Here is a 56,319-nt window from a genome sequence, read left to right as displayed (position 1 = left end):
GTGGCGCCCGAAACGGGGTCGAACCGCGACTCGTCGAAGGGGTCGACCAGTTCCGCGAGCACGTCGCGTGCGCGCTCGTCCTCGGCGCGGGAGTAGCCGAAGTCGTCGAGGATGCGTTCGTACACCGGGACCCACGTCTGGTAGTTCATCCAATAAGGTCACAGTAGCCGGAACGACACCAAGTACCCCTACCCGTGTGTCGCCCCGGCTTCCACGCCCTCGTTTTCGAAGCGTCTGGCATAAGCTTTCTCTTAGCCGGCAACGGATTCGACCGCGGCGAGCGCCCGGTCGAGCGCGTCGGAACCGCCGGTAGCGGCCTCGACGACGGCGGTCAGGTCGGCGGGCGTCCCCGCGAGCAGGCGGCGGTCGTCGTCCGGGGCGCCGGCGACCACGGCGGCGGTTCCCCGGGCGGCGGCGTCCAGGACGTCGCGGTCCGCGGGCGAGAGGCCGCCGAGTTCGAAGGTGCGGACGGTGCCCCGGCGGGCCGCCGACGGGTCCCCTCCGAGTCGGTCGAGGTGGCGGCGCATCTCCCCGACGCCCGTCACGTCGAGTTCCTCGACGGTCACGGCGCCGCCGGTGGCCCGGAGTCGGTCGCGGGCGAAGGCGTCGCCGACGAGGGCGGCGTCCCGCGTCTCGGCGACGTCGTGGGTGCGGATCACGTGTGCGCCGCGCTCGACGGCCATGGCGGTGGCGGCCAGGGAGACGGGCAGGGCCGCCTCGGTCGAGCGGCCGGCGATGTCCCGGAGGAAGTTCTTGCGGTTGATGGAGACGAGGATGGGACGGTCGAGGGCGCGGAACTCCCGGAGGCGGCGGAAGGTCTCCCGGTCGTCTTCGAGGGTCTTGTCCTCGCTCCAGCCGCCGAACGCGGGGTCGACGACCGTCTTCTCCGTGAGCCCCTCGCGTTGCAGCGCGTCGTAGATGTCGTCGACGTCCTCGACGGCCCCCGGTCGCTCCAGGTCCGGCGGACTCGCCATCTTCACGACCGCCACGTCGCGCTCGGCACAGACCCGCGGCATCTCGGGATCGGCGAAGCCACAGATGTCGTTCACCATGTCGAAGCCAGCGTCGAGCGCCGCCTCGGCCACCTCGTGATAGCGCGTCTCGATGGAGAAGACGGCGTCGCCGGAGACGCTCTCGATGGCCTCGACCGCGGTGTCGAGGCGGTCGAGTTCCCCCTCGGCGGAGAGCACCTCGAAGCGCTTGTTCGCGGATTCGAGGCCGACGTCGACGATGTCGGCGCCCTCGTCGATGAGTTCCTCGTCGACGTACGCGGCCGCCTCGCCGGGGTCGTCGAACACGCTCGGCTCGTACGGCGACTCCTCGCTGACGTTCAACACCCCCATGAGTCGTGGCGGGTAGTCGTCGCCGATGCCGAGGCCCGCGGCGTCCACGTTTCGCATGGGCGGCCTTCCGGCCCCGATCACCATATGCGAACCGGTCGGGGGAACGGTGCGGACTCGCCGCCGGGAGCGCGGCCGAGTCACCGGTAGCGAACGGCGATCAGCACGGCACAGAGGCCGGCCACGGTGACGAGTCCGCGGGCGAGCAGGACGACGCCGGCGCCGGCTCCCACCGCGTCGACGACGGTGACGACGAGGAAGACGCCGGCGGTCAACAGGCCCACGCCGACCGCGAGCGCCCGCATCTGCGGGGCGTCGTTGCGCCTGTATCCACGGTACGCCAGCGTCGCGACGAAGAGGCCGACGACGGCCGTCAGCCCACGCGACGCCCACGCGACGCTCTCGGGAGCGAGCGGGAGGTCCGGAATCACTCCGACCCACCCCCGTAGACCGCCAGGATGATGGTTCCGAGTCCCAGCAGTTCACAGCCGCTCACGAGGAGCGATCGACCGACGTCGCCGGCGGCGGTGACCGTCGGGAGCCCGATCCGCAGGAGCTCCGGCACGGTGGTGAGCAGGATGAGCCCGACCGCGAGACGCAGCATTCCGGCGTGGCCCGGTCCGCGGCGGTAGCCACGGACGAGGAGCGCGGCGATCGCCACCGAGAGGGCGATCGAGAGGAGCGTGAGTCCGACGACGGCGACCGACAGCAGGGGATCGGCCCCGCCGGCCCGCAGCTGTAAGGGGAGCGAACGCATTTCAGGACACCCCCTCGAACAGGTCGGTGAACCGATCGGCCGGGTTCGTCGAGGATCTGGTGACGGACACCTCGCACGATCCGTCGGCGAACGCGACGGTCACCTCCTCGACGGTCGCGGCGTAGCGCTTGTAGTGGTGGCCGTCCGGGTCGATCGCCTGCTGCTCGACCACGAGGTCGGCCGCCTCCAGCCGTTCGAGGCGACGGTACGCCGTCGGATCGGACATCTCACACGCGGCACAGAGTTCGGAGGCTGACATCGGTTCGGTGGTGAGTTCGGCGAGGATGGCCCGCGCGTACTCGTCGTCGAGCAACGCGAGGAGTTCGTCGTCCCCGTCCCCGTCCATACCGGTACCAACGGGCGGCGGCGAATAAAAGGGCCGTCCGGCTTCCGTATCGGAAGCCGTGCCCGCACCGATAGGGTGGCTCCGTCGGTCCCTCCGAGCATGTCGACCCCGACGACCGATCGATCCCCGTGGCGACGGATCCGGCGATGGCTCGCGTGGCCGATCCGGACCCGCGACGGCCGCCGACTCCGGGCGCCGATACGGGCGGTACTGCCCCTCGTGACGACTTTTCTCGCCCTCGCGGTCGTCCAGACGGCCGTTCGGACGCGGTTCGAGCATCCCGTCCGCGAACTGCTCGAACTCCTCGGGATCGCCGCGATCCTCGCCGTCGCCGTCGTCGCCAGCGCGCGACTGATCGACCGTCGACCGACCGCCGAGTACGGCCTGGCGGTCGACCGCCGGTGGGTCCGATCGCTCGCCGTCGGCGCCGGCATCGGCACGGCCGTCAACGCCGGCGCCCTCGCAGTGGTGCTCGGCGCCGACTGGGCCGCCGTGACCGGCGTCACCGAGGCACCGGGCGTCCTCCCGTTCCTCCCCGCGACCGTCGGGGCGTTCGCGCTCGTCGCCGTCGCGGCGGCGTGGGAGGAGTTCGTCTTCCGGGCGACGATGCTGAAGAACCTCGCGGAGGGCGGCCAGGACTCGCTGGGGCGGCGGCCGGCCGTCCTCCTCGCCGTCCTCCTCAGCGCCCTCGTCTTCGCCGCCCTCCACGGCGGCAAGGTAACCCACCCCGGACAGTACGGCTACTACCTGCTCGCCGGGGCGATCCTCGGGGGCGTGTACGCCCTGACCGGCGACCTCGCGCTACCGATCGGATTTCACGCGCTCTACAACTACACGCAGGGACTGTTCGGACTCGGCGTCTCGGGGGCGGTGCCCGAACTCCTGGCGCTCGACCTCGTGGGGCCGTCCCGGTGGGTGGGTGAGGAGGGCCTCGTCCACGTGGGCGCCGCCGCCGCGGGTGGCGTTCTCCTCGTAGCGTACCTCCGCCGGCGCGACGGGGCGCTCAAGGTCGCCGACCGCGTGACGCGGTGGACGCCACGCGACGGGGGCGAGTGAGCCAGGGCCGAGCCGGCGGCGTCAGGGCGTCGAAGACGCGCTCTTTTTATTCGCCCGGGCGCTACCGCCGTCCAATGGCAAAGGTCAGTATCGGGCTTCGCGGCTGGCGCTTCGAGGAGTCCGAGGTGTTCACCGACGACGGGGAGTTCAAGCCCCTCGACGAGATGCCCGCGGACTCCCGGGACCGGCTCGTCCGCCTCACCCGCCTCGTCGACCAGCCCTGTGACGCCTGCTATCTGGTGTACGGCGAGGAGGACGTGGAGCGGTGTACGCAGGCGGCCATCGTCTACGGCGAACCCGGCGAGGAGATCCTGCTCTGTGACGCCCACGAGGCGGACTTCCTCTACTGGTACCGCGAGGCTGGCGGCAAGGCCCACCGCGGCACGGAGCGCTTCCGCGACGCGTTCCACGAGTGGTTCGACGACGGCGGCCGTGCCCCCGAGGGGTACGGCGGCCTCGATCACGTCGAGACCGACCCCGCGGAACTCCCCTCGCTGCCCGATCCACAGGAGATCCACCGCCGACTCAACGAGGACTTCGACGGCCGACGGATCGACCTCCGCGAGAGGTACGACGGCGAGAGCGACGACGGCGAGAGCGACGACGAGGACGTCGACCTCGACGACGTCGACCTCGGCACCGACTACCCGTCCCGATGAGCGGCCAGCGACCGGTCGTCGTCGTCGTCGACGCCGAGACGCCGGGCAACGTCGGCACCATCGCCCGCGCGATGAAGAACTTCGGGCTGACGGATCTCAAGCTGGTGGACCCGCCGGAACTCGACCCCGACGGCGAGGCCTACGGCTTCGCCGGCCACGCCCGCGAGGACGTGCTCCCGAACGCCGACGAGGTGACCCTCGACGAGGTGGTCGCGAACTACCACACGGTCGGCTGCACGGCCATCACGGGTGAGGACAGCCGACGACACGTGCGCTTCCCGTTCAAGACGCCCCGGGAGTTGGCCGACAGCCTGGAGACGGTCGACGCGCCGACCGCTCTGGTGTTCGGCCGGGAGGGGCGCGGCCTCGACAACGAGGAACTCGGCCGGCTCGACGAGGTGTGTTCGATCCCCGCGAGCGCGGACTACCCCGTCCTGAACCTGGGGCAGGCGGCGACGATCCTGCTCTACGAACTCCGGGGGCTGACCGTCGAGGAGACGCAGTTGCCGGACGTGGAGCGCGAGCGGGCCACGGAGGCGGACGTCGAGCGGTTCCACGACTTCGTCGGCGAGTTCCTGGACGCCAGCGGCTACCGCGAGGTCAAACGCGACAAGACCCGGCGGCTGGTGCGGCGGCTGATCGGCCGCGCCCACCCGACGGACCGGGAGATCCACACCCTGCTCGGGGTCTTGCGCCGGGCGACCGGGCAGTTGCGCCACCGCCGGGAACTGCTCTCTGAGTACGACGAACCCGACCGGTGGTGACGTCGTCGGTCGTCACGCACGCGCGACCAACACCAGCGCCTCGAACGCCAGCACCGTCTTCTCGCCTCCCCCGGCCGTCGTCTCGACGCCCCAGCGAACCACCCCGTAGTCGTCGGTACCGTCCGATCCGTCGACGCCGTGGATCGTCGAGTGGACCGTGAGTTCGTCGCCGGGGACGACCGGCGCGGGCCAGCGGAGCCGATCCAGCCCCTTCGCGCCGAGCGTCGCCGTCTCGCCGAGGAAGCCGTCGACGAACAGCCGCATCGACATCGCCGCGGTGTGCCAGCCGCTGGCGATCAAGCCGCCGTAGATGGAGTCGGCGGCGCGGTCGGGGTCGGTGTGGAACCACTGCGGGTCGTAGCGCTCCGCGAACTCCACGATTTCCGCCTCGGTCACCGCGTACGTCCCGTGTGACTCGCCGTCCCAGCGGTCGACGTCGTCGAGGAAGACCGTCATCGGTCGATCCTCGGCGGCCGGGGTGAAGTGCGTTCCCTTCCGCGGCGACGCACCTGTCGGTCGTTCGATGTTGGGGACTTATGATCGGGGGCGGTCAGACGTAGGATATGAGGGTCCTGTGTGTCGATCCCGCCCCGGAGGACGGACGTGCCACGCGGGCCGCACTCCGGGAGGCCGGTATCGACGCGACGCTCAGTGGCTCGCTGGCCGAGGCCCGCGAGGCGCTCGACGAGTCGGTCGCCGGCGTCGTCACCGAGTACGACCTCCCCGACGGAACCGGACTCGAACTCGTCGAGCGAGCGCGCACGACCGTTCCCGACGCGACCTGCGTCCTCTTCACCGACGCCGGGTTCGACGAACTCGACACCGCCGACCTCGGGACGGCCGTCGTCGAGTACGTCGACAAGGGGGCGCCGGACGCACGCGAGGAGTTGGTCGACCTCCTCGAGTTCAGCGTCGACAACCGGAGCCAGACCGCCTACCCCCTCCCCGACGACGAGGACGCCCGCCTCGACGCCGTGACGAAGTACGTCGACGACCTGCCCGGCGTTCCCGACGCGTCGCTCGACCGCCTCACGAGGATCGCGGCCGCGCTGTTCGACGTCGACGCGGCGACGGTCGGCTTCCTCGACGCCCACCAGGAGCGGTTCGTCGCCTGTCACGAGGTCGACGTGGATCGGTTGGACCGCGAACGGACGGTCTGTACCTACGCCATCCTCGACGACGGGGTGACGGTGATCCCCGACACGCAGGCGGACCCGCGCTTCGAGGGCAACGAGGCGTTGATCGAGGCCTCGATCCGGTTCTACGCCGGGGCGCCGATCCGGACCGCCGCGGGCGACGCGGTCGGCGTCTTCTGCCTGTTCGACGACGAACCGGGGACGCTCACGGCGGCGGAGCGTGACCTGCTCTCGGCGCTCGCCGACGACGTGATGGACAGACTGGACCTCCGCAGGCGCCTCCACGAGGCCACGGCGGGTGAGGCCGATGAGTGACGCGGACTACACCTTCGAGGGACTGCCGATCGATCCCGTCAGGCCCGGGACGACCGTCCTCGTCGCCGGGCCGTCGCACGGCGGCACCAAGGAACTCGCCTACCGGATGCTCGCCGGCGACGATGGGGTGATCGTCCTGACGACGAACACGACGGCCGCCGACACCGCGGCCGACTGCGAGACGGTCGGCATCGAGCCAACCCCGGACCGGATGGGCATCGTCGACTGTCTGGACAGCGACGACAGCGGCGTCCCCGCCCGCGTGATGACCGTCTCCAGCGCGCAGGACCTGACGGGCATCGGGATGCGCTACTCCAAGCTCTACCGGGAGTTCCATCGGGAGGGGGTTCGGCGGGTCCGGACGGGACTGTTCTCGATATCGACGGTCCTCTCGCTCACGGAGCTACAGACCGTCTCGCGGTTCGTCCACACGCTCGCGGGGCGGGTGAGCAAGGTGGACGGCCTCGGCGTCTTCCTCGTCGATCCGGCGATGCACGACGAGCGCGAACTGCGGACCATCGCGCAGTTCTGCGACGGTCGGATCGACGTCCGCGAGGGACCGGAACTCCGGTCCCGTAGCTTCCTCGGCGGGGCGTCGGAGTGGGTGCCCTTCGATCCCGTGCCCGCGAACGCCGACGACTGAGACGATCCCACCGCCGTCCGTCAGACGGGGATTTTCATCAGTGATATTCGGCGGCAAAGGCCTTACTTTCGGCGGCGCGACGAGGCAGTATGGTCGACGTGGGCCGAGAGCGCATACGGGTCCTGCACGTCGACGACGACGTGGACATCGGCGACCCGACCGCACCGCACCTCGAACACGAGGGCGACCGATTCGACGTGGAGACGGTACCCGACGCCGGGACGGCGCTCGGCCGCTTGGACGCGGGCGGCGTCGACTGCGTGGTTTCGGGTCACGACCTGCCGGACCGGACCGGCCTCGAGTTCCTGCGCGCGGTCCGCGACCGTCGTCCCGACCTCCCCTTCATCCTCTATACGGCCGCCGGGAGCGAGGCGGTCGCCAGCGAGGCCATCTCCGCGGGCGTCACCGACTACCTCCGCCGCGGGGTTCAGGGCGACGACGCGCTCCTGGCCAAGCGGATCCACGACGCGGTCGAGGGGTACCGCGCGGAGCGGACGTTACGGCGGAGCGAGCGCCGCCTCGACGCCGTCTTCGAGGACCCGAAGATGCTCGTCGGCGTGCTCTCTCCCGACGGCCGACTCCACGACGCCAACCACACCGCCATGGAACTCGTCGACGCCGACCACGAGGACCTGGTCGGCGAGCCCTTCTGGGAGACGCCGTGGTGGTCCGACGAGAACCGAGCGGACGTCCGCGAGTGGGTCGAGCGCGCCGCCGGGGGCGAGTACGTCGAGTACGAGGCCGACCACGTCGGGGTGGACGGCGACCGGCGGAGCGTGAGCGGGACGATCCGACCGGTCACCGACGAGTCGGGGACCGTCGTCTCGCTCATCGCCTCGGCCCGCGACATCACCGAGCGGCGCGAACACGCGCGGGAACTCCGGCGCCGGAACGAGCGCCTCGATCAGTTCACGAGCGTCGTCTCCCACGACCTCCGGAATCCGCTGAACGTGGCGACCGGCAACCTGTCGGTAGCGCGCCGGGACGCCGAGTGCGACCACCTCGACGAGGCGGCACACGCCCTGGAGCGGATGGGGAACCTGATCGACGACCTGCTGACGCTCGCCCGCGCCGGCGACCGCGTGAGCGACGTCGAGACGGTGGATCTGGCGGCGACGGTTCGGGAGTGCTGGCGAAACGTCTCGACGAGCGGGGCGTCGCTCGACGTCGAGACGACCCGCTCGATCCGCGCGGATCGGAGCCAGCTCCAGCACCTCCTCGAGAACCTCCTCCGGAACGCCATCACCCACGGCGGCGAGGACGTGACGATCACCGTCGGCGACCGTGCGGACGGGTTCTACGTCGCGGACGACGGGCCGGGGATCCCCGAGGGCCAGCGCGAGACGGTGTTCGAGAGCGGCTACTCCACGTCGAGTGACGGCACCGGATTCGGGCTCTCCATCGTGGCCGAGATCGCCGACGCCCACGACTGGGACGTCGCGGTGGCCGAGAGCGCGGCCGGGGGAACCCGCTTCGGGATCACCGGCGTCGCCTGCGTGACCGACCCCTGCACGGCCGACTGAGCCGTCAGCGTGGCTCCCGCCGCGGCGGGAGTCCGTCGCTCAGGCCCGCTTGCCGATCTCGTCCCGAAGGACGTCGCTGACGACTTCGCCGTCGGCCTTGCCGCGGAGCGCGCCCATGCACTCGCCCATGAGCGCGGAGAAAGCGCCCATGCCCTCGCGTTCGACCTGGTCGGCGTTGCGCTCGACGACGTCGGCGACGGCCTCGCGAACCTCGTCCTCGGAGACGCCGGCGAGGCCCGCCTCCTCGATGGCCGCCTCGGGCGAGAGGTCGGGGTTCTCGGCGAGCGTCGTCAGCACCTCGTCGACGCCCTCCTTCGCCAGGTCGCCGTCCTCGACCAGCCGGAGGACCCCGAGCAGGTGGGCGTCGGTGAGGCGGTCGACCGGCACGTCGTCGCGGCGGAGTTCGGTCAGCGTTCCCTCCAACACCCCGGCGGCGAAGGTGGCGTCGACGCCCGCCTCGACAGCGTCCTCGAACAGCGACATCCGTCGGCCGTAGGCCACCTGTTCGGCCAGCCCCGCGTCGAGGCCGTGGTCGGACTGGTAGCGCTCGACCTTCTCGGTCAGCAGTTCCGGCCGGTCGACCTCGCTCGGATCGAGTTCGACCGGCGGCACGTCCGTCTCGGGGTACATCCGCGCCGCGCCGGGCAGGGGCCGGAGGTAGCGGGTCGTCCCCTCCTGTGTCGCGTCGCGGGTCTCCTCGGGGACCCCCTCGATGCCCGCCCGGGCGCGGTCGGCGACGGCACCGATCGCCAGTTCGGCCGTCTCGGCGTCGTCGGCGACGATGGCGACGGCGTCCTCGGGGCCGGCGTCGACGGCGTCGCGGAGCGCCTCGACTTCCGCCTCGGTGACGCCGTAGGCGGGGAGTTCGTCGGTGTGGAAGATCCCCCCGGCGCCGTGGCGCGTGGCGTGATCCGAGAGTTCGGTGCCGAAGCGGCGATCCGGCTGGAGTTCGCGGCCGACGAGGCCGTCGAAGCCGTAGAGCGGGACGGCGGTGACGCGGCCGCCGGAGTCCAGGGCGCCGCGGATCACGCCGCTGTCGGTGTCCGCGAACACGTCGCTCACGTCCTGCGGGTCGCCGACCTCGGCGTCCCGGGCGTCGAGTTCGGCCGCGACGTCGAGGAGTTCGACCTGTCGTTGCACCTCCAGCCGGACGATGTCGTCGATCTGATCCAGCGCCTGGACGCCCTTGATCTCGACGCGGGCGCCCTCGGCGATGGAGACGTTCACGTCCTGGCGGATGGTGCCGAGGCCGCGCTTGACCGACCCGGTCGAGCGCAGGAGCATGCCGATGCGCTCGGCGGCCTCGCGGGCCTGTTCGGGCGTGCCGATGTCCGGACGGGTGCCGATCTCCACCAGCGGGATGCCGAGTCGGTCGAGGCTGTAGCGGACGCCCTCGTCGGTCTCCTCGACGCGGCCGGCGCTCTCCTCTTCGAGCAGGAGGTCCTCGACGCCGACCGGTCCCTCGCTCGTCTCGATTTCGCCGTCCTGACCCACCAGCGCCGTCCGCTGGAAGCCGGAGGTGTTCGAGCCGTCGACGACGATCTTCCGCATGACGTGGGCCTGATCGACGGCCGTCATGTCCAGCAGGTCGGCGATCTGGAGGGCGACGTCGAGCGCCTCGTCGTCGATCCGCCCCGGCGGTTCGTCGTCCTCCTCGACGAGACAGGTGGTGTCGAAGCCCAGATACTCGAACTCGCGGTCGACGCGGCTCTCCTCCACGGCCGCCTCGTCGAGTTCGCCGAGTTCGCTCTTCGTCGGGTGGAGATACCGGGAGAAGGTTCGGGTCGCCTCCTCGGGGTCCCGACGCTCGGTCGGGCACGCACAGAACAGTTTGGTCGCGGTGTCGAGTTGCTGGTGGATCTCCAGCCCCGCGACCAACCCGAGCGCCTCGTAGTCGTACTCGCTCATCGTCGGTATCTCGACCCGGCGAGCCTAAAAGCGTTCAGTCTGCGCCCGGGGCTCTCATGGTCGATGAAGACACTCGACAACGGACGAATTCGCGTTCGTCAGACCTCGAAAATACGGCGACTAAGGAATCTTTATCAGCCAGCGAGGGGGTCTTACGGGTGGTGGAAACATGTCTGAAGACGTAGAACTCCGTCGCACACAGCTCGCGACGCCGGCTAGCGACCCCGACTTCATGGAGAGCGCCTCCCGGAGCGACGCCGACGAAGTCTTCCTCGACCTGGAGGACTCCGTCGCGCCGAACGCGAAGGCCGAGGCCCGAGAACCGCTCATCGAGGCGGCCCAGGAACACGACTGGTCGGACAAGATCCTGTCGTTCCGGATGAACGGCATCGACACCAAGTGGTGGTACGACGACATCATCGAGGTCGTCGGCCAGGCGGGCGAGTACATCGACGACATCATCATCCCGAAGGTCGCCAGTCCGAGCGACGTCCACACCGTCGAGAACCTCCTCGCGCAGGTCGAGGAGAACAACGGTCTGGAGGTCGGCGGCATCGGTCTGGAGCCCCAGATCGAGGACGGCGAGGGCATGCACAACGTCCACGACATCGCCCACTCCTCCGACCGGCTGAGTTCGATCATCTTCGGCCCCGGCGACTACTCCGCCGCGATGGGGACCCCCGGCCTGGACATCGGCCAGTTCCCCGACTACCCCGGCCACTACTGGCACCACGCGCTCTCCGAGTGTAACGCCGCCGCGAAGAGCGCCGGCCTGCCGTGCATGGACGGCCCGTACGCCGACATCGACGACCCCGAGGGCTTCCGCGAGTCCGCGGAGAACGCCAACATGCTCGGCTGTGACGGCAAGTGGGCCATCCACCCGAGCCAGATCGAACTCGGCAACGAAGTGTTCGCCCCCGATCCGGAGGTGGCCGAACGCGCCGAGCGCATCGTCGAGGCCTACGCCGAGGCGATGGAGGAAGGCAAGGGCGCCGTCTCCGTCGACGGCCAGATGGTCGACGAGGCCACCAACAAGATGGCCCAGGACATCGTCGACAAGGCGCGGGCCGCCGGCATCCTCTAGATCGGCTTTCGTTCTTTCGACTCCCGCTATTTTTTCGCGTCGACCGGACAGCCGCGGATCTCGCCGCCCCGCATCCCGTCGGCCAGCCAGTGGATCGAGAGGAGCAGCGCCACCAGCGCCAGGAGGGCGAACTCCAGTCCGTCGAGCGGCAGGAGCGTCGCCAGCCCCGCCGCGCCGACCAGCGACAGGAGGCCGGCGACGACGGCCGATCCACAGGCCGCACAGCCGGCACCGAGGGTGCCGAGGACGACGCCGAGCAGGCTCCCGCCGCTCCCCTCCGCCGAGAGGCGGTGTTCCCGGACGTGGTAGGCGACCATGGCGATGTCGACGCCCACGAGCGCGGCGACGAGGACGACGACCGATCCGGTGAGGGTGCCGTAGGAGGTGCCGACGAAGGGGAACAGCTCCAGCAGGAGTCCGGGAGGGATCCGGCCCGCGAGCGCGTCGCCGACCGTCGTGGGGTTCCCCGAGAGGACGAACCCCGCGAGGGCGACGGCGGCGGCGACGAGGGCGACGAGGGCGTAGACGGGCCCGCCGAGGACGAGTCGGGCCGTCCGGCCCATCAGCCGCCAGTCGTCGCGGCGGAGCGGGAGCCGGACCGACATCACAGTCCCAGTGCCCCGGTCACGAAGTCGAAGCTGACCGATCCGGTCGCGCGCGTCCGGTACTGGCCGTCGCGGAAGAGAAAGACCGTGGGCGTCCCGCTCACGTCCGCCGCCTCGCTCGCCGCGAGGTCCGCCTCGACGGCGTCGGCGTAGGCCTCGCTCTCGGCGTCGGCGACGACGCCCGACGCGTCCACCTCGGTCTCCGCGGCGAGGAACGCCTCGGTCCGGTCGAGGACGTTCCCGGCGTCGAAGGCGTCCTGTTCGTCGAAGTAGTGGCCGGCGAGCGCCCAGAACGCGTCGGCGTCGCGCGCGAACGTCGCTTCGAGCGCGTGGACGGCGGGCTCGCCCCACGGGTAGACGACGGGGATGGTCCGGGCGACGAACGTCGCGTCGCCGGGGTCGACGAGTTCCGACCGGATCCTGGGGACGGTGTCGCGTTCGAACGCGGCACACCGGGGACAGGAGGGGTCCTCGAAGGCGACGACGGTTCCCGTCGCCTCGCCCGGGGGCGGCCCGAGACGGGGCTGGGCGTCCAGGTTCGCGCCGACCGGGTGGGTGGCGAGGCTCGCCGCGTCGCCCTCGCCCTCGCTACCGCCACCGCCGGCCGACCCGAGACAGCCCGCGCCGAGGGCCGACAGTCCGCCCGCGAGGACCCCCCGTCGCGTCGCTCGGATCGGCGCCGACTCGTCGTTCATGGACGGAGAGACAGCGGGGGAGGAAAAGACGTTTCGCCGGGTGTGAGCGGGCCGCGCACGACCCGCCTACTCCATCGGCTCGACGAGTTCGACGACGTGGCCGTCGGGGTCCTCGACGAACGCCGTGCGTGCGCCGGCGGCGGGCTGGTCGCCCGGTTCCTCGACGACGCCGTGGTGATCGATCCGCTCGAAGACGGCGTCCACGTCGTTGACGCCGATGGCGACGTGATCCCACGCGGTTCCCATCTCGAACTCGGTTTCCCCTTCGGTTTCGGAGAGCTGAATCTCGACGCCGTCCTCGTCGGCGACGTAGCGGTTCTCCGTCTCGCCGTCCGGCGTCTCGAACGACCAGGATTCCTCGAAGCCGAACTGCCGGTAGAACTCGATCGACTCCTCTGCGTCGGCGACGTTCAGACAGACGTGAATCAGGCTCATTCCGTTCGGGACACGCCCCGCTGCCGACAAAAAGATGTCCTAGTCGGGTCGCCGCCGGAGGTGGGCCGGTCGGACGTCGCCGGCACCCCACCGCCGTCGGACGTCGCCGGCACCCCACCGCCGTCGGACGTCGACGGGAGGGGCGCCCGCGGTCCGTGGTCCCGATCAGCCCGCCGATTCCGGAGCGATCGGGCGATCGTCCGCGTGAGTCGGTATGGATACCGGCAACAATTTCGTCCGAACGTTCGTGTAGAATACCGGACGGCGGCGAGTAGCGTCCAGTCGGGTTGCGTAGGAGTTAAATTGGCCCAGTCCGGTGTGGGAGGCATGGCCATTGATGAACGATCCACGGGATTAGAGACCTCGGCGGACTCACTGGGGCACGACCACCCCGACGCCGAGGAGTACCGGGCCCTGGCCGAGGACCTCCGTGAGGGTGTGCAGGGGGACGTTTCCTTCGACGAGTACGCACAGGTACTCTACGCGACGGACGGGAGCATCTACCAGGCGAAGCCGGCGGGCGTCGTCCTGCCGCGGACCGTCGACGACGTCCAGCACACGGTGGAGACGGCGGCCGAACACGGCGTGCCGATCCTGCCGCGCGGGACGGGGTCCTCGCTCGGCGGCCAGACGGTCGGGCCGGGGTGTGTCGTCGTCGACTTCACGCGGTACATGGACGACATCGTGGACGTCGACCCCGACGGGCAGCGGGCGGTCGTCCAGCCCGGGGTCGTGCAGGACCACCTCGACAACCACCTCGAACAGTACGGCCTGAAGTTCGCGCCGGACCCGGCCTCCTCGAACCGGTCGACCATCGTGGGCGGCATCGGCAACAACTCCACGGGCGCTCACTCGGTTCGGTACGGCATCACCGACGCCTACACCGAGGAACTCGACGTGGTACTCGCCGACGGCTCGCTGATCCACACCGAGGAGGTCGTCCTCGACAGCGACGAGTGGGACGAGAAGGTCTCCGGCGACGGTCTCGAAGCCCAGATTTACGAGACGACCCGCCGCCTCGTCGAGGACCACGAGGAGGAAATCGAGGAGAAGTACCCCGACCTCAAGCGCTCGGTGTCGGGCTACAACCTCCAGAAGGTCATCTACGAGAACGAGGACGGCGAGGAGGTCATCAACCTCTCGAAGCTCTTCGTGGGCGCCGAGGGGACCCTCGGCGTCATCGTCGAGGCCGAGGTGTCGCTGGTCACGCTGCCCGAGGAGACGGCGCTCGTCCTCTACTGCTTCGACGACCTGGTCGAGACGATGGAGGCGGTGCCGCAGGCGCTCCAGTTCGACGTCGGCGCCGTGGAGTTGATGGACGACGAGGTGTTCCAACTGGCCGCCGACTCGACGGAGTACGCCCAGTACGTCGAGATGATCCCGGAGGGGACGAAGGCGGCCCTGATGTTGGAGTTCGACTCGGAACTCGTCGACGACTTCCACGAGGCCATCGAGGAGACCAACGAGTTCTTCGTCGAGAACGGCGACGCCTTCCACGCCATCGAGGCCTACACCGAGGAGGACCAGGCCGACATCTGGAAGCTCCGGAAGGCCGCCATCCCCCTGCTGATGGGGATGAAAGGCGACCCCAAGCCGTACCCGTTCATCGAGGACGCGACGGTGCCGCCGGAGGAACTGTCCGAGTACGTCTTCGAGTTCGAGGAGGTACTGGAGAACCACGGCACCTCCGCCGCCTACTTCGCCCACGCCGGCAGCGGGACGCTCCACATCCGTCCCATCCTCAACCTCAAGGAGGAGGAGGGCATCGAGAAGATGCACTCCATCACGGAGGACGTGACCGACCTGGTGCTCGAACACCACGGCTCGTTCTCTGGCGAGCACGGCGACGGGATGGCGCGGACGGAGTTCAACCCCAAGATGTACGGCGACGAACTCTGGCAGGCGTTCAAGGAACTGAAGACGGCGTTCGATCCCGAGTGGCAGATGCATCCGGGGAACGTCGTCTACCGCGACGGTCCGGAGGACGTCGGCCCGGACTCGGACCGCGGCGTCGGCGCCGACATGCGGGAGCACCTCCGCTACGGCGCCGACTACCAGTCGGTCGAGCCCCAGACGGCGCTCGACTTCGAGGACGAGGGCGGCTTCTCGCACCTCGTCGAACTGTGTAACGGCTGTGGAACCTGTCGCCAGACCGACTCCGAGGTGATGTGTCCCACCTACCGCGCCTCCGAGGAGGAGATTCAGACGACGCGCGGCCGGGCGAACATGCTCCGGGCCGCGATCAGCGGCGAACTCGACGAGGAGGAGATCTACTCCGAGCGCTTCCAGGAGGAGGTCATGGACCTCTGTGTCGGCTGCAAGGGCTGCAAGAGCGACTGCCCGACCGGCGTCGACATGGCGAAGCTGAAGACGGAGGTCAAACACCAGTACCACCAGGAGGAGGGCGTCAGCCTGCGCGAGCGCGTCTTCGCCAACATCGACACGCTGTCGAAGCTCGGGTCGATGACGGCGCCGCTCTCCAACCTCGCGCCGAAGGTTCCGGGCGCCCGCGCGGTGATGGAGGAGGCGCTGGGCGTCTCCCGGGAGCGGGAACTGCCCACCTTCGCGAGCGAGAGCCTGGAGGCCTGGTTCGAGGAGCGCGGCCGCTGCAAGGTCGCCCCGAGCGAGGCCCAAGACCAGGTGTTGCTCTTCCCCGACACCTACACGAACTACATCTACCCCGACGCCGGGAAGGCGGCCATCGAGGTGCTCGAAGCCGCGGACGTGTTCGTCCGCATTCCCGACGACGTGGCGCCCTCGGGGCGGGCGGCCTTCTCCTCGGGCATGCTCGACCTGTGCCGCGAGCGCGCCGAGCGGAACGTCTCCGCGCTGCACGAGGCGGTCGACGACGGCTGGTCGGTCGTGTTCATCGAGCCCTCGGACGCGGTCATGTTCCAGGACGAGTACCGCGACCTGCTCTCCGGGTCGGCCGTCGAGGCCGTCTCCGACGCCGCCTACGGGATCATGGAGTACGCCGACGTCACCGGGCTGACCGACGGGGTCGAGTTCGACGCGCCGTCGCGGTCCCTGGCCTACCACGGCCACTGCAACCAGAAGGCGACGAACAAGGATCACCACGCCCTCGCCGCCCTGCAGGGTGCGGGCTACGACGTCGACCCGCTCAACACGACCTGCTGTGGGATGGCCGGCTCCTTCGGCTACCACGAGGAGCATTACGACATCTCACAGGCCATCGGCAGCCTCCTGTTCGAGGAGGTCGAGGAGAGCCCCGCGGATCAGGTGACCGCCCCGGGCGCCTCCTGTCGCTCCCAACTGGGCGACGAGTACGACGACCACCCGCCCCACCCCGTCGAGAAACTCGGGGACGCACTCCGATGAGCGACGGACGCTTCACCGTCGTCGTCGACGGGACGGACATCGGCGCCACGTGGGCCGAGGAGAGCCCGGAGACGCGCCGGGCGCTCGTCGACGCCCTCCCCGTCGAGGGGGAGGCGACGCGCTGGGGCGACGAACTCTACTTCCGCGTGCCGGTCGACGTCGAGGCGGAGGACCCGCGAGCGGCGGTCGACCCCGGCACCGTCGCCTACTGGCCACAGGGATCGGCGCTCTGTCTGTTCTGGGGGCCGACCCCGGCGAGTACGGACTCGACGCCGCGGGCCGCCTCGCCCGTGAACGTCGTGGGGCATCTCGACGACGTCTCCGCCTTGTCGAGCCTCCCGAGCGGTGCGGGCGCGACGGTTCGAGTCGTCGACGACTGACACATCACCGACTGATATCCGCTGTTCTCCTCTCCGACCGAGAGTCGCTTAGGCACCGTTTAGTGGTGGCTCCGTCCGGTTATTCGGCGCGAATGGTAACCACCCTGTCACGCATCGATGATTATTTATGATATGACAAACCTGGATAACATGGATCGCACAGACGATGGTAGCATGACCCACGCAGTATGATCCCATCCAACTAGGGGAGACAATGACAGACAACAACGACGACAAACGAGTCGAAACCGACGGTGGTCTCACGGAGGACGACATTCACACGACCGCCGAAGTCGGAGAGCAGTATCGTGCGACGGTGTACCGTGACATCGACTACGAATCGCTCGAGGTCGCACCCGAAACGAGCGAGTATCCCGACACCGACGGCAAGTGGGGCTTCCGGAAGTACGACATGCCGAAGGTCCCGAAGGTATCCCACCTCGTCGGGCCGAGCGCCATCATGCTCGGTGCGTCGCTCGGGAGCGGGGAGACGATGTTCTGGCCGACGCTGGTCGCCCAGAACGGCTGGGGCCTGTACTGGGCCTTCTGGGTCGGGGTGATCACCCAGTTCTTCATCAACACGGAGATTCAGCGCTGGACCATCGCCACCGGGGAGAGCATCTTCCGGGCGTTCGACCGGATGAACGGCATCTGGCCGTGGTTCTTCCTCGTCGCCGGCTTCTTCCACGTCGGGTGGCCCGGCTGGGCGGCCGGCGCATCCGAAGTGTTCGCCGTCTGGACCGGCGTCGTCCCGCGGCAGGACTGGGCGATCATCGGCGTCGCCACGATGGTCCTGATCTGGCTCAGTTACCAGGCTGGCCCGATCCTGTACAACGCCATCGAGAAGGCCCAACTGGCGCTGATGTTCATCGCCATCTTCGGCGCGGTGATCCTGGCGTTCATCGCCGGTTCGGTCAGTCAGTTCGCGAACGTGCCCGGCGGCGCGGTCAACTTCGGCGCGCTGCCACAGAACATGGACATCGCGACGTTCCTCGGTGGCCTCGCCTACGCGGGTGCCGGCGGGTACATCAACCTCGCACAGGGCATCTGGGCCCGTGAGAAGGGGTACGGCATGGGTACCTACCAGGGCCGCATCAAGAACCCGCTCCGCGGATCCGAGCCCGAAGAGGTCCACGGCGGCTTCACCTTCGAGCCGACCGAGAAGAACCTCCTCCGCTGGAAGCAGTGGTGGAAGGTCACCCAGCAGGAGCACTTCCTGACGTTCGTCGTCGGCCTGCTCGTCGTCGCGACGGTCGCGATGACCATCTCCGCCCAGTACGCGGCCGGAACCGATCAGGGCGCGATCAACATGTGGCTCGACGTGATCATCCCGCAGCTCGGCGGCGTGCAGACGCAGTTGATGTACGCCGTGATCTTCATCGCCCTGTTCAGCACGCAGTACGCCATCCTCGAGGCGTTCGTCCGCAACAGCGTGGACATCATCTTCGAGGGGTACGGGCGGTCGGCCGGCTGGGACCTCTCGCGGGTCTTCCTCGGCCTGCTCACGCTCTTCACGCTGTGGGGCATCCTCATCATCGTCGCCCAGTTCCAGCAGCCGTGGATCCTGCTGGTCATCGGTGCCGCCATCGCCGGTGCGATGATGTGGCCGTACAACGCGCTGGTCACCATCCTCAACACGACGCGACTGCCCGAACACACCCAGCCCGGCTGGGGTCGCATCGTCGCGATGTGGTGGGCGACCGGCTTCTTCGGGTACTTCACCATCCTGCTGATCGGTGGCGTGCTCAACTCGCCGGACGCCTACGGGCTCAGCTTCCCGATGTTCGAGACGACCGTCGGCGTCGTCGGCAGCGCACCGGGTGGCTACGCGCTGTGGGTCTTCGCACTCGTCGTGCAGATCTACACGATGTACCGCTCGGCGACCGCGAAGATGAACGCCTCCGGCACCGTCGAGGGGGCGGACACCGCTCGCGGCTTCCTGTCGTAACGCGACTTCCGACCAACCGTTTTTATTTATCGGCGCCGTCAACGGGACGGTATGGCATCCCAAACGCAGTCGCGGGACCGTGCTTTCGGGACCCTCATGCGACTTCTGGTCACCTACCGGCTGTTCGTCTACCTCGGTGGGCTGATCGCCATCGGGATCCCGCTCCTCCTGCAGCGGGCCTACGGGATGGAGCTCTCGCCGGGCGCGCGCACCGCCATCGTGGTGGCGAGCCTCGCCTTGATGATCGTCACCTACGTCGCCGAACGACGGGTCGGGCGGGACCACCTCGACGAGCGAACGGGGGAGTCGCGGGAGTCGTACTCCCTCCGACTGCGCGCCTCCGTCGCGACGGCCGTCGTCGGCCTCGCCGTCGGCATCTACGCCATCATGGAGATCAGTACCGCGACCGGCGCGCTCTTTATCCTCGGAGCGTTCCTGTTCGCGTACATGGGTTACCGCACCGAAGGGGGCGACGGCCGTGGCGTCTGAGGCCGACGAGGTCGACCCCGAGGAGTTCGAGGACCTCCCGTCGACCGACATCGAGACGGAACTGCACGTCCACTTCGGGATGGCCGGCTCGTTCCCGTTGCGGCTCGCGGACCTGTTTTTCGCGTCCGACGGTCTCCACATCGTCGAGTACAGTTACATCACGCCCATGTTCGGGCTGGGAACGAAGAAACACCGCCGCGAGGCGGGGGCGATGCAGGACGTGTACGACGTCCACGGGCTCGACGAGGTGTTGCTGCAGGCCGACAGCGTCTACTGGCTGCACTACGACGCCATCGACCGGGTCGTCCTCCACCGCGGCGGCCTGCTCGGACGGCCGAAGATCACGGTCTATCCGAGCGACGAGACGGCGCGGTCCCACGCCTTCCGTCTCCACGAGAACGACGACGCCGACGCCCTCGCTGCGGACCTCCGCGACGTGGCGGCCGACCGTCCGTTCGACGTCGTCGTCGAGTCGGGGACCGGGTTCGACCCCCGCGAGAACGTCGAACGCTTCTTCGGTTGAGCCGGGCGTTCAGGCGAGTTCTCGGGCGCGGAGCCAGGCGTGGGCCAGCGCCGCGAGTCCCACGCCGACGACGTAGAGGGCGATCAGCGTCACCGACAGGGCCGCCCGCGTGGCGTCGGAGCGGGCCGCTCGCCGCCGGTCGGCGAGCGCGCCGCAGCGGTCGACGAGGCGGCGGACGGCGGCGGTCGCGGCGGCGTCCGGATGCCGGCCGAGCGTCGCCGCGATGGGGGGGCTGATCGTCTCGTAGGTGCGAAGGAGGCAACGCCCCACCAGGGTCGGTGCCATCACCTCGGCGCGGAAGCCCCGCAGGGAGTCGAGGGTTGGTCCCTCCCCCGCGGCCGCGGTGGTGACAAAGCAGTTCGAGTGGTGTTGGGTGATCTCGGCCCGGTGGAGGTCCGACTTCCGGTAGCGGGTCGTCTCGTCGGCCGGGAACTCGGGGTCCGGCGAGACGAGGTACTCGGTCTCCGTGTGACGGAGGTACACCTCCTCGTGGTCGATCTCCTTGCCCGACTGGGTCACCACGTGGAGGTGTTTCTCGCGGCCGTCGCCGACGCCGACTTCCGAGGGGGAGCGGTCGTCGCCATCGCCGTCGGTCCCCCCCGTCTCCGACCCGTCGTCAGTGCTCATACCGTCACACGAGCGGGCAGGGTTATGAGCGTTGTCCGACCGGGCGGCGACTTTTTGCTGTTCGAACCCCTATCGTGCCCGTGTCCCGGTCGTACAACGTCCTTCTCAGTGTCCTGCTCTTTCGGACGATCATCGTCGCCGCGGTGGTGCTCGTCCTGAAGTTCATCTACGAGGGGGTCTTCATGCAGGCGGGGATGTTGCTGCTCGCCATCTCGTTTTTCGCGTATCTGTCGTTCACCGAGGCGCGGTTGCTGGAGTGACCGATCCCTCGTACGGTTTATTGTACGTCAGTACCGGTGGTTCGCCGAGATGACTCGCCGAACCACCGGTAAACAGTTACAATACTCCGTATCAGTCGGCGTGTTGGTGACAGGCGTCGGCGATCCGGTCCAGGTCGACGTCCGCACCGCTGTCGATCGAGACGAACGCGCCCGAGAACTCCCCTCTGGCGTAGTGGATACAGACCGCCCGCTCGAAGCGATGCATCGTACAGTGCCAGCGGCCCACCTGAAACAGGTGCTCCAGATACTCCCGTCCGAGTTCCTGTAACACCAGTTCGTCGTGGATGCGCTCGATGACGGTTTCCTTCTCGGCGACGTCCGGCCGCTCGTAGGTGATCTCGATGCCGTCACGGTCGTATCGGGCGACCGCGCGCAGGGCGGGGCCGGCGACTTCCTCCAGCCGTTCGACTAGCGGGGACGACATGTCGTCCGGAATCTACCACCCGACGAACATGAAGGTGGTGGGTCGGTCCCGGGGGTAGGGAGGGCGCCTACAGGTAGCCGTTCTCGACGAGGAGTTCGCCGTTCAGCACGCTCGCGCCGGCGGCGCCGCGGACGGTGTTGTGTGCGAGGCAGTTGAACTTGACGCCGCGGCCCGTGGACTGGATGCCGCCGACGCAGATCTGCATGCCCTGCCCGCGCATCCGGTCCATCCGGGGCTGGGGTCGCTCGGGGTCGTCGAAGACGTGAATGAGCTGGTTGGGGGCGCTCGGGAGGTCGACGCCGGGGAACTCCCGCATCGCGTCCGCCACCTCGCTCGGTTCGGGGTCCGCCGACAGGTCGACGAAGGCGTTCTCCAGGTGGCCGTCGAGGGTCGGGACCCGGTTGCAGGAGGCCGCGACGTCGACGTCGTGCCAGGAGAGTTCCGCGCCGTCGAACTCGCCCAGGAGCTTCCGGCTCTCGGTCTCCATCTTGTCCTCCTCCCCGCCGATGTGCGGGAGGACGTTGTCGATGATCTCCATCGAGGTGACCCCGGAGTAGCCGGCGCCGGAGACGGCCTGCAGCGTGGAGACGTCGACGCGTTCGAGGCCGAACTCGTCGAGGGCGGCGAGCGGCGGGATCATCGTGATGGTCGAGCAGTTCGGGTTCTTCACGATGGCGCCGTCCCAGCCGCGTTCGTCGCGCTGCACCTCGATCAGGTCGAGGTGGTCCGGGTTGATCTCCGGAATCGTCAGCGGCACGTCGTCCGCGAGGCGGTCGTTCGAGGAGTTCGAGGAGATGACGTAGCCGTCGCGAGCGAAGTCCTCCTCGACGTCGACGGCGACGCTCGACGGCAGCGACGAGAAGAGCAGATCCACGTCGTCGGGCACCGCGTCCGGCGTCGTCTCGCGGACGGTCATCTCGGCGACGTCGACGGGGATGGGGGCGTCGACCCGCCACTTCGCCGCGGTCCGGTAGGGCTCGCCCGCGCTGTCCTCGCTGGCGGTGAGCGCCGCGAGTTCGAACGTCGGGTGGCCGTCGAGTAGTTGGATGAATCGCTGTCCCACCGCGCCGGTCGCTCCGAGAATGCCGACTCGTACTGACATAGGTGTCCGTGCGGGTCACTCACATAAGGCGGTTTGGATTCGGCGCCGACCCCGGTGACCCCTCGAATCGACCGTTCGGTCGATTTTCCCCGATTCCCGGCGGAGAAACCGTCGGTTCGTCCCCGAACCTCCGGATTCGGTTCCGAACCGGAACGGAGCCGTCGCCCGCGGGGACCGGTCGGATGACCGATACACTAACGGGGCAATCGCCTGTAAGGGGGCACATGTTCCGCAAGGTTCTCGTCGCCAACCGGGGCGAGATCGCGGTGCGAGTGATGCGTGCCTGTGAGGAGTTGGGCGTTCGGACGGTCGCGGTCTACAGCGAGGCCGACAAGCACGCCGGTCACGTCCGGTACGCCGACGAGGCGTACAACGTCGGCCCGGCGCGAGCGGCGGACTCGTATCTCGACCAGGAGGCGGTGCTGGAGGCGGCCCGCAAGGCCGACGCCGACGCCATCCACCCCGGCTACGGGTTCATGGCGGAGAACGCGGCGTTCGCGGCGCGGGTCGTCGAGAGCGAGTGTACGTGGATCGGGCCGCCGCCCGAGGCCATGGAGCGCCTCGGCGAGAAGACGAAGGCCCGGCGGGTGATGGACGCGGCCGGCGTGCCGGTCGTGCCCGGGACGACCGACCCGATCGAGGACCCCGCCGAGGTCGCGGCGTTCGCCGAGGAACACGGCTACCCGGTCGCGATCAAGGCCGAAGGCGGCGGCGGCGGCCGCGGGATGAAGATCGTCGAACACGAAGGCGAGATCGAAGAGCAGTTCGAGGCGGCCAAACGCGAGGGGGAGGCGTACTTCGACAACGACTCCGTCTACCTGGAGCGGTATCTCGACGCCCCGCGACACATCGAGGTGCAGATCGTCGCCGACCACCACGGCAACGTCCGCCACCTCGGCGAGCGGGACTGCTCGCTCCAGCGTCGCCACCAGAAGGTCATCGAGGAGGGGCCGAGCCCGGCGCTCTCGGACGACCTCCGCGAGCGGATCGGCGAGGCGGCCCGCCGCGGCATCGCCGACACCGACTACACGAACGCCGGCACCGTCGAGTTCCTCGTCGAGGACGGCGAGTTCTACTTCCTCGAGGTCAACACCCGCATCCAAGTCGAACACCCCGTCACCGAGATGATCACGGGCATCGACATCGTCAAGGAACAGATCCGGGTCGCCGCCGGCAACGAGATCAGCTTCGAACAGGAGGACGTGGAGGTCGATGGCCACGCCATCGAGTTCCGCATCAACGCCGAGAACGCGGCCAACGACTTCGCGCCCGCGACGGGGCGGCTCTCGACGTACGATCCCGCCGGAGGGATCGGCGTCCGCATCGACGACGCCGTGCGCCAGGGCGACGAGATCGGCGGCGACTACGACTCCATGATCGCGAAGCTGATCGTCCACGCCGGCGACCGCGAGGAGTGTCTCGCACGCTCCGAGCGCGCCCTCCGCGAGTTCGACGTCGAGGGGTTCCACACCGTCATCCCGTTCCACCGGCTGATGGTGACCGACGAGCGGTTCACCGCGGGCACCCACACGACGAACTACCTCGACGAGGAACTCGACCCCGAGCGGATCGACCGCGCCGTCGAGCGCTGGGGGCCGGACGACGACGCCGAGGAGGAGACCGACGAGGAGGTGAGCGAACGCGAGTTCACCGTCGAGGTCAACGGCAAGCGCTTCGAGGTGAACCTCGAGGAGCGAGGGGCGCCGTCGATCCCGACCGGCGGCGGGAGCGGCGGCGGTGGCGGGATGGACCGCCCCGACGCCGCCACCGGCGACGACGGCGGCGGGGCGGTCGCCACCGGCGAGGGCGAGCGCATCGACGCCGAGATGCAGGGCACCATCCTCTCGGTCGAGGTCGCGGCTGGCGACGAGGTCGCGGCCGGCGACGTGGTGCTCGTCCTCGAAGCGATGAAGATGGAGAACGACGTCGTCGCCGAGAGCGGCGGCACGGTCGCCGAGGTGCTGGTGAGCGAGGGCGAGAGCGTCGACATGGGTGATCCGCTGGTCGTCCTCGAATGAGCGACACGCGCCGTCGCCTGCTCGACGCCCTGGCCGCGGCCGACGGCCCGGTGTCGGGCCCGGAACTCGCCGACCGCCTCGGCGTCTCGCGGGCGGCGGTCTGGAAACAGGTGGAGGCGCTCCGGGAGGCCGGGTTCGACGTGGCGAGCGACGCCGCGGGCTACGCCGTCCGCGGCGTCCCCGACTACGGCGCCGACGCCATCGCCTACGGCCTCGACGCCCCCTACGCCGTCGAGTATCACGACCGGCTGCCCAGCACGAACGACCGGGCGCGCGAACTCGCCGTCGAAGGGGCGACCGACCACGTGGTCGTCGCGGGCGAGCAGACCGGCGGCCGTGGCCGCCTCGACCGGCCGTGGTCCTCGCCGCCAGGCGGCGTCTACGCGAGCCTCCTCGTCCGGCCGGATCGCCCCCCTGCTCACGTTCCGGTCTTCACTCTCGCCGCGGCCGTCGCGGTCACTCGCGCCTGTCGCGAGGCGGGCGTCGACGCGGTCATCAAGTGGCCCAACGACGTGTTGCTCGCGGAGTCGGAGCGGAAGCTCGCGGGCGTCCTCACCGAGATGGAGGGCGAGGCCGACCGGGTGTCGTGGCTGATCGTCGGCGTCGGCGCGAACGTCGACGTGGCCGCCGAGGCGTTACCGGAGACGGCGACGAGCGTCCGCGCGGCCGGCGGCGTGGCGGACCGCCGGCGCTTCTGCCAGCGGGTGATCGAGGCGTTCCACGGCCTCGATCCGGAGGCGACGCTGCCCGCCTGGCGCGACCACGCCGTCACCCTCGGTCGCGAGGTGCGCGTCGAGACGCCCGGTGGCGTCGTCGAGGGCGAGGCCGTCGACGTGGAGTTTCCCGGGGCGCTGGTCGTGCGGACCGACGACGGCGACCGGGTCGTCCACGCGGGGGACTGCGAGCACCTTCGGCCCGCCTAAGGTTCGACCGGGACGGTCGTCACCGGGATCGAGGACGCGCGGATGACGGACTCCGCGACGCTCCCGAGGAGGAGGCGGTCGATGCCACCCCGGCCGTGGGTGCCCATCACCACGAGATCGCAGTCCTCGTCCTCGGCGTAGTTGACGATTTCGCGGCTGGGCTTGCCCTCGACCACCGCCGTCCGGACGGGGACTGCGGGATCGTCGCCCTCGCCCATCTCGGTCGCGATCTCGCGGACCCGCGCGACGGCCGCCTCCGCGTCCTCGCGGAGCAGGCTGTCGACGCTCTCCCACGAGGACTCCATCGCCAGCCCCGCGTAGGCGTCCGCGTTGAGGACGTAGAGCCCGTGGACGGTCGCGCCGTGAATCGTCGCCACCTCGACGGCGTGTTCGATGGCCCGCTCCACGCCGTCGGAGCCGTCGGTCGGAACGAGGATGCGTTCGTACGCGACCATGTGTATCAGTACCATGCCTCGCTACATAACTCTTGACACCGTGGGACGCTCCGGACCGCGACGTCGCTCACCCCTCCCCGCTCCGTCGCGCCATGTTGATGTTGACCTCGATCAGGTTCGCCGTCCTCGTCACCAGCCGTGGGATCTCCTCGTGGTACCGCTCCTCCTGCATCCGGCTCGTCGGTCCCGAGACGCTCAGGGCTCCCAGCACCTCCCCGTCCGGCCCCCGGATCGGCGCGCCGACGACGCGTAACCCCGCGACCTGTTCCTCGTCGTTGAACGCGTAGCCCCGCTCCCGGATCTCGGCCAGTTCGTCCCTGAGGCGGCCGCGGTCGGTGATCGTCTGTTCCGTCCGTTTCGTCAGGCCGTGATTGTCGACGATCCGCGAGACCCGCCTCTCGGGAAGGTGGGCGAGGATCGCCTTCCCTGCCGCCGTGTAGTGGAGATCGAACGTCTCCTGCTGTAGCCGGGCCTGGAACGCCTCGCCGATGGCGTCGTCGCCCTGCGTCTCGTAGACGATGATCCCCTGGCCGAACTGTTCGACGACCAGTTGGGCGTACTCCCCGGTCTGGGCCGCGATCTCCTCCAGTTCCTCGCGGCCGTGTTCGTAGAGGGTGTTCTCCTGGCGCACCTGTTCGCCGAACAGGATGTGTTTGCCACTCAGACGGTACTCCTTCCCGTCCTTGACGACGAACTCGTGTTCCCTGAGGGTCGTGAGCTGGTTGTACGTCGTCGTCTCCGAGAGATCGAGCCGCTCCGCGAGGTCGGCGGCCGTCGTCCCGCCAGTCTCCTTGAGCACGTCGAGAACGTCGAGGGTGGTCGCGGCCGTTTTCAGCAGCCGAGACGGCTCGTCGCTGTCGAGGGGGGTGGACATACGCCTCCCTAGGCGTGTTCTCTGTGTTAGTCGTTTGCATGGGGGTTCCGGGCCGGTGTCGGGACTCTCTCCCTGCGAGGCCGCTGTCGACATGTGCCACGCCCGTCGCCGTCGCGGAATCGTCCGACGTCGGCGGGATTCCGGCGCGCGTCGCGCGAATCCGGGCGACTCGGCCGCGCTCTCGGCTCCGGAATTGTGACAATCTAATCTCCAGATTTCGAGGGGTAGAGGAGCCACAGATTGATAATTTCGGAACCACGCCGGTCGGTATGGACGTCAGTGTCGAGCGGCTCCGAGACGATATCGAATCGACCGCCGAGTTCGGCGCCATCGACGTCGAGACGGGACGTGGCCGGTCGGTGTTCACCGGGAGCGAGGCCGACGAGCGGACCCGGAACTACCTCGTGTCCCGACTCGACGAGGCGGGGCTGACTACCTCCGTCGACGCGGTCGGGAACATCGTCGGCCGATGGACCCCGGAGAGCGCCGATCCGGCCGCCCCACCAGTGGCCGCGGGGAGCCACCTCGATTCCGTCCCCGAGGGCGGCATCTTCGACGGGCCGCTCGGCGTCTACGCCGGCCTCGAAGCGGTCCGCGCGATGCAGGAATGTGACCTCCGTCCGAACCGACCCATCGACGTGGTGTGTTTCACCGAAGAGGAAGGGACGCGCTTCGACACGCCGTTGCTCGGCTCGAAGGTCGCGTCGGGGACGCTCCCCGTGGACGAGGCCCTCGATCTGACCGACGACCGGGGGGAACGGCTGGCGGATGCGCTCTCGGGGATCGGATACCATGGAGAGGACCGACTGGCGGCCGAGGAGTGGGACGCGTGGCTCGAACTCCACATCGAACAGGGGACCCGCCTCGAGGATCGGGACGTCCCGGTCGGTGTCGTCACCTCGATAACGGGGATCACGCACTGTCGTGTCGAGATCAGCGGTGAGGCAAACCACGCGGGGACGACGCCGATGGGTGGCCGACGGGACGCCCTCCTCGGCGCCGCCGAGTTCGCCCTCGACGTCGAGGACGCGGCTACCGAACTCGTCGAGACGGCGAGCGACACGGCGGTCGCGACGGTCGGCAGGACCGACGTCTCCCCGAACGGGACGAACGTCGTCCCCGGACACGTCGAACTCGGACTCGATATCCGCGACGTCGACGCCTCGTCGATGGCGTATCTGGTGCGCCGAGCGCGGGAGAGCCTCGCCCGGATCGAGCGGGAACGCGGCGTCGAGACGAGCCTGGATCGGTACGTCGACATCCAGCCGGTCGCGATGTCCGACCGGTGTCGGGACGCGATTCACGCCGCCGGCGAGCACACCGACGTCGGGACCGTCGACCTGCATTCGGGCGCCGGCCACGACACGATGGAAGTGGCGCGCGTGACCGACGCCGGCTTGCTCTTCGCCCCGTCCCGGGACGGCATCTCTCACAATCCCCGGGAGTGGACGGAGTGGGCGGACTGTGCTCGGGCGACCCGCGTCCTCGCGGCCGGACTCGCCCGCCTCGCGACGTCGTAGCCGTCCGGCGGAGCGACGCTCGCGAACGTTCCGCATTATGTAAAATTCTCTCAGACATTTTGTCAGATGTCGGATTTCGAGGAGACTTAGATGAATTCGAATCTTCGACGAAACGGGTAATAATATTGTATTCAAAGAAACTACTCGAAAATAGGGCTACAATACAAATTTCTATCGGGTATTAAGACGAGATTATAAATTTCTCATATCAAACATTAATAAGGTATATACGTCGAGCTACGTCACGGGATTGTGTACCATGGCACTGTTATCGACGATGACCTGGGTCTACCTCGCGATCGGATTGTTACTGGTGTTGACGGGGCTCCTGATCGCCCCGTACTTCGGCGTGTACGGAACGAGATCGCCGCCGAGCATCGAGGATACGGGAACCGAGGAGTCCGCGCTCGCGGACGAGCAATCCACCACCAACTGAGGCAGAGATCATGGCACTACCCTGGATCAACATCGGCATCGTCCTCGCGCTCGGACTGGTGTTCATCGCTGCCGGCTGGTACTTCTCGCGGCGTGTCGAGGACGCCGACGAGTACATCGTCGGGAGCGGGAAACTGGGAGTCGCGTTCGGGATGACCTCGCTGCTCGCGTTCTGGATTACGGGGAACACGATGCTGGCTGCCCCGGAGAGCGCGTACAACTTCGGTATCACCGGCGCCCTCGGCTACGCGCTCATCGGCGGCAGCGGCGTGGTGCTCTTTGGCTTCCTCTCGAAGCGCATCCACCAGGTGATCCCTCACGGCAAGTCGGTTGGGGATTACTACGGCACCCGCTACGACGGCAAGAACTACTTCCTGTTCATCGCACTGCTGATTATCTACGTCCTCGGATTGATCGTGACACAGGGCATCGGTGGGGGCGTCCTCCTCGAACAGATATTCGACATCCCGTATATGGTTTCGGTCGTCCTCACCTTCGCCGTCGTGATCACCTACTCGTACTTCGGGGGGTTCCGGAGCGTCGCCGGCGTCGCGTACTTTCAGGTCCTGTTGATCCTCGTCGTCGCCATCGTCGTCCCGCCACTCGTCTACTTCAAGGTGGGGTTCACCCCCGTCTATCAGGGGATGCTCGAAACGACGCCGTCGAGTCTGAACCTCACCAACCAGGCCGCACTCCTGTTCATGTTCGGCGGGGCATTCTTCGGGATTGGCGAGGTGTTCATGGACAACACCTTCTGGCAGCGGGCGTACGCGATCCGCCAGGAGGATGTCCTCAAGACGTTCATGATGAGCGGCATCGGCTGGGCACTCGTACCGCTCGCGGTCGCGAGCCTCGCGTTCGTCGCCCTGGCGTTCGGCCGGGAGCCCGAACAGATCAATCAGGTCGCACCGCTGGTCGCGCAGGTGTACGGCGGCCAGTTCGCCGGCTGGCTGTTCCTGGTCGCCGTTTGGAGCGCCCTCGCTTCGACGACGGCCGCGAGCATCAACGCCCTGGCGACGCTCTTGATGCACGACCTCCTCCCGCGAGTCAAGGAGGACGTCTCGGGCGACGAGAGCCTCCAGTACGGCAAGTACCTGACCGTCGTCGTCGGCGTTCTCGGACTCCTGCTCAGCCTCCCGAAGATCCTGACGATGCTCCAGATGCTGATCTTCCTGGGAGTGATCAACGCGGCCTTCATCTTCCCGATCGTCCTCGGTCTCTGGTCGGAGAAGACGAACCCGAACGGCGTGTTCGTGGCCGCAATCGTCGCGATCGCGGGCGGATACGCGGTCTACTTCACCGTCGGGAACCTCCAGGGGATCATCGCCAGCGGGTGGCTGTCGTTCCTGATCACCGCCGGCAGCACGGTCGTCTGGCCGCGCGAGTTCGACTGGCGAAAGCTTCAGTTGGCCGGGCGTTCGGCGTCCGAGGGGGGTGACTGACGGATGGTTCCGATTCCCCTCACGGTCAGCAGGAGTTCTTCGTCGCAGTCGTCGGACTGGGAATCGCGGGTGCAGTCGTCGTGAGCATCATCATCATCGCGTACACGATCCGAGAGTTCAGAGCCAAGGAGATCTGGTAACACATGACGTACTCCATCTGTGCGACACAGGACGGCGTACACGGCGTCGCCATCGCAACCAAGGCCCCGGCGGTCGGCTCGCTGGCCCCGTTTCTCTCGCCGAACGGGGTAGTGAGCACGCAGTCGCTCGTCAGCGTCCCGCTCGGCGTGAAGGCGACCCGCCTCATGGACGAGGGAGCGAGCGTTGACGACGCCGTCGGGACGCTCGTCGCGAAAGACGAGGACGCGGCGGTCCGACAGGTACACGGCGTCGATCGGTGGGGGAACACGGTCACCTTCTCCGGTGACGACTGTGTCGACTGGTACGGCTCCCGCGAGCGGGACGACTTCACCGTCGCGGGCAACATGCTGGTGGGTGAACGGGTCGTCGACGCCGTCGCGACGGCATTCGCGGATACCGACCCCGAACGGCCGCTCGCCGAACGGCTGCTCGCGGCCCTCCGTGCCGGCGAGGAGGCCGGCGGCGACAAGCGCGGTGACCACGCACAGAGCGCGGCGCTCAAAGTCTACCACCCGGAGACGCCGGCGCTGCAGGACGACCTCAGGGTCGACGATCACGAGGATCCCGTCTCGGAACTCGAACGGATCTACGACGTGGCGAAAGCCGACAACGAGGAGTGGCAGGCGGAGTTCCCGGAGGCCGTGCTCCAGCGAACCCTGGAGTAGCCGGGAGCGGATCGCCTACAGCACGACCCGGTCCACGTCGGCCACGCCGGCCCGGCGGACCACCGCCCGAACCGGGTCGCGGGCGCCGGCGAGGTTATCGGAGTCGCCGTCGAGGACGAGCAGTTTCGCCGGTCGTCCCACCTCGATCAGGCCGCAGTCGAGGCCGACGAGGTCGGCGCCGTTGACCGTCGCCATCCGCAACACGTCGCGGGCGTCGACGCCCCCGACCTTCGCGGCGAACTCCATCTCGCGGAACATCGAGGGGCTGTTGAGCATGACGTTGTCCGTCCCCAGCGCGACGGTCGTCCGGTCGAGGAGGTCGGCGATGGGGGGCGTGCCGACGCCGGTGACGAGGTTCGAGCGCGGGCAGACGACGACCGGAACCGACCCGTGTTCGATCCGGTCGAGGTGGTGCGGTTCCGGGTGGACGACGTGGACGAGGAAGGTCGGATCGAGGTCGAGTGCGGGGTCGATGTCGGCCGCGTCGCGCTCGCCGGCGTGGATGCCGAACGGTTTGCCGGCCTCGCGGGTCGCGGCGCGTTCGGCGGTGAAGTCGGCGTCGCGGGCGCCGCTCGCCCCGAACCCGTCCGCCTCGTGCATCGCGGCGACCGTCTCCCGGCCGAGGACGACGGCCTCGACGTCGAGGCCGTCCATCGCCTCCCGTATCGCATGGACGCCGTCGACGCCGCCTTCCCGGAACTCGACGGTCGCCGCCGTCCCCGCTCGCTGCATGAAGCGGAGCGACCGGCGCATTGCCGCGACTTTCTCCGCGTCGGTGGCCGCCCGGAGGAGGCGGTGTTTGAGGCCGTCCGGCGGCGCCACGAGTTCGTCGAGCGACAGGCCGGCGCCGGCCTCCTTGGCGATGGAGTCGCCGATGTGCGTGTGGGCGTTGACGAACGCCGGACAGACGACCGCGTCACTCTCGGTCTCTCCCTCCTCCACGGCGACGACGTCGCCGTCCTCGACGACCACCCGGCCCTCGACCGGTTCGAACTCGCGACCGCGGAGGACGGTCCCCTCGATCTGCATACCTCGACTGGGGCGTGCGTGGCCCTTGAAGCTACCCGAACTCGTCGAGCGTGGCGTCGAGTCCGCGGCGCACCTCCGAGACGAGGGCGCCGTCGATGTCGAGACCGAGCGTCCGGGCCGCCGTCCGGCCCACGCGGTCGACGGCGCCGGGTGGGGCGTAGACGCCGAGTCGCCACTGGTTGCGGCCGGCGGTCCGGAGCGCGGACACCAGCGGCGACTGCCGGTCGAGCCGTCGGATCTCGCCGTTGACGACGACCCGGGACGACGACTCCCGCATCTCCGGCGGCGGCGGGACGTCGATGACGACGGCGTCGGGGTCTACGTCCGCCGCGGTCGCCACCTCGCGTTCGAGGTCACCGATGCGGTCGTGATCCGCCTCCAGCAGCGACTCGGGCACGTCGTCGAGTTCGGCCCACACCGCCCGCTTGTAGAGGTCGCGGGTCGAGAGGCGGTCGGCCAGGTCGGCGGTGGCGTCCGTCCGGCGGAGCGCGACCAGCAGGTCGGCGTCGTCCCACCGACGCACCGTCTCGGCGTCGTAGCCGGCGTCCTCGATCAGCCGTTCGGTCGCCCGCCGGAGCATCGCCTTGCCGATGCGGGCGACGTGGTGTTGGTACACCGTCGGGTTCATCAGTGCCCGGGCGAGGAGCAGGCTCTCCGCGGTCTGGACGTTCCCCTCCGCGATGACGAGTTCGTCGTCCTGGAATGTGAGCTCCCGAACCAGTCGCCCGTGGTCGATGGTGCCGTACGGCACACCCGTGTGGTGGGCGTCGCGGACGAGGTAGTCCATCCGGTCGACGTCGAGCTCGCCCGAGACGAGCTGGCCGTACCGCCCCTCGCCGGCCACGAGGTCCGCGACGGCGTCCGGATCGAGGTCGTGTTCCCGGAGGACGGCGCCCACCCGTCCGCCCGCGATGAGGTCGGCCACGTCGTCGTGGAGCTTCCCCGTGTGGCGATAGAGGAGTCGCTCGACGTTGTGGCTGAAGGGGGGATGGCCCACGTCGTGCAGGAGGGCGGCGGCGCGGACGCGTTCGGCGGTCGTCCCCGCGACGCCGAGGTGATCGAGCGCCTCCGAGGCGAGGTGGTAGACGCCGAGGCTGTGCTCGAAGCGGGTGTGGTTGGCCGACGGGTAGACGAGCGAGACGGTTCCGAGCTGGCGGATCCGCCGGAGTCGCTGCATCGCCGGCGTGTCGAGGAGCGCCTCGGCGACGCCCGTCACCTCGATGTGGTCGTGAACGCTGTCCTTGATCGTCGCCATGGTGACACCTTCGGCGGCATCGACCATATACTCCCGGCCGTAGCTCTATGGTCGCCGGCGCCGACGTGAGGGTATGACGACCGTCGCGATACTCGTCTACGATGGCTTCGACGAACTGGACGCGGTGGGGCCCTTCGAGGCCTTCGAGATGGCGGCCGACGAGGGCGCGCCACTCGACGCGTCGCTCGTGACCCTCGACGAGCAGCCGACGGTGAGGGCGGCCCACGGCCTCCGGATCGACCCGGACGGCACCCTCTCACTCGCCCAGCCGCCGGACCTGCTCGTCGTCCCGGGCGGCGGGTGGAACGACCGGCGGCCCGAGGGCGCGTGGGCGGAGGCGGAACGGGGCACCCTCCCCGACGCGCTGGCCCGGGTCCACGACGCGGGCGGGACGCTCGCGGCGGTCTGCACCGGCGGCATGCTCCTCGCCCGTGCCGGTCTCCTCGACGGCCGGCCGGCGGTCACCCACCGTGGCGCCCTCGACGACCTGCGGGCGACGGACGCCGACGTGGTCGACGCGCGCGTCGTCGACGACGGCGACGTGCTGACCGCGGGGGGCATCACGTCGGGGCTGGACCTGGCGCTCCACCTGATCGAGCGGTTCGTGGACGCGGAGACGGCCGGGAGAGTGGCGGAGGGACTGGAGTACGACCGTCGAGGCGAGGTGTGGGTGTCGTGAGGGAGTGGGTCGGTGCGCGTCGACGGTCGGTGGACCGTCGAGGCGAGGTGTGGGTGTCGTGAGGAGGTGGGTCGGTGGGCGTCGACGGTCGGTGGACCGTCGAGGCGAGGTGTGGGTGTCGTGAGGGGTGAGTCGGTGAGGGAGCGATAGCGGCCGACCGATCCGTTCCGTCCGCACGATCCGTCGTGTGACGTGTTATCGTACGTTTCCTCAAAGCTTAACAGCGTCCCGATACATCGTCTGTGTGGAGGTTATTCCAATGAGCTACGAACTCGACCCACTCCCGTACGATTACGACGCGCTGGAGCCGCACATCTCGGAGCAGGTGCTGACGTGGCACCACGACACCCACCACCAGGGCTACGTGAACGGCTGGAACAGCGCCGAGGAGACGCTCGAGGAGAACCGCGAGGACGGCGACTTCGGGTCCTCGGCGGGTGCCATCCGGAACGTCACCCACAACGGCTGTGGCCACATCCTCCACGACCTGTTCTGGCAGAACATGTCGCCGGAGGGTGGCGACGAGCCGAGCGGTGACCTCGCCGACCGCATCGAGGAGGACTTCGGCTCCTACGAGGCCTGGAAGGGCGAGTTCGAGGCCGCCGCGAGCGCCGCCGGCGGCTGGGCGCTGCTGGTGTACGACAGCTTCTCCAACCAGCTTCGCAACGTCGTGGTCGACAAGCACGACCAGGGCGCGCTCTGGGGCAGCCACCCCATCCTCGCGCTCGACGTCTGGGAGCACTCCTACTACCACGACTACGGCCCGGCCCGCGGCGACTTCGTCGACAACTTCTTCCAGGTCGTCGACTGGGAGGAGCCGAGCGCGCGCTACGAGCAGGCCGTCGAGCTGTTCGAGTAGCCGAGATCGTCGCAGGGCCGCGGAGAGCGGCTCCAGCCCGACAGATCGCACGATTTTTTCGCACCCGACCCGCAGCCGGTAGCGTTTACCGTGCGACTCGCCCTATCCACGGGCATGCCCAGACCGAAGGACGCGTTCGAGGGGATCTACCCCTGCGAGTTCTACACGCCCGAGGAGTTGCTCGACCCCGAGCAGATGTACACGATCGACGAAATCGCCCGCCTGTTGCAGGGGCTGGACCCCGACGCCGACGTCGACGAGGGGACGGAGGCCGTCCTCGTCGACTGGGCGGTGCCCTGGGTGATGACGAACGCCGACGACCTCGTGATCGGCGAACCGCCGACCGAGGACGACCCCGGCTACTACGGCCTGCGGACCGACGAGTAGCTACAGCCGCGCCGCCTGTCGCGCGCGCTCTATCGTCGCGTAGGCGCCGTCCGTGACGCTCGGGCCGTGGCCCGGATGGAGCGCCGCGAGGTCGGGACCGACCGTCTCCAAGAGCAGGTCGATGCTCCGGACCAGGGCGTCCCGATCCCCCTCCTCCAGGTCCGTCCGCCCGAAGGCGCCGTTCGCGAACACCAGATCGCCAGCGAAACAGACCGTCGTCGCCGGCGCGTACAGGCAGACGTGGTCGTCCTTGTGGCCCGGCGTGTGGAGGACGGTGAACTCGTCGTCGCCGAGTCGGACCGCGTCGCGGAGTTCGTTGTCGACGGCTGGCTGTGTGGGATCGTACCCCCACGTCTCGACGCCGAACGCCTCGCGGACGGCGTCGACGTTGCCCACGTGGTCGCGGTGGGTGTGGGTGAGGACGACGGCGTCGAGGCCGTCGGTCCGGGCCTCGAGTTCGCTCACGACGTCGAAGTTGGCGCCGGCGTCGACGAGGACCGTCCGGTCGCCGTGGACGAGGAAGACGTTGCTGGTGAAGGCCTCCACCCCGGCCGCCAGGTTCTCGATGTCGGTCATCGCTCGCCCCTTCCGTCTCCGGGGGCTTGACGCTGCCCCTCCAACAGTACGTTTAGGTTGTGGGGGCTCCCCCACGAAGGCATGGAGGTCCAACTGCTCGAAGCGACGCCCGATCCGGAGCGCGTGATCTGTACGGCGGCGCGAAACGACTACCTCTCGGAGTTCGTGGGCGACATCTCGTTCGCGGAGGCGATGGAGGGCATCGAGGGGGAGACGGAGGAGGAGAAACGGCGGACGCTGATCGGTCACCTGCTGGATCACGGCCACTTCGGGCCGTTCGAACACCCCCAGGCGACCTTCGCGATCAAGGGCGTCAGCCGGTCCTGTATGGCCCAGATCACGCGCCACCGCCACGTCAGCTTCGACGTCCAGAGCATGCGGTACGTCTCCTTCGACGACGTGGACCCCGCCGAGGTCGAGGAGGGGGCGATGGTGGTGACGCCGCCGTCGGCGACCGACCCGGACTGGATCGGTCGCAACCAGTCGAGCGGGTCCGTCGACGAGGAGACGGTCGCGGAGCGCGAACGCGTCTTCCGGGAGACGGTCCGGAACTCGGTGGAGTCCTACCAGCAACTCCTCGATCTGGGAATGCCGCCCGAGGACGCCCGCTTCGTCCTCCCCATCGGCACCGAGGTCAACATCGTCATGTCGATGAACGCCCGGATGCTGATGCACGTCGCGGACATGCGCGCCGCGGCCGACAGCCAGTGGGAGATCCGCGAGATGACCGAGTCGGTCCTCGACCTGGCCGCCGAGTGGTGTCCCATCACCTTCGAACACTACGAGAAACACATGAAGGGCCGCAAGAACCGCCTCGCGCCGTAGCGGCGACGTGTCGACGCCGCGACTTATTTCCGTCTCCGTGTGGTACTGGGTGCCATGACCGACCGACCGGTCACGACCGGCGAGACGTACGTCGTCGCCATCGAGGAACTGGGGTCCGAGGGGGACGGCGTGGGCTACGTCGAGGAGTTCGCCGTCCTCGTCGACGAGGCGTCGCTGGGCGAGACGGTACGGGTCGAAATCACCGACGTCGGCGAGTCCTACGCCCGCGGCGAGGTTGTCGACGCCGAGTTCGGCTTCACCTGATCCGAACGTCTTTCCGAACCCGCGTCCCACGGCCGACCATGCACCTCACCTTCCTCGGCACCGGGAGCGCGATGCCGCTCCCCGACCGGGCCCAGACCGGCCTGTTGCTCGAACGCGGCGAGCGACGCCTCCTCGTCGACTGCGGCGCCGGCGTCCTCCACCGCCTCGCGGGCACCGACGCCGGGTACGAGGCCGTCTCGACCGTGTTGGTGACCCACCTGCATCTGGATCACGTCTCGGACCTCCTGGCGCTCCTGAAGGCGCGGTGGCTGGCCGGCGAGGCGTTCCTGGAGGTCGTCGGCCCGCGGGGGACGAAGGCGCTCCTCGACGACCTGCTCTCGGCGTTCGACTACCTGGACGGCCGGGTCGACCTCCGGGTGCGTGAGGTCGGGGCGCACGAGTTCTCGGTCGCCGGCTTCGACGTGTCGGCCCGCGAGACGCGCCACTCCGTGGACGGTCTGGCCTACCGGTTCGCGGACGAGGCGGGCGACCTGACGATCAGCGGCGACACCGAGGCCTTCGAGGGGCTGGCCGCCTTCGCGGACGGCTCCGCCGTGCTGGTCCACGACTGTTCCTTTCCCGACGACGTCGACGTGTCCAACCACCCCACGCCCTCGAAACTCGGCGACGCCCTCGCCGGACACGACTACGGCCGGGTCTACCTGACGCATCTCTACCCGCACACGGAGGGGCGCCACGAGGAGATGCTGGCGGCGGTCGACGGGCGGTACGACGGCGACGTGCGCTTCGCCCGCGACGGGTTGCGGATCGAGCCCTAGGTCACGCCCCCGGTCGCGCCCGGCCGCCACGCGACGTCCCGGTAGCGTCGGCCCCGTGGCTCCGAGCGCGTCGCTACACGGGTGAGGTCTCGAACAAACGAATCGGTGATCGACCGTCGCCGTGTGGCGACGGTTCGAAATCGGTAGTTAGTTGCGGACGACGTTGGTCGCGCGCGGACCCTTCGGGGAGTCCTCGATCTCGAATTCCAGCTCCTGTCCCTCTTCGAGGTCCGGACCGCCAACGTCCTCCATGTGGAAGAACACGTCGTCGTCAGCATCCTCAGTCTCGATGAAACCGTAGCCGCCAGTGTCGTTGAAGAAATCAACAGTTCCGTTTGCCATTGCAAACGAACGTACAGCCGTCTCGGGCATAACGCTTGCGAGGGTCGTGGTACCACGACCGCCGGCCGGTTCAGCCGATCCGCGTGCCCGGTTCGCCGCCGTCGAGGAACGCGGCCAGGTCGTCGGCGCCGAAGACGGACGCCGGAACGTCGAGGTCGAGGAGCGTGCGCACCTTCCCGGCCATGCCGCCGGTCACGTCGGTGGCGTCGCTCTCGCCGAGGGCGTCGGCCACCTCCTCGAACGACGTGATCCGGTCGATCACCTCGCCGTCGGCGTCGTAGACGCCGTCGACGGTCGAACAGAGCCCCACGCGGTCGGCGGAAAGCCCCGTCGCGAAGCGAGCCACCACCTCGTCGCCCGAGATGATCGTCGCCCCCTGGCCCTCGTGTGCGATCACGTCGCCGTGGGAGACGGGGACGAACCCCTCGCCGAGCATCGTCCGGGTGGAGGGAAGCGGGAGGCGGAGGGTCGCCCCGTCGTCGCGGGCGCCCGCGGAGAGCGGGTGGACGGGGAGGGCGGGCACGTCCCGGTCGTGCAGACGCGAGAGGACGAAGCGGTTCAGGGTGGTCATCGAGCCGTGGATTTCGAGGGCGGCGCCCGCGTCGGCCGTTCCCTGGCCGACGCTCACGCCGTGTTTCTCGGCGTAGTGGTGGCCGAAGCTCCCGGCGCCGTGAACGAGCGCGAGGTCCGTCTCCGCCTCGGCGATGGCGTCGGCTGCGGCCGAGAGCGCGTCGTCGTCGAGCGTCTCGCGGCGGTCCTTCTCGGTGATGAGGCTCCCGCCGAGTTTGAGGACGGTCGTCATTCCACCCTCCGGACGCCGTCGGTCGCGAGTTCGGCGCGAAACGCCTCCTCACACCCCGGCGTGAACCGGAGCGCCGTCAGCGTCTCCGGCGTGGAGTCGAGCGCGACGATACAGCCGCCGCCCCCGGCGCCCGTGAGCTTCGCGCCGTGAGCGCCGGCCTCGCGGGCCGCCCACACCATGCTGTCGAGCGACCGCGAGGAGACGCCGAGCGACTCAAGCAGGCCGTGGTTGAAGTTCATGAGTCGGCCGAGTTCCGCGAGTCGGTCGTCGGCGCCCGCGTCGGCCTCGGGGTCGAGGACCCGCTCGCCGATCCGCACCAGGTCCCCGATCGTGGCGACGGTGTCGGCCGCGAAGTCGTACTCCTCCTTGAGCGCGCGGACGCCGGCGACGAGTTCGCCCGTGTCGCCCGCACCGCCGTCGAAGCCGACGACGATGGGGAGGTCCGGCGCCTCGATGGAGCGACAGTCGTCGCCCTCGACCCGGACGGCGCCCCCCACGGCCGAGCAGAAGGTGTCCGCGCGCGACGCCTGGCCGTCCTGGACCGCGGACTCGGCGCGGTAGGCGTAGTCGGCGAGTTCGCGTGCCGACAGCTCCCGGCCGAGTTCTCGCGTCGCCGCGTCGATGCCCGCCACCGTCACCGCTGCCGACGACCCCAGGCCCGCGCCGAGGGGGATCGAGCTCTCGACGGTGATGTCGAAGCCGGCGTCGGGCGCGTCGGCGGCCTCGCGGGCCTGTTCGACCGCCGCGTCGACGTAGCCCATCGCCGCGTCCACCAGCGACGCCGGCACGTCGACGTCCGGTCGGTCGCCGGTCGACCCCGCGTACTCGACGGTGAAGCCGTCGAGGCTCAGGTCCGACGCCTCGACGCGCACGTGATCGTCGTCCCGCGTCTCGACGGTCACCGTCGCTCGCCGCTCGATGGCACAGGGTACGGCGGGTTCGCCGTAGACGACGGCGTGTTCGCCGAAGAGGTACACTTTGCCCGGCGCACTCGATACCGTCATACCCGTCCCTACGGACCGGCCGTCGCTTAAGGTGTCCGGATGCTCACTCCTCGTCCAGATCCGAGAGGTCTTCGAGTTCCTCCAGGTCGTCGTACTCGCTGCTCCCGAGGAGCTTCTTCGCGACCAGCGCGACGACCGCCAGCAGAAGGACGGCGACGAGCAGTTTGCCGACCGTGCGGCCGGGACAGCGGCCGTCGTCGTCCTCGTCGTCGAGTTCGACGTCGTCGTCCAGGTCCAGGTCGAGGTCCGGTCCGTCGATCCCGCCCCCGTCGCCGCCGAGCGTCGCGGGTCCGATCTGGAGGGTGCCGTCGCCGAGGTTGAGTTCGAGGAGGGTGAACTTCTTCTCTGCCATACAGGGGATAGTCCCACTGACGACTTGACCGTTGTGTCTCCGTCGTCGACGTCGGGACGCCGGCCGGGGGCGGCTCCCTCACTGCCACTCCGGCGGGAGCGTCTCGGGATCGTTCGCGATCAGTTCGAGTATCGGTCTGATGTCGTCGAAGTTGGGGCCCTCGGAGATGGCTCCGGTGTCGCGGTCCCACTCGACGTAGCCCGCCTCGGCCAGCGCCCGGAGCGACTCGTCACGGCCGTCGTCCCCCTCGGCACCCCGCGCCATCACGTCGGTCTCGTGAGTGGCGTTGCCGGCCAGTATCTCGAGGAGGACGACGCACTGTCTCCGGTCCGGGAGGGTTCCGAACGGCTGGTTCGTCGACGGCCACTCGTACTCGGTGGTCCGGTCGCGGTACTCGGCGTAGAGCCCCTCCGCCCACGCGACGGCCTCCTGGGCGTCGGTTTCGATGACGCCCATGCCGGCCCACGGCCCCTCGAAGACGAAATACACCGTCGAACCCCCGTCGTGTTCGACGAGGGCGAGACAGAACGGCGGCACGTCCCTCGTCTCGTGTATCTCGAGGTCGGCGACCGAGAGCATCGGCAGGTATCGGTCCGTGACGTACGCGTCGAGTTGTGAGGCCAGCCCCTCCTCGATGAGAACTTCGAGTTCGACGTCCGGATTCGGGTTCCGGAACAGGAGGATCGAAAAGACATACGGGACGCGTGGGGCGATCAGCCGGGTGCGGCCGTCGTGGGTCAGCAGTCGCTCTGCGAGTTCCGGGGCCAATCCCTCGTGGAACGAGACGGTCGCCGACGCCAGTATCTCCGGATCCAGGTCCACCTCCTCGGACAGCGTCCCCAGCGGATCACGCAGTTTGATGAGGTGGCCCAACTGCGTCCGCACGCGGTTGAATTTCAGCGTCACGACCCGACCGAACAGCGTCAGTTCGAACCGGTCCCCGGGTCGGTGTACGAGCGACGCCGTCTCGAGTTGGTTGATCCAGCGGTCGACCGTCGTCCGCGAGACGTCGCATTGCTCCACGAGTTCCGGCTTCGTCTTCGGGGCAGAAAGCAGAGAGTTCAGAACCTCCGTGTGCGTGAGTACCAGTTCGATTAGTTCGCGAGCGTCGACCATTCCGTGGTTCTCCTCTCGGCACAAAAATATCAGTATGACCTGATTAATCCCCCGACGTGTCGTTCAATCGATGTTATACCCGTGAGACCACGGCCTGCACTCGGGGGCGAACCGACAGCTTCTGTCCGTCGGACCACGGTTCGAACGAGCGATCACGCTCTGTGCAACTCCCCCGTCCGCTCGTCTGCTGGACGATCCGCGTTTTCCGACGTGAGTGCAGGCCGTGCAGTCGCGTGCAGGGGATAGGGTAATTTGCCCCCGAATTATTGGATATTTTGCATGATGCTCGAAGAGAGGGGATATCGATGACCGACGGCGTTCGGGGGTTGCTGGAGTACGTCGGGAGTCGTGTGCGTCCGCGCTCGGGGGGACGGGCGCGAAGTCGATCGGACGGGTCGTCGTATCGAACGGGGGATCGACCGGGGGAACCGACGGATCGGGACCGTCGACCGCGGCGGCTTCGGGACGGACTGTGGCCACGTCCGTTCACCGGGTGCCGTCCGACGCGCGGCGGACCCGCACGCCGATCGCCCGACCGGACAGGGCTCTGACGAATGGCAGGACTCGAACGGGACGAGGCCGAGGGAGCCCCGCTCCTCTCGGACCCCGTCTACCAGGTGCTCGGTAACGAGCGACGACGGCACGTCCTCCAGGTCCTGGCCGCGGAGGACGATCCGATCGACATCGGGACGCTGGCGGAACGGGTCGCGGGACTGGAGAACGACCGGCCCGTCGCGGAGGTCACGTACGACCAACGCAAGAGCGTCTACACCGGCCTCCACCAGAACCACCTCCCCATGATGGAACAGGTGGGTCTCGTGCGGTCGGAGGGCGGATGGGACCGGATCGAACTCACCGACCGCGGCGCCGAAATCCAGCGACGCATCGCCGGACGCGACCGGCGGTCGGCGGCCAGGGATCGCCTCTCGGTCGCCCTGGCCGCCCTCGTCGTCGGACTGTTCCTCGGCGTCGGGGTCGTTCCGCCGTCGATGCTCTCCCTCGTCGACCCCCTCTACGGGCTCCTCGTCGGCCTCAGCCTCCTCGCCGTGGGATACGTCTTGATGAAGTAGCGCCGCGCCGACCACCGGCCCGGCGACCGGTTATGCGGCCGTTAATCGCAGGACGTCGGCCGGTAGCCGTACGACGCCGACGCGGAGCCGGGTCGTCCGCGTCGCTCCCGTTATCGTCTCGTTAGCGCTCGGGGCCGCCCGTTCATCGGCCCGATACCGAATCGCATCGTTCCGATACCAGATGTCATCGAGCTAATAACTACCCGTGCGTGTGTGTGAGCGTTTCCCGTAGCAGGTGAATGCACTTGCCGGGAACGAACAACCGACTGGCGGCGGTACTGGTCTCGATACTCATGGTGACGTCCGTCTTCGCGGGGACGGTCGCCCTGGGTTCCGGCGTCGCGTCCGCGGCGCCCACGACCCTGTATCGAGTGAACGCGGGCGGGGACACGCTCACCGCCCTGGATTCCGGGCCGGACTGGGAGGGGGTGAGCGCCTCGTCGACGACCTACTTCAACGGGGATGCGGCGGGCGATACACCGTCCGGTTCGGCGGCCTCCTCGATCGATGCGAGCGTGCCGGCGGACACACCCGACGAGGTGTTCGTCAACGAGATCGGCGACCCGCCGGGCGGCGAGGAGATGCAGTGGGAGTTCGACGTGCCGGACGGCACGCAGGTCGAAGTGCGTCTCTACTTCGCGGACCAGCACGCACAGGACCGCTCCTTCGACGTGGAGATCGAGGGCTCGACCGTGCTCCAGAGCTACGATCCCAACGACGACGTCGGCCACAACGTGGGCACGATGAAGTCGTTCACGACGACCAGCGACGGCACGGTCGACATCGACTTCTTCCACGGATCGGGCGCGTCCGACACGAACCCCTTCGTCAACGCCATCGAGATCGTCCAGTCGGAGCCGTCGCCGAACGAACTCGGCGCCGCTCCCTCGACGGTCGACTTCGGACCGACCGTGATCGACGACACCACGACCGAGTCGGTGCAGTTGACGAACCTCGGCGACGACGGTGATCCGACGATCACCGTCGAGAGCACGTCGATCGTCGGCCCCGACGCGAGCGAGTTCTCCGACGGCTTCGACGACTCCGGCAGCGTCACGCTCCAGCCCGGCGAGTCGACGAGCATCCCGGTCACGTTCGCGCCCGACAGCGCGGGCGCGAAGGGAGCGACGCTGGAGGTCAGCCACTCGGGTAACAACACGCCGACGACCGTCGATCTGGCGGGTGACGCGAGCAGCAACATCCCGGTCGGGTTCGACTCCAGCGTCCTCACGACGAACATCACCAGCGGGACCGCGCTTGACTTCGGTCCGGACGGGCGGCTGTACGTCGCCCAGGAGTCCGGCGTCATCAAGGCGTTCACCGTCGAGCGCCAGGGTGAGAACGACTACGAGGTGACGGGCGTCGAGGAGATCACGGGCGTCGTCGACGACATCACCAACCACAACGACGACGGGAGCGTCTACACCGGCTCCGACGCCGACGAACGGCAGGTCACCGGGATCCTCGTCGAGGGGACGGCCGAGAACCCCGTGATCTACGTCTCCTCCAGCGATCCGCGGTTCAACGTCGGCGGACACGATCCGCCGTCGGAGTCCATCGACACGAACTCCGGTGTGGTCTCCCGGCTGACGTGGACGGGATCGTCCTGGAACCACGTCCAGCTCGTCCGCGGCATCGCCCGGTCCTCCGAGGCGCACTCGCCCAACGGACTGGCGCTGAACGAGACGACGAACACGCTGTACCTGGCCAACGGCGGCCACACGATGCACGGCGCGCCGGGGAACCAGTTCCGCTACCTCCCCGAGTACGCCACCTCGGCGGCGATCCTCTCGATCGACCTCGATCAGATCGACTCGATGCCGACCGAGACGGACGCGGACGGCGACCCGATCAAGTACGACCTCCCCACGCTCCAGCCCGACGAGTCCGTCGCGCCGACCGACGCCCCGTGGGGTGGCCTCGACGGGCGCAACCAGGGGAAGCTCACGGTGAACGGCCCCGTGCAGGTCTACTCGCCCGGCTACCGCAACCCCTACGACGTCATCATCTCCGAGGACGGGCAGATGTACGCCAGCGACAACGGGCCGGACGGGAGCGGGGGCGTCCCCGTCTCCGTTCAGGGCGGCTGTACCAACGCCGACAGCTCCGGTAGCTTCGGCGGTCCCGACCAGATCCACTACATCCCGGGCGAGGGCTTCTACGCCGGCCATCCGAACCCCACGCGGGCGAGTCCGAGCGTGGCGGGGCTGTACGATCCGGCGACCGGTGCCACCGACAAGGTGCTCGACTTCAACGCCAGCTTCACGCCGGTTCCGTTCAGCATGGCCAACCCCGAGGAGTGCCAGTACGAACACCCGTCGAGCGGGGACTTCCCCGACGACGGCTCCATCGCGGAGTTCGGTGCGTCGACGAACGGGATGACCGAGTACACCGCCTCGAACTTCGGCGGGGAGATGCAGAGCGACCTGCTCATCGCGAGCTTCGACAACACCGTTCACCGCGTCCAGCTGACGGCGGACGGCACGGACGCCACCTCGAACACGCAGATCTTCTCCGGGTTCGGGTCGATCCCGCTCGACGTCACCGCACAGGGTGACGACGAGAAGTTCCCGGGCACCGTGTGGGTGGTGCGGTACAGCAGCAACCCCGCTGGACCGGGCTTCGGCGGCAGCGACGGGATCGTCGCGTTCGAGCCGAACGACTACGAACAGACCGATCCCGAGACCTGTACCGGCGCCGACGACCCGACCCTGGACGAGGACGGGGACGGCTACGACAACGCCGACGAGATCGACGCGGGGACCGACCCCTGTTCGGCGGCGTCACAGCCCACCGACTACGACGACGACGGGACGTCCAACCTGAACGATCCCGACGACGACAACGACGGCATCCCCGACACGGAGGATCCGTTCGCCATCGACGCCGACAACGGGCTGTCGACGACGCTGCCCGTCGAGCGGAACTTCCAGGCCGCCTCCTACCCCGGGACGCTCCTCGACCTCGGGTTCACGGGCCTGATGACCAACGGCACCGACTACGCCGACCTCTACGAGGACGAGAACATCTTCAAGGGCGGCGCGTCGCAGGACCTGGTCATCAACGAGGTCGACGCGGGCGACGCGGGCACGCCGGAGAACGACATGAAAAACGGGTTCCAGTTCGGCGTGAACCCGCCGAGCGAGAACTTCACGGTCCACACCGTCGTCCAGGACCCGTTCCCCGATGACGGCGGCCAGACCCCACAGGGTGGCTCCGACGGCAACCAGCAGGTCGGGGTCTTCCTCGGCACCGGCGATCAGGACAACTGGTCGAAACTCGTCGTGACCGCCCACGGCGGCGACGGCGGCGTCGAGTTCACGAAGGAGGTCGACGGCTCGCTGAGCCTGGTGAACATGCCCCAGGACTCGGCGGTCGTCGGCGACAACAAGCGCATCGACCTCTGGATGCACGTCGACCCGACGAACGACACGGTGACGGCCGAGTACGCCGTCGACGGCGGGCAGAACGTGACCGTCGGGACGACGTCGATCCCCGACGCCTGGCTCGACGGCAGCGACGGCGGGCTGGCGGTCGGGACCTACTCGACGACCAACGGCTACGCGACCTTCCCGGCGACGTGGGACTTCATCGAAGTGACGCCCGAGGATCCCACGGCCGTCGAGCAGGCGCCCTCGGCCTCGTTCTCCGTGGTGCCGTCCGCCCCGGAGACCGGCGAGGACGTCGTCTTCGACGCGTCGGGATCGACCGACTCGGACGGGACGATCCAGTCCTACGAGTGGGACTTCGACGGCGACGGCACGACCGACGCCACCGGCCAGCAGGTCGTCCACAACTACTCGACGGCCGACACCTACCAGGTGAGCCTGACCGTCACTGACGACGACGGGCTCTCGGACGGCGAGACGGCGACGATCACCGTGACCGACGCCGGCGACGGCGATCAGCCAACCGACGGCGAGGTCGTCTACCGCGTCAACGCCGCCGGCCCGTCGATCACCGCGACCGACGGCGGTCCGGACTGGGACGCCGACACCGGGAGCGATCCGTCGCCGTACCGGATCACGACCGACAGCACCGCCACCACCGACGACTCGATCACGTTCGACCCGTCGGTGCCGCCGGGAACGCCGGAACTCATGTTCCAGTCCCACCGCTGGGACGGCAACGACAACGGCTCCCAGGAGTGGGAGTTCCCGGTCACCGCCGGCCAGAGCTACCAGGTCCGCCTCCACTTCGCCGAGACCTCGTGGTACGGTCCGGACGGGACGCAGTCCGACTCCGGCGAGGAGAACGGCCCGCGGATCTTCGACGCCGAGATCGAGGGCCAGCAGGTGCTCGACGACTACGAGATCCACGAGGACGTCGGCCACGACGTCGGCACGACGAAGAACTTCACGGTCACGCCGTCCGACGGAACCCTCGACATCGACCTCCTGCACGTCAGCGACGACCCGATGGTCTCGGGCATCGAGATCGTGGCGGTCGACAACGGGACCGACGGCGACCAGACCCTCGCCGAGGTCATCGCGGGGCAGAACGCGCCGGCCGACGAGATCGACACGCAGGAACTCCAGCTCGCCATCAACTGGTGGGCGGAAGACGAGGTCGTCCCGGGCTACGGTGAGACGATCACCACGCCCGAACTGCAGCTGCTGATCGACACGTGGGCGGAGGGCGAGACGGTCGAGCCGTCGAACCAGGACCCGAGCGCGTCCATCGCCGCCAACGAGACGTCGATCACCGCCGGCGACGCGGTCGCCTTCGACGGCTCGGGGTCGACCGATCCCGACGGCTCGATCGTCTCCTACGAGTGGGACGTCGACGGCGACGGCGTCGTCGACGCCACCGGCCAGCAGGTCACCCACGCGTTCGCGAGCCCCGGCACCTACGCGGTCGAACTGACCGTCACCGACGACGACGGCGCGACCGGCACGGCGACGGAGACGATCCAGGTGAGTCCGGCCCCGACGGCCGGGCAGGTGCTCTACCGGCTGAACGCCGGCGGGCCGAACGTCTCGGCGGTCGACGACGGGCCCCAGTGGCTCGGCGTCGCCGCCGGCGACACGACCTACTACAACGGCGTCGCCGACTCGCCGAATCGCGGACCGGCCAGTTCGGTCGACTCGACGGTGCCGAACTCCACGCCGGAGCAGGTGTTCGCGACCGAACTCGGCGATCCGCCCGCGGGACCCGAGATGCAGTGGGAACTCGACGTGCCCGACGGCGAGACGGTGGAGGTGCGCCTCTACTTCGCCGACGAACTGGCTCCGCAGCCGGAGCCGAACCAGCGGAACTTCGACGCCGAGATCGAGAACCAGACGGTGCTGGACGGCTACGACCCGATCGCCGAGGCCGGCTACAACACCGGTCACATGGAGTCGTTCACCGTCACGAGCGACGGCACGATCGACCTGGACTTCTTCCACGGCTCCGGGACGCCGGATACGAACCCGTTCGTCAACGCCATCGAGGTCGTGTCGGTCTCGGGCGACGGTAACACCCCGCCGACGGCGTCGTACACCTACGCGCCGAGCGCGCCGGAGGTCGACGAGCAGATCACCTTCGACGCGGCCGGGTCGAGCGACCTCGACGGTTCGATCGCGTCCTACGAGTGGGACTTCGACGGCGACGGGACGACCGACGCGACGGGACCGACGGCGACGACGAACTTCACGAGCGCCGGCGACTACGACGTCGCACTGACCGTCACCGACGACGACGGCGCCACCGACACGGCGACCCAGACGGTCACCGTCAGCCAGCCCGGGGCCGCGAACCCCTCGGCGCTGATCGAGGTCACCACCGACAACACGGCGGGCGTCGACACCGCCATCTCCGGCGGCAACGGGAGCTACGGCGTCCGGATCGAGAACACGGGCGACGTGCCCATCGAGAGCGTGGCGATGGACCACGACGCCGCGCTCCTGCCGGATCTGGTGCTCGATCCGAACGGCACGGCCGGCGACGTCGCCGGCGAGGGCTTCGACGTCTACGACGGCGTCGGCGGCTCGACGACGACTGGCTTCGCGGAGTACCACAACGGCGCCGACCCGGACGACGGCTGGGACGTCCAGCAGCTCGAGTTCACCGACTTCGGCGCCGGCGAGACGCTCCAGTACACGGTCGACATGGACCCCAACAGCATCAAGGGCGCGAGCGCGCCCGGCCCGGCGACCACCGGCGGCGTCTCCGGCCTCGAACTGTCGGGGACCGAGGTGACCGTGGAGTACGCGAACGGCGCGACCCAGACGACCCACCTGTTCAGCGACGGGAGCGTCGCCGGCGGACAGGCCGTCGCCGACGCGACGGTCGCCCCGGCGCCGAGCATCGACGCGGCGAACGTCACCCTCGGCGCGGCCGGCGGTGCGCCGACCTACAGCGGCGCGGTCGTGACCGACGACCAGCAGACGATCACGGTCACCGGCCAGCCGGGTGAGACGGTGCATCTACTCCACACGGAGGCGGCGCTCTACGTCCAGGGCAACGGCCTGTCGGGCGGGTACGACGTCGACACCCTGGAGGCCAACAAGGTCGTCGGCGCCGAGGACGCCTACTCGACCGCTTACACCGCGACGATCGGAGGGGACGGGACGGCCGAGATCCCGGTGACCCTGCTCAACTCCTCCGCCGAGGGCGGCTACAACTACTTCATGGCGGTCGCTGACGACGGCGAGGGTGACACGGGGCTCACCTCCGACGTCGTCGTGCTGAAGTACGATCCGACCGCCGCGACGAACCAGGACCCGACGGCGTCGTTCACCGCCGCGCCGACCGACCCCGAGACGGGTGAGGACGTCACCTTCGACGCGGCCGGGTCGAGCGATCCGGACGGTTCGATCGCGTCCTACGAGTGGGACTTCGACGGCGACGGAACGACCGACGCGACGGGACCGACGGCGACGACGAACTTCACGAGCGCCGGCGACTACGACGTCGCACTGACCGTCACCGACGACGACGGCGCCACCGACACGGCGACCCAGACTGTCACCGTCACGGCGTCCGTCCAGGGGCCGGCGGACGTCCTCTACCGGATCAACGCCGGCGGACCGACCGTCGAATCGCTCGACGACGGTCCGGTCTGGAGCGTCGACAACTCGTCGTCGCCGAGCCAGTACCACAACACCGGCAGCGATGCCTTCAGCCTGGCGAACAACCCCAGCAGTTACGACGCGGTCACGAGCACGGACGGGACGGTCCCGGAGTACGTCCCGCTCGTGGTCCTCGAATCCGAGCGCGGTGACCCGCCGTCGTCGCCGACCATGCAGTGGGAGTTCCCCGTCGAGGCCGGCACGACCGTCGAGATTCGGCTCCACTTCGCCGACATCTTCTCGGACACCGCCGCGCCCGGTGATCGACACTTCAACGTCTCCGTCGAGGGGACCCAGGAGCTCACGAACTTCGACATCATCGCGGCCGCCGGTGGCGACGCCACGGGCCACACCGAGACGTTCACGGTGACGAGCGACGGCACCGTGGACGTCGACTTCGCCCAGGGATCCGACGCCGGCGACGTGAACCCGGTGATCCAGGGGATCGAGGTCGTCAACGTCTCCGATCCCGGCGACACGAACCAGCCGCCGACGGCGTCGGTCGCGGCCAACGAGACGTCGGTGACCGCCGGCGACGCGGTCGCCTTCGACGCGGCCGGCTCCGGCGACACCGACGGCTCGATCGTCTCCTACGAGTGGGACTTCGACGGCGACGGCACGACCGACGCCACCGGCTCGCAGGTCACCAACACGTTCGACAGCGCGGGCACGTACGCGGTGAACCTGACCGTCACCGACGACGACGGCGCCACCGACACGGCGACGACGACGGTCACCGTCGGCGCGGCCAACCAGCCGCCGACGCTCGCCCCGATCGGGGACCAGAGCGTCGAGGCGGGCCAGAGCCTCGACGTGGCGGTCACGGCGAGCGACGACGCCGACACGCCGACGCTCTCGGCCTCGGGCCTCCCGGCGTTCGCGACGTTCACCGACGACGGCGACGGCACCGGGAACCTGACGCTCGACCCGCAGTCCGGCGACGCCGGCACCTACCAGGTGACCGTCACGGCGACGGACGGCGCGGGGCTGACCGACAGCCGGACCGTCAACGTCACGGTCACGGAGCCGGCGCCGTCACCGTCGATCCTCTACCGGCTGAACGCCGGCGGGCCGAACGTCTCGGCGGTCGACGACGGGCCCCAGTGGATCGGGGTCCCCGCCGGCGACACGACCTACTACAACGGCGTCGCCGACTCGCCGAACCGCGGACCGGCCAGTTCGGTCGACTCGACGGTGCCGAACTCCACGCCGGAGCAGGTGTTCGCGACCGAACTCGGCGACCCGCCCGAAGGCCCGGAGATGCAGTGGGAACTCGACGTGCCCCAGGGTGACACCGTCGAACTGCGCCTCTACTACGCCGACCAGTTCGCCGGATCGGCCGGCGTCCGGGCGTTCGACGTCGCCATCGACGGCACGACCGTCGAGGAGAACTACGACATCGTCGCCAACTCCGGGGACAACGTCGGTCACATGGAGAGCTACACGGTGACCAGCGACGGGACCATCGACCTGGACTTCTTCCACGGGCCGAGCAGCGTCGACGACCCGAACCCGCAGGTGAACGCCATCGAGGTGATCGAGGTCGGCGGATCGGCGCAAAACGAGGCCCCGTACGCGTCGGCGACGGCGAACCAGTCGTCGATCACCGTCGACGAGACGGTGAGCTTCGACGCGGCCGGGTCCGGCGACCTGGACGGGACGATCCAGTCCTACGCGTGGGACTTCGACGGCGACGGCACGACCGACGCCACCGGCCAGCAGGTCGATCACACGTTCACGAGCGCCGGCGACTACGACGTCGAACTGACCGTCACCGACGACGACGGCGCCACCGGCACGGCGACGACGACGGTGACGGTCACCGAACCGGTCCAGGGTAACGTCCTCTACCGCGTGAACGCCGGCGGCGCCGAGGTCGCGGCCGGCGACGGCGGCCCGGCGTGGGGCGGGGACACCGGCGGTAGTCCCTCGCCGTACATGGTCAACGGCCAACAGACCTACAGCGACGACTTCGACATCGCGTTCGACTCGTCGGTGCCCGCAGGGACGCCGGAAGCGCTGTTCGAGTCGGAGCGGTACGACGGCGGGACGCTCGCCTACGAGTTCCCGGCCGAGGCGAACCAGAGCTACGAGGTCCGGCTCTACTTCGCCGAGATCGGCACCTACGGCGGCGACTACGAGAACAGTTCGGCCGCGCCGCGGCTGTTCGACATCACCGTCGACAACGAGACGCTCGTCGAGAGTTACGAGCCCTACGAGGCCGCCGGCGGCAGTCGGTTCGTCGGGACGGTCGAGACGTTCCAGGTGTCGGCCGACGACGACACCCTCGACGTCGACTTCGAAGCCGTCAACGACAACGCGAAAGTGTCGGCCATCGAGATCGTCGAGGACTCCTCGGGAGGGAACACCACCGCGTAGACCGCGGTCCGATCGCCGATACCGATGACGGATCACCCCCGTACCGCCCCGGACCGTGACCGGTCGACCGCCGTCGGCGACGCGACCGCCGTCACGGCCCGTCCGACCGAGCGCACGTCGGATCGGCGGTGTGGATCGGTGGTGGAGACGGGACCGCTCGGGGATGCCCCCGACCGGCGTCGAGCGCCGGCCCGTCCCCACCACGTCCAGAGGACCACTGCGGTGATCGGCCTCCGACCATCCGAGAAGTGCTCTCGGACGACCCGCCCTCGGATCGACGGGGCGGGATGCGACCCCGACAGCGAATCCCAACGGCAACCACACGACAGATGAACTACACGAATCACGGCACGTTCAGACGGGGACTCGCCGCGCTCGTCGCGGCCATGATCGCGCTCTCGACCGTCGGAGCGGTCGGCATCGCGAGCGCGGACCCCACGCAGGTATCGGTTACACAGACACCGTCGACGACGACGGTCGGCCCCGGTGACCAGGTCACGTTCACGGTGCAGGTGGACGCGACGGACAACAACGCCCCGTCGGTGCAGGCGAACCTCCCGAGCGGGTGGACGCTGATCAGCCAGAACGCCACCGGGGGAGCGACGTTCAAGTCCTCGACCAACGAGTGGATCTGGACGTCCGGCGGGACACACACGGTCGATTACACCGTACAGGTCCCGTCGAGCGCCAGCGGCGACGGGACGGTGACGGCCGATCTGTCGGCGATCAACCCCAACGACGACAGCTTCGTCACCGCCTCCGCGTCGTCGACGGTCACGGTCGACGCGGGGCCGTCGAATCAGGCCCCGAGCGCCTCGTTCACCTACTCGCCGGCCGACCCGGAGACCGACGAGTCGGTGAGCTTCGACGCCTCGGCGTCGACCGACCCGGACGGCTCCATCGCGAGCTACGACTGGGACTTCGGCGACGGAGCGACCGCCACGGGCGCGTCGCCCTCGCACACCTACACCAGTAGCGGCACCTACACGGTCGAACTCACCGTCACGGACGACGACGGCGCGACGGCGACTGCCCAGGAGACGGTGACCGTCTCCGACGATCAGACGCAGCCCTCGCCCGACATGGAGACGACGGTGAGCATGGAGCCGTCGAGCAGCCAGACCTTCGTCGGCGGCACGACCGCGTACGACCTCGTGATCGACGACGCGAACGGCGGCGTCGGGGCGTACTCGGCCACGGTGTCGGTCGACGACGCGGCTGTCGGCGGGATCACCGACGTCGAGTTGCAGGGAAGCCCGGCCGGCCAGACGACGAACGTCGACATCGCCGGCGACGGCTCGTCGGTGGCCATCGACGCCGCGCTGATGGACACCGACGACACCGGGAGCGTGACCGTCGCGACGATCACGCTCCAGGGTAGCGCCGCGGGATCGACCGACCTCTCCCCCTCGATCAGCGCGATCGGGAACGAACAGGGGACCAGTTACACGGTCGCCGGCACCAGCGGCGCGATGCTCTCCGTCACGGAGAAGTCGACGTCGGTGAGCCTCTCGCCGACCAGCAGTGAGATCGCGACCGACGACTCGACCGAGTACGCCCTCGTGGTCGACGACGCGAACGGCGGCGTCGGCGCCTACACCGCGACCGTCTCGCTCGACGACGCGAGCGTCGGCCAGATCACCGACGTCGAACTGCTCGGCAACCCGGCCGAACAGACCTCGCAGGTCGACATCGCGACCGACGGCTCGTCGGTGTCCATCGACGCCGCGCTGATGAACACCGCCGACTCCGGGAGCGTGACCGTCGCCACCATCACCGTCGAAGGTGTGAACGCCGGCTCGACCGACCTCGACACCTCGGTCACGGCCCTCGGCGACGAGGACGGCAACAACTACGCCGTCACCGGCACCAACGGGGCGTCGCTCACCGTCACCGAGGTCGTCGTCGGCGACTTCGCCAACCCGGTGACCAACGCCGACGCAGACGAGCAGTACGAGGACATCAACGGCGACGGGAACTTCAACATCGTCGACGTCCAGGCCCTGTTCGCCAACCTCGACGACGACGCGATCCAGAACAACCCCGACAAGTTCGACTTCAACGGCGACGGGACGGTCAACATCGTCGACGTCCAGGCGCTCTTCTTCGAGCTGACCGGCTAGGTCGGCGTTCTCCTCTCCCCTTCCCTCTCGAAACGACCCACCACACATGAACCGAGACACAGCTTGCGACCTGCTGACGGGACGCGGACCGAGACTCGCGGCCGTCGTCGTCGTGACGCTCCTCGTGGCCGCGGCGACGGTCGGCGCGGCCGGAGCCACGACGGTTCGGCTGGCGGCGGCCGACGACGTCGCCGTCTCCGAGACCACGACGGTCGACGTCGTCGTCGACGACGCGAGCGGCGGCGTCGGCGCGTACAACGTCACGGTCGCACTCACGGACCCGAGTATAGCGAGCATCACGAACGTCGAACTGCTGGGCGATCCCTCGGCACGGACCAGTCGGGTCGACCTCGCCGCCGACGGCTCGTCGGCGACGATGGTCGCGGCGCTGACGAACACCGCGGACACCGGAGACGTGACCATCGCCAGGGTGACGCTCCGGGGCGACGGCCCCGGCTCGACCGGCCTCGATCTGACGGTGGCGGCGCTCGGCGACGAGCGCGGCGACAGTTACACCACCGACGCCCGGGCGACGAACCTGACCGTCCTCGGGGACGGCTCGGGCGAGCGCGCGGGGGCGACGGACGGCAGCGACGGGGGGTCGAGCGAGAACCGCGACGACCACTCCGGCGGTGCCGCCGCGGCGGAGTCGTCCGCCGACGGGACGCCGCTTCAGGGACAACTCCGGAACGCGCGGCTGGACGCGATCACGAAGGATCCCGTCTACCTCGTGGCGTTCGTCGGGCTGGCGCTGGTCGCGCTGATCGCGCTCCGACGACTCTCCTGATCCCTTCTTTCCTCTCGGCGAGCGCGGTCGAGCGGCTGCGCTCCGGAGCGGCCGGGAGCACGCGTCCGCCGAGGCGGCCGGCACAACCCACTTGGTCGTCCGCACCAACCTCGTACCGATGGACCGGCCCGAGGAGGGAGTCGTCGACGCGCTTGCCGACTGCGACGTCGACGCGTCGGCCGCGGCCGACGCCGACGTCCTCGAACTGCTCGACCCCGCCGTCCGCGACTGGTGGATCGACCGGTTCGGCGAGTACGTCCCCGAGAACGGCGGCTTCTTCACGCCGCCACAGCGCGAGGCCATCCCCCTCGTCGCCGAGGGGGAGCACGCGCTCGTCTGCGCGCCGACCGGGAGCGGCAAGACCCTCGCCGCCTTCACCGCCATCATCAACGAACTGTTCCGCCGGGAGCGGGCGGGCGGACTGGAGAACGCGGTGTACTGTCTCTACGTCTCGCCGCTGAAGGCGCTCGCGAACGACGTCCACCGGAACCTGGCGGAGCCCCTCGACGGGATTCGGGAGCGACTGGCGGCACGCGGCGAGTCGACGTCGGTGCGACACGCCACCCGCCACGGCGACACGGACGACGCCGAGCGGCGGGCGATGCTCGCCGAGACGCCACACGTCCTCAACACGACCCCGGAGACGCTCGCCATCCTGCTCAACTCGCCGAAGTTCCGCGAGAAACTCCGCCACGTGGAGTACGTCGTCGTCGACGAGATTCACGCGCTCGCGGCGACCAAGCGCGGCACCCACCTCTCGGTGTCGCTGGAGCGACTGACGGAACTGGCGGACGGCTCGCCGACCCGGATCGGCTGCTCGGCGACGGTCGACCCCGTCGGGACGATGGCCGAGTTCCTCGTCGGCCGGGAGTCGCCGGGCGGTCCGCCCCGCGACTGCGAGGTGGTCGACGCCCGCTTCGCCCGCGAGTTCGACCTGCAGGTCGACTGTCCGGTCGACGACCTCGTGGCCACGCCGGGGGCGGTCGTCCGCGACCGCTTTTACGACCGGCTCGACGACCTGATCGACGCCCACACCAACACGCTGGTGTTCACGAACACCCGGTCGGGCGCCGAGCGGGTGTTGCAGGCGCTGCGCGACCGCCACGGGTACGACGAGTCGGACTCCGGTTGTCACCACGGCAGCCTCTCGGCCGACCGGCGGCAGGCGGTCGAGTCGGCGCTGAAGGCCGGCGACCTCGACGTGGTGACCACTTCGACCAGCCTCGAACTCGGGGTCGACATGCCCCACGTCGACCTGGTGGTGCAGGTGGGGTCGCCGAAGTCGGTGGCGGCTCTCCTCCAGCGGGTGGGCCGCGCCGGCCACCAGGTCGGACAGGTCGTCGAGGGGCGGGTGGTCGCGCTGGACCGCGACGACCTGGTCGAGTGTGCCGTGATGGCCCGCAAGGCCGAGTCCGGGTTCGTCGACCGCGTGTTCGTCCCCGAGAACGCCTACGACGTGGCGGCACAGCACGTCTACGGGATGGCGATCAACCGCGTCCGCCCCGAACGCGAGGTGCGGGGGATCCTCCGGCAGGCCTACCCCTACCGGAACTTCGGCGACGACGACTTCGAGACGCTGTTTCGCTACCTCACCGCGGACTACGAGGGGCTGGCGGAGCGGGACGTGTACGCGAAGATCTGGCGGGACGCCAACGACCCGCCCGACGGCGACCACCACCACCCGGAGTTCGACGTCGGCGAGCGCCTGATCGGCAAGCGGGGGCGCCTCGCCCGGATGATCTACCTGACGAACGTCGGCACCATCCCCGACTCCTTCTCCTGTG

53 protein-coding genes (2 of these 53 running past the window's edge) are annotated in these 56,319 nt (G+C 69.0%); 30 read left to right on the top strand and 23 right to left on the bottom strand.

The window, feature by feature from the left end:
* The 5 genes from NBT67_RS05045 to NBT67_RS05025 all read right to left on the bottom strand — a co-directional run.
* Window positions 1–149: the beginning of a 6-hydroxymethylpterin diphosphokinase MptE-like protein gene (locus tag NBT67_RS05045; protein ID WP_251343712.1), read on the bottom strand. It extends 529 nt beyond the left edge of the window; the window shows 149 of its 678 coding nt (coding positions 1–149); its start codon is at window positions 147–149; the stop codon falls past the left edge of the window.
* A gap of 102 nt (window positions 150–251) precedes the next feature.
* Window positions 252–1,400, bottom strand: coding sequence for a dihydropteroate synthase (folP, locus tag NBT67_RS05040; RefSeq protein ID WP_251343711.1), 1,149 nt, complete (start codon window positions 1,398–1,400; stop codon window positions 252–254).
* A gap of 80 nt (window positions 1,401–1,480) precedes the next feature.
* Window positions 1,481–1,771: a DUF7521 family protein gene (locus NBT67_RS05035; RefSeq protein WP_251343710.1), complete on the bottom strand. Its 291-nt coding sequence runs from the start codon at window positions 1,769–1,771 to the stop codon at window positions 1,481–1,483.
* Complete coding sequence (locus NBT67_RS05030) at window positions 1,768–2,097, bottom strand: hypothetical protein (protein ID WP_251343709.1); 330 nt, start codon at window positions 2,095–2,097, stop codon at window positions 1,768–1,770. Before NBT67_RS05030 ends, NBT67_RS05035 begins: the two co-directional genes overlap by 4 nt.
* A 1-nt stretch (window position 2,098) precedes the next feature.
* A complete protein-coding gene (locus NBT67_RS05025; RefSeq protein ID WP_251343708.1) occupies window positions 2,099–2,443 on the bottom strand; it encodes an ArsR/SmtB family transcription factor in 345 nt (114 codons plus the stop codon).
* A 99-nt stretch (window positions 2,444–2,542) separates the two neighbouring features.
* Here NBT67_RS05025 and NBT67_RS05020 point away from each other — a divergent pair, with 99 nt between their 5' ends.
* The 3 genes from NBT67_RS05020 (at window position 2,543) to NBT67_RS05010 (ending at window position 4,922) form a co-directional block, all read left to right on the top strand.
* Complete coding sequence (locus NBT67_RS05020) at window positions 2,543–3,499, top strand: CPBP family intramembrane glutamic endopeptidase (RefSeq protein WP_251343707.1); 957 nt, start codon at window positions 2,543–2,545, stop codon at window positions 3,497–3,499.
* Between the two features lie 74 nt (window positions 3,500–3,573).
* Window positions 3,574–4,158: a DUF8114 family protein gene (locus tag NBT67_RS05015; RefSeq protein ID WP_251343706.1), complete on the top strand. Its 585-nt coding sequence runs from the start codon at window positions 3,574–3,576 to the stop codon at window positions 4,156–4,158.
* A complete protein-coding gene (locus NBT67_RS05010) occupies window positions 4,155–4,922 on the top strand; it encodes an RNA methyltransferase (protein WP_251343705.1) in 768 nt (255 codons plus the stop codon). The genes NBT67_RS05015 and NBT67_RS05010 overlap by 4 nt, the downstream gene beginning before the upstream one ends.
* 12 nt (window positions 4,923–4,934) lie before the next feature.
* On the opposite strand, the gene NBT67_RS05005 is transcribed toward NBT67_RS05010, so the two are convergent.
* Entirely contained in the window at window positions 4,935–5,378 is a 444-nt protein-coding gene (locus NBT67_RS05005; protein ID WP_251343704.1) for a MaoC/PaaZ C-terminal domain-containing protein, read from the bottom strand.
* Window positions 5,379–5,485: 107 nt separating this feature from the next.
* On the opposite strand from NBT67_RS05005, the gene NBT67_RS05000 reads away from it, so the two are divergent.
* The 3 genes from NBT67_RS05000 (at window position 5,486) to NBT67_RS04990 (ending at window position 8,539) form a co-directional block, all read left to right on the top strand.
* The gene (locus NBT67_RS05000) at window positions 5,486–6,373 is read left to right on the top strand and encodes a GAF domain-containing protein (protein ID WP_251343703.1); all 888 of its coding nucleotides are present in this window, start codon (window positions 5,486–5,488) and stop codon (window positions 6,371–6,373) included.
* Entirely contained in the window at window positions 6,366–7,016 is a 651-nt protein-coding gene (locus NBT67_RS04995; protein ID WP_251343702.1) for a DUF7504 family protein, read from the top strand. Before NBT67_RS05000 ends, NBT67_RS04995 begins: the two co-directional genes overlap by 8 nt.
* Window positions 7,017–7,105: 89 nt before the next feature.
* Complete coding sequence (locus NBT67_RS04990; RefSeq protein ID WP_251343701.1) at window positions 7,106–8,539, top strand: ATP-binding protein; 1,434 nt, start codon at window positions 7,106–7,108, stop codon at window positions 8,537–8,539.
* Window positions 8,540–8,578: 39 nt separating this feature from the next.
* On the opposite strand, the gene gatE is transcribed toward NBT67_RS04990, so the two are convergent.
* A complete protein-coding gene (gene gatE / locus NBT67_RS04985) occupies window positions 8,579–10,447 on the bottom strand; it encodes a Glu-tRNA(Gln) amidotransferase subunit GatE (protein ID WP_251343700.1) in 1,869 nt (622 codons plus the stop codon).
* Window positions 10,448–10,616: 169 nt separating this feature from the next.
* Here gatE and NBT67_RS04980 point away from each other — a divergent pair, with 169 nt between their 5' ends.
* Window positions 10,617–11,531, top strand: coding sequence for an HpcH/HpaI aldolase/citrate lyase family protein (locus NBT67_RS04980; RefSeq protein ID WP_251343699.1), 915 nt, complete (start codon window positions 10,617–10,619; stop codon window positions 11,529–11,531).
* A gap of 26 nt (window positions 11,532–11,557) precedes the next feature.
* On the opposite strand, the gene NBT67_RS04975 is transcribed toward NBT67_RS04980, so the two are convergent.
* From NBT67_RS04975 to NBT67_RS04965, 3 genes are all read right to left on the bottom strand, one after another.
* Window positions 11,558–12,136: a hypothetical protein gene (locus tag NBT67_RS04975; RefSeq protein ID WP_251343698.1), complete on the bottom strand. Its 579-nt coding sequence runs from the start codon at window positions 12,134–12,136 to the stop codon at window positions 11,558–11,560.
* The gene (locus tag NBT67_RS04970; protein ID WP_251343697.1) at window positions 12,136–12,831 is read right to left on the bottom strand and encodes a DsbA family protein; all 696 of its coding nucleotides are present in this window, start codon (window positions 12,829–12,831) and stop codon (window positions 12,136–12,138) included. Before NBT67_RS04970 ends, NBT67_RS04975 begins: the two co-directional genes overlap by 1 nt.
* A gap of 66 nt (window positions 12,832–12,897) precedes the next feature.
* Window positions 12,898–13,266, bottom strand: a complete 369-nt coding sequence (locus tag NBT67_RS04965; protein WP_251343696.1) for a VOC family protein — start codon at window positions 13,264–13,266, stop codon at window positions 12,898–12,900.
* A 327-nt stretch (window positions 13,267–13,593) separates the two neighbouring features.
* Between NBT67_RS04965 and NBT67_RS04960 the strand changes: the two genes are divergently transcribed.
* The 5 genes from NBT67_RS04960 (at window position 13,594) to NBT67_RS04940 (ending at window position 19,945) form a co-directional block, all read left to right on the top strand.
* Window positions 13,594–16,605 carry an FAD-binding and (Fe-S)-binding domain-containing protein gene (locus NBT67_RS04960; RefSeq protein ID WP_251343695.1) on the top strand — a complete coding sequence of 1,004 codons (3,012 nt, stop codon included), beginning with the start codon at window positions 13,594–13,596 and terminating at the stop codon, window positions 16,603–16,605.
* On the top strand, window positions 16,602–16,985 hold the full coding sequence (locus NBT67_RS04955; RefSeq protein WP_251343694.1) for a cyclophilin-like fold protein: 384 nt from the start codon (window positions 16,602–16,604) through the stop codon (window positions 16,983–16,985). The genes NBT67_RS04960 and NBT67_RS04955 overlap by 4 nt, the downstream gene beginning before the upstream one ends.
* A 214-nt stretch (window positions 16,986–17,199) precedes the next feature.
* Window positions 17,200–18,933, top strand: coding sequence for an Nramp family divalent metal transporter (locus tag NBT67_RS04950; RefSeq protein WP_251343693.1), 1,734 nt, complete (start codon window positions 17,200–17,202; stop codon window positions 18,931–18,933).
* 51 nt (window positions 18,934–18,984) lie between these two features.
* Window positions 18,985–19,422 carry a hypothetical protein gene (locus NBT67_RS04945; protein WP_251343692.1) on the top strand — a complete coding sequence of 146 codons (438 nt, stop codon included), beginning with the start codon at window positions 18,985–18,987 and terminating at the stop codon, window positions 19,420–19,422.
* On the top strand, window positions 19,412–19,945 hold the full coding sequence (locus NBT67_RS04940) for a hypothetical protein (RefSeq protein WP_251343691.1): 534 nt from the start codon (window positions 19,412–19,414) through the stop codon (window positions 19,943–19,945). The genes NBT67_RS04945 and NBT67_RS04940 overlap by 11 nt, the downstream gene beginning before the upstream one ends.
* Before the next feature lie 9 nt (window positions 19,946–19,954).
* On the opposite strand, the gene NBT67_RS04935 is transcribed toward NBT67_RS04940, so the two are convergent.
* The gene (locus NBT67_RS04935; RefSeq protein WP_251343690.1) at window positions 19,955–20,572 is read right to left on the bottom strand and encodes a CFI-box-CTERM domain-containing protein; all 618 of its coding nucleotides are present in this window, start codon (window positions 20,570–20,572) and stop codon (window positions 19,955–19,957) included.
* A gap of 80 nt (window positions 20,573–20,652) precedes the next feature.
* On the opposite strand from NBT67_RS04935, the gene NBT67_RS04930 reads away from it, so the two are divergent.
* Entirely contained in the window at window positions 20,653–20,832 is a 180-nt protein-coding gene (locus NBT67_RS04930; RefSeq protein ID WP_251343689.1) for a hypothetical protein, read from the top strand.
* Window positions 20,833–20,923: 91 nt separating this feature from the next.
* On the opposite strand, the gene NBT67_RS04925 is transcribed toward NBT67_RS04930, so the two are convergent.
* A complete protein-coding gene (locus tag NBT67_RS04925; protein ID WP_251343688.1) occupies window positions 20,924–21,277 on the bottom strand; it encodes a DUF7522 family protein in 354 nt (117 codons plus the stop codon).
* 67 nt (window positions 21,278–21,344) lie between these two features.
* Window positions 21,345–22,379 carry an aspartate-semialdehyde dehydrogenase gene (asd, locus tag NBT67_RS04920; RefSeq protein WP_251343687.1) on the bottom strand — a complete coding sequence of 345 codons (1,035 nt, stop codon included), beginning with the start codon at window positions 22,377–22,379 and terminating at the stop codon, window positions 21,345–21,347.
* A gap of 224 nt (window positions 22,380–22,603) precedes the next feature.
* On the opposite strand from asd, the gene NBT67_RS04915 reads away from it, so the two are divergent.
* Both NBT67_RS04915 and NBT67_RS04910 read left to right on the top strand, forming a co-directional pair.
* On the top strand, window positions 22,604–24,397 hold the full coding sequence (locus NBT67_RS04915; RefSeq protein WP_251343686.1) for an acetyl-CoA carboxylase biotin carboxylase subunit: 1,794 nt from the start codon (window positions 22,604–22,606) through the stop codon (window positions 24,395–24,397).
* Window positions 24,394–25,320, top strand: coding sequence for a biotin--[acetyl-CoA-carboxylase] ligase (locus tag NBT67_RS04910; protein WP_251343685.1), 927 nt, complete (start codon window positions 24,394–24,396; stop codon window positions 25,318–25,320). The genes NBT67_RS04915 and NBT67_RS04910 overlap by 4 nt, the downstream gene beginning before the upstream one ends.
* On the opposite strand, the gene NBT67_RS04905 is transcribed toward NBT67_RS04910, so the two are convergent.
* Window positions 25,317–25,775 carry a universal stress protein gene (locus NBT67_RS04905; protein ID WP_251343684.1) on the bottom strand — a complete coding sequence of 153 codons (459 nt, stop codon included), beginning with the start codon at window positions 25,773–25,775 and terminating at the stop codon, window positions 25,317–25,319. The genes NBT67_RS04910 and NBT67_RS04905 overlap by 4 nt on opposite strands.
* 67 nt (window positions 25,776–25,842) lie before the next feature.
* Window positions 25,843–26,649: an IclR family transcriptional regulator gene (locus NBT67_RS04900; RefSeq protein ID WP_251343683.1), complete on the bottom strand. Its 807-nt coding sequence runs from the start codon at window positions 26,647–26,649 to the stop codon at window positions 25,843–25,845.
* Between the two features lie 269 nt (window positions 26,650–26,918).
* Here NBT67_RS04900 and NBT67_RS04895 point away from each other — a divergent pair, with 269 nt between their 5' ends.
* From NBT67_RS04895 to NBT67_RS04880, 4 genes are all read left to right on the top strand, one after another.
* Complete coding sequence (locus NBT67_RS04895; protein WP_251343682.1) at window positions 26,919–28,169, top strand: M20 family metallo-hydrolase; 1,251 nt, start codon at window positions 26,919–26,921, stop codon at window positions 28,167–28,169.
* Between the two features lie 259 nt (window positions 28,170–28,428).
* Entirely contained in the window at window positions 28,429–28,605 is a 177-nt protein-coding gene (locus NBT67_RS04890) for a hypothetical protein (RefSeq protein WP_251343681.1), read from the top strand.
* A 10-nt stretch (window positions 28,606–28,615) separates the two neighbouring features.
* Window positions 28,616–30,046 (top strand): sodium:solute symporter family transporter, encoded by a 1,431-nt coding sequence (locus tag NBT67_RS04885; RefSeq protein WP_251343680.1) that lies wholly within the window; start codon window positions 28,616–28,618, stop codon window positions 30,044–30,046.
* A gap of 143 nt (window positions 30,047–30,189) precedes the next feature.
* Entirely contained in the window at window positions 30,190–30,852 is a 663-nt protein-coding gene (locus NBT67_RS04880) for a DUF1028 domain-containing protein (protein WP_251343679.1), read from the top strand.
* A gap of 15 nt (window positions 30,853–30,867) precedes the next feature.
* Here the strand turns inward: NBT67_RS04880 and NBT67_RS04875 are convergent, their stop codons facing one another.
* Both NBT67_RS04875 and NBT67_RS04870 read right to left on the bottom strand, forming a co-directional pair.
* Window positions 30,868–31,881, bottom strand: a complete 1,014-nt coding sequence (locus tag NBT67_RS04875) for an amidohydrolase family protein (protein WP_251343678.1) — start codon at window positions 31,879–31,881, stop codon at window positions 30,868–30,870.
* A 31-nt stretch (window positions 31,882–31,912) separates the two neighbouring features.
* Entirely contained in the window at window positions 31,913–33,136 is a 1,224-nt protein-coding gene (locus NBT67_RS04870; RefSeq protein ID WP_251343677.1) for an HD domain-containing protein, read from the bottom strand.
* Between the two features lie 73 nt (window positions 33,137–33,209).
* Between NBT67_RS04870 and NBT67_RS04865 the strand changes: the two genes are divergently transcribed.
* The 3 genes from NBT67_RS04865 (at window position 33,210) to NBT67_RS04855 (ending at window position 35,061) form a co-directional block, all read left to right on the top strand.
* Window positions 33,210–33,815, top strand: coding sequence for a DJ-1/PfpI family protein (locus NBT67_RS04865; protein ID WP_251343676.1), 606 nt, complete (start codon window positions 33,210–33,212; stop codon window positions 33,813–33,815).
* Between the two features lie 259 nt (window positions 33,816–34,074).
* Complete coding sequence (gene sod, locus NBT67_RS04860; protein ID WP_251343675.1) at window positions 34,075–34,674, top strand: superoxide dismutase; 600 nt, start codon at window positions 34,075–34,077, stop codon at window positions 34,672–34,674.
* A 114-nt stretch (window positions 34,675–34,788) separates the two neighbouring features.
* Window positions 34,789–35,061, top strand: a complete 273-nt coding sequence (locus NBT67_RS04855) for a DUF5827 family protein (RefSeq protein WP_251343674.1) — start codon at window positions 34,789–34,791, stop codon at window positions 35,059–35,061.
* On the opposite strand, the gene NBT67_RS04850 is transcribed toward NBT67_RS04855, so the two are convergent.
* A complete protein-coding gene (locus NBT67_RS04850; protein ID WP_251343673.1) occupies window positions 35,062–35,637 on the bottom strand; it encodes an MBL fold metallo-hydrolase in 576 nt (191 codons plus the stop codon).
* 81 nt (window positions 35,638–35,718) lie between these two features.
* Between NBT67_RS04850 and thyX the strand changes: the two genes are divergently transcribed.
* The 3 genes from thyX to NBT67_RS04835 are packed head-to-tail and all read left to right on the top strand — an operon-like array spanning window position 35,719 to window position 37,505.
* Complete coding sequence (thyX, locus tag NBT67_RS04845) at window positions 35,719–36,462, top strand: FAD-dependent thymidylate synthase (RefSeq protein ID WP_251343672.1); 744 nt, start codon at window positions 35,719–35,721, stop codon at window positions 36,460–36,462.
* A 54-nt stretch (window positions 36,463–36,516) separates the two neighbouring features.
* Window positions 36,517–36,726 (top strand): TRAM domain-containing protein, encoded by a 210-nt coding sequence (locus tag NBT67_RS04840; RefSeq protein WP_251343671.1) that lies wholly within the window; start codon window positions 36,517–36,519, stop codon window positions 36,724–36,726.
* A gap of 38 nt (window positions 36,727–36,764) precedes the next feature.
* Complete coding sequence (locus tag NBT67_RS04835; protein ID WP_251343670.1) at window positions 36,765–37,505, top strand: MBL fold metallo-hydrolase; 741 nt, start codon at window positions 36,765–36,767, stop codon at window positions 37,503–37,505.
* A 147-nt stretch (window positions 37,506–37,652) separates the two neighbouring features.
* Here the strand turns inward: NBT67_RS04835 and NBT67_RS04830 are convergent, their stop codons facing one another.
* The 5 genes from NBT67_RS04830 to NBT67_RS04810 all read right to left on the bottom strand — a co-directional run bounded on the left by NBT67_RS04830 (window position 37,653) and on the right by NBT67_RS04810 (window position 41,121).
* Window positions 37,653–37,847 carry a cold-shock protein gene (locus tag NBT67_RS04830; protein ID WP_251343669.1) on the bottom strand — a complete coding sequence of 65 codons (195 nt, stop codon included), beginning with the start codon at window positions 37,845–37,847 and terminating at the stop codon, window positions 37,653–37,655.
* A gap of 70 nt (window positions 37,848–37,917) precedes the next feature.
* Window positions 37,918–38,649 carry an isopentenyl phosphate kinase gene (locus NBT67_RS04825; protein WP_251343668.1) on the bottom strand — a complete coding sequence of 244 codons (732 nt, stop codon included), beginning with the start codon at window positions 38,647–38,649 and terminating at the stop codon, window positions 37,918–37,920.
* The gene (gene mvk, locus NBT67_RS04820; protein WP_251343667.1) at window positions 38,646–39,653 is read right to left on the bottom strand and encodes a mevalonate kinase; all 1,008 of its coding nucleotides are present in this window, start codon (window positions 39,651–39,653) and stop codon (window positions 38,646–38,648) included. Before mvk ends, NBT67_RS04825 begins: the two co-directional genes overlap by 4 nt.
* 43 nt (window positions 39,654–39,696) lie before the next feature.
* Window positions 39,697–40,005, bottom strand: a complete 309-nt coding sequence (locus NBT67_RS04815; protein ID WP_251343666.1) for a hypothetical protein — start codon at window positions 40,003–40,005, stop codon at window positions 39,697–39,699.
* 78 nt (window positions 40,006–40,083) lie between these two features.
* Entirely contained in the window at window positions 40,084–41,121 is a 1,038-nt protein-coding gene (locus tag NBT67_RS04810; protein ID WP_484494553.1) for a transcriptional regulator FilR1 domain-containing protein, read from the bottom strand.
* A gap of 554 nt (window positions 41,122–41,675) precedes the next feature.
* Here NBT67_RS04810 and NBT67_RS04805 point away from each other — a divergent pair.
* The 5 genes from NBT67_RS04805 to NBT67_RS04780 form a co-directional block, all read left to right on the top strand.
* Window positions 41,676–42,191, top strand: coding sequence for a DUF7344 domain-containing protein (locus NBT67_RS04805; RefSeq protein WP_251343664.1), 516 nt, complete (start codon window positions 41,676–41,678; stop codon window positions 42,189–42,191).
* 239 nt (window positions 42,192–42,430) lie between these two features.
* Window positions 42,431–51,625 carry a PKD domain-containing protein gene (locus NBT67_RS04800; RefSeq protein ID WP_251343663.1) on the top strand — a complete coding sequence of 3,065 codons (9,195 nt, stop codon included), beginning with the start codon at window positions 42,431–42,433 and terminating at the stop codon, window positions 51,623–51,625.
* Between the two features lie 329 nt (window positions 51,626–51,954).
* Window positions 51,955–53,748, top strand: a complete 1,794-nt coding sequence (locus NBT67_RS18060; RefSeq protein WP_305881856.1) for a PKD domain-containing protein — start codon at window positions 51,955–51,957, stop codon at window positions 53,746–53,748.
* Window positions 53,749–53,794: 46 nt separating this feature from the next.
* Window positions 53,795–54,535, top strand: a complete 741-nt coding sequence (locus NBT67_RS04785) for a hypothetical protein (RefSeq protein WP_251343662.1) — start codon at window positions 53,795–53,797, stop codon at window positions 54,533–54,535.
* A gap of 118 nt (window positions 54,536–54,653) precedes the next feature.
* A protein-coding gene (locus tag NBT67_RS04780; RefSeq protein ID WP_251343661.1) for an ATP-dependent helicase crosses the window boundary here: on the top strand, window positions 54,654–56,319 show its 5' portion. 1,061 nt of this gene lie beyond the right edge of the window; only the first 1,666 of its 2,727 coding nucleotides appear in the window; the start codon lies at window positions 54,654–54,656; the stop codon falls past the right edge of the window.

The sequence above is a fragment of the Haloplanus sp. GDY1 genome (assembly GCF_023703775.1).
Classification (GTDB): domain Archaea; phylum Halobacteriota; class Halobacteria; order Halobacteriales; family Haloferacaceae; genus Haloplanus; species Haloplanus halophilus.
The sequence above is the reverse complement of the archived record's forward strand: the minus strand, read 5'-3'. Positions and strand labels throughout refer to the sequence as shown.

What these genes read in the sequence shown, in the direction of transcription:
- folP (WP_251343711.1), bottom strand. Translation starts at nt 1,400, where the DNA reads ATGCGAAACGTGGACGCCGCGGGCCTCGGCATCGGCGACGACTACCCG.
- NBT67_RS05030 (WP_251343709.1), bottom strand. Translation starts at nt 2,097, where the DNA reads ATGCGTTCGCTCCCCTTACAGCTGCGGGCCGGCGGGGCCGATCCCCTG.
- NBT67_RS05025 (WP_251343708.1), bottom strand. Translation starts at nt 2,443, where the DNA reads ATGGACGGGGACGGGGACGACGAACTCCTCGCGTTGCTCGACGACGAG.
- NBT67_RS05020 (WP_251343707.1), top strand. Translation starts at nt 2,543, where the DNA reads ATGTCGACCCCGACGACCGATCGATCCCCGTGGCGACGGATCCGGCGA.
- NBT67_RS05015 (WP_251343706.1), top strand. Translation starts at nt 3,574, where the DNA reads ATGGCAAAGGTCAGTATCGGGCTTCGCGGCTGGCGCTTCGAGGAGTCC.
- NBT67_RS05010 (WP_251343705.1), top strand. Translation starts at nt 4,155, where the DNA reads ATGAGCGGCCAGCGACCGGTCGTCGTCGTCGTCGACGCCGAGACGCCG.
- NBT67_RS05005 (WP_251343704.1), bottom strand. Translation starts at nt 5,378, where the DNA reads ATGACGGTCTTCCTCGACGACGTCGACCGCTGGGACGGCGAGTCACAC.
- NBT67_RS05000 (WP_251343703.1), top strand. Translation starts at nt 5,486, where the DNA reads ATGAGGGTCCTGTGTGTCGATCCCGCCCCGGAGGACGGACGTGCCACG.
- NBT67_RS04995 (WP_251343702.1), top strand. Translation starts at nt 6,366, where the DNA reads ATGAGTGACGCGGACTACACCTTCGAGGGACTGCCGATCGATCCCGTC.
- NBT67_RS04990 (WP_251343701.1), top strand. Translation starts at nt 7,106, where the DNA reads ATGGTCGACGTGGGCCGAGAGCGCATACGGGTCCTGCACGTCGACGAC.
- gatE (WP_251343700.1), bottom strand. Translation starts at nt 10,447, where the DNA reads ATGAGCGAGTACGACTACGAGGCGCTCGGGTTGGTCGCGGGGCTGGAG.
- NBT67_RS04980 (WP_251343699.1), top strand. Translation starts at nt 10,617, where the DNA reads ATGTCTGAAGACGTAGAACTCCGTCGCACACAGCTCGCGACGCCGGCT.
- NBT67_RS04975 (WP_251343698.1), bottom strand. Translation starts at nt 12,136, where the DNA reads ATGTCGGTCCGGCTCCCGCTCCGCCGCGACGACTGGCGGCTGATGGGC.
- NBT67_RS04970 (WP_251343697.1), bottom strand. Translation starts at nt 12,831, where the DNA reads ATGAACGACGAGTCGGCGCCGATCCGAGCGACGCGACGGGGGGTCCTC.
- NBT67_RS04965 (WP_251343696.1), bottom strand. Translation starts at nt 13,266, where the DNA reads ATGAGCCTGATTCACGTCTGTCTGAACGTCGCCGACGCAGAGGAGTCG.
- NBT67_RS04960 (WP_251343695.1), top strand. Translation starts at nt 13,594, where the DNA reads ATGGCCATTGATGAACGATCCACGGGATTAGAGACCTCGGCGGACTCA.
- NBT67_RS04955 (WP_251343694.1), top strand. Translation starts at nt 16,602, where the DNA reads ATGAGCGACGGACGCTTCACCGTCGTCGTCGACGGGACGGACATCGGC.
- NBT67_RS04950 (WP_251343693.1), top strand. Translation starts at nt 17,200, where the DNA reads ATGACAGACAACAACGACGACAAACGAGTCGAAACCGACGGTGGTCTC.
- NBT67_RS04945 (WP_251343692.1), top strand. Translation starts at nt 18,985, where the DNA reads ATGGCATCCCAAACGCAGTCGCGGGACCGTGCTTTCGGGACCCTCATG.
- NBT67_RS04935 (WP_251343690.1), bottom strand. Translation starts at nt 20,572, where the DNA reads ATGAGCACTGACGACGGGTCGGAGACGGGGGGGACCGACGGCGATGGC.
- NBT67_RS04925 (WP_251343688.1), bottom strand. Translation starts at nt 21,277, where the DNA reads ATGTCGTCCCCGCTAGTCGAACGGCTGGAGGAAGTCGCCGGCCCCGCC.
- asd (WP_251343687.1), bottom strand. Translation starts at nt 22,379, where the DNA reads ATGTCAGTACGAGTCGGCATTCTCGGAGCGACCGGCGCGGTGGGACAG.
- NBT67_RS04915 (WP_251343686.1), top strand. Translation starts at nt 22,604, where the DNA reads ATGTTCCGCAAGGTTCTCGTCGCCAACCGGGGCGAGATCGCGGTGCGA.
- NBT67_RS04910 (WP_251343685.1), top strand. Translation starts at nt 24,394, where the DNA reads ATGAGCGACACGCGCCGTCGCCTGCTCGACGCCCTGGCCGCGGCCGAC.
- NBT67_RS04905 (WP_251343684.1), bottom strand. Translation starts at nt 25,775, where the DNA reads ATGGTCGCGTACGAACGCATCCTCGTTCCGACCGACGGCTCCGACGGC.
- NBT67_RS04900 (WP_251343683.1), bottom strand. Translation starts at nt 26,649, where the DNA reads ATGTCCACCCCCCTCGACAGCGACGAGCCGTCTCGGCTGCTGAAAACG.
- NBT67_RS04895 (WP_251343682.1), top strand. Translation starts at nt 26,919, where the DNA reads ATGGACGTCAGTGTCGAGCGGCTCCGAGACGATATCGAATCGACCGCC.
- NBT67_RS04890 (WP_251343681.1), top strand. Translation starts at nt 28,429, where the DNA reads ATGGCACTGTTATCGACGATGACCTGGGTCTACCTCGCGATCGGATTG.
- NBT67_RS04885 (WP_251343680.1), top strand. Translation starts at nt 28,616, where the DNA reads ATGGCACTACCCTGGATCAACATCGGCATCGTCCTCGCGCTCGGACTG.
- NBT67_RS04880 (WP_251343679.1), top strand. Translation starts at nt 30,190, where the DNA reads ATGACGTACTCCATCTGTGCGACACAGGACGGCGTACACGGCGTCGCC.
- NBT67_RS04875 (WP_251343678.1), bottom strand. Translation starts at nt 31,881, where the DNA reads ATGCAGATCGAGGGGACCGTCCTCCGCGGTCGCGAGTTCGAACCGGTC.
- NBT67_RS04870 (WP_251343677.1), bottom strand. Translation starts at nt 33,136, where the DNA reads ATGGCGACGATCAAGGACAGCGTTCACGACCACATCGAGGTGACGGGC.
- NBT67_RS04865 (WP_251343676.1), top strand. Translation starts at nt 33,210, where the DNA reads ATGACGACCGTCGCGATACTCGTCTACGATGGCTTCGACGAACTGGAC.
- sod (WP_251343675.1), top strand. Translation starts at nt 34,075, where the DNA reads ATGAGCTACGAACTCGACCCACTCCCGTACGATTACGACGCGCTGGAG.
- NBT67_RS04855 (WP_251343674.1), top strand. Translation starts at nt 34,789, where the DNA reads ATGCCCAGACCGAAGGACGCGTTCGAGGGGATCTACCCCTGCGAGTTC.
- NBT67_RS04850 (WP_251343673.1), bottom strand. Translation starts at nt 35,637, where the DNA reads ATGACCGACATCGAGAACCTGGCGGCCGGGGTGGAGGCCTTCACCAGC.
- thyX (WP_251343672.1), top strand. Translation starts at nt 35,719, where the DNA reads ATGGAGGTCCAACTGCTCGAAGCGACGCCCGATCCGGAGCGCGTGATC.
- NBT67_RS04840 (WP_251343671.1), top strand. Translation starts at nt 36,517, where the DNA reads ATGACCGACCGACCGGTCACGACCGGCGAGACGTACGTCGTCGCCATC.
- NBT67_RS04835 (WP_251343670.1), top strand. Translation starts at nt 36,765, where the DNA reads ATGCACCTCACCTTCCTCGGCACCGGGAGCGCGATGCCGCTCCCCGAC.
- NBT67_RS04830 (WP_251343669.1), bottom strand. Translation starts at nt 37,847, where the DNA reads ATGGCAAACGGAACTGTTGATTTCTTCAACGACACTGGCGGCTACGGT.
- NBT67_RS04825 (WP_251343668.1), bottom strand. Translation starts at nt 38,649, where the DNA reads ATGACGACCGTCCTCAAACTCGGCGGGAGCCTCATCACCGAGAAGGAC.
- mvk (WP_251343667.1), bottom strand. Translation starts at nt 39,653, where the DNA reads ATGACGGTATCGAGTGCGCCGGGCAAAGTGTACCTCTTCGGCGAACAC.
- NBT67_RS04815 (WP_251343666.1), bottom strand. Translation starts at nt 40,005, where the DNA reads ATGGCAGAGAAGAAGTTCACCCTCCTCGAACTCAACCTCGGCGACGGC.
- NBT67_RS04810 (WP_484494553.1), bottom strand. Translation starts at nt 41,121, where the DNA reads ATGGTCGACGCTCGCGAACTAATCGAACTGGTACTCACGCACACGGAG.
- NBT67_RS04805 (WP_251343664.1), top strand. Translation starts at nt 41,676, where the DNA reads ATGGCAGGACTCGAACGGGACGAGGCCGAGGGAGCCCCGCTCCTCTCG.
- NBT67_RS04800 (WP_251343663.1), top strand. Translation starts at nt 42,431, where the DNA reads ATGCACTTGCCGGGAACGAACAACCGACTGGCGGCGGTACTGGTCTCG.
- NBT67_RS18060 (WP_305881856.1), top strand. Translation starts at nt 51,955, where the DNA reads ATGAACTACACGAATCACGGCACGTTCAGACGGGGACTCGCCGCGCTC.
- NBT67_RS04785 (WP_251343662.1), top strand. Translation starts at nt 53,795, where the DNA reads ATGAACCGAGACACAGCTTGCGACCTGCTGACGGGACGCGGACCGAGA.